The following is a 57,106-nucleotide window of genomic DNA, read 5'->3' as shown; positions in this document are numbered from 1 at the left end:
TGATCGTCCAGTGTCCGCCCGACCGCGAGCATGGCCAGCGCCGCATCGAGCGCCCGCTGCGGATCGTCCTCATGCGCGACCGGCGCACCGAAGAGCGCCAGCACGGCATCGCCGATGAACTTCGCCACGAAACCGTCGTAGCGGGTGACCACCTGGGTCAGCGCCTCGAACAACGCGTCCTGGAACGCCCGCACATCCTCAGGGTCAAGCCGTTCGGACAGCGCGGTGAAGCCGCAAAGATCAGCAAAGAGGATCGTGACCTGGCGGCGGTCGGCCTCCCGGTGCGGACTGGGCGCCATGGGCAGCGGTACGGCTGCCGGCGCGGCACCCGTGCGGTGCGCAGGAAGGCCGCAGTGCGGGCAGAAGGCGAAACCCGGCGATAGCTCCTGACCGCAGCCGACGCACGTCATCGAGAGGCTCATCAAGCCGTGCAGGACAGCCATTACCATAGCACCGGAGCCGGCAAGCACTCCAGCGCTAGGCAGGATCGGCGCCGTCAGCCTAGGATCGGCGCCGTCAGCCTAGGATCGGCGCCGTCAGCCTAGCATCGGCGCCGCATTCCGCTGGGGAGTCTGGTCCATGCGTCAGTCCGTATCGTTCTACAGTGAAGGCGTGAAGCTCGACGGCGATCTGTTCCTGCCCGACGACCTGAGGCCGGGCGAAAAACGGGCCGGAATCGTCCTGTGCCACGGCTACACCGGCGTGAAGGACCTCTACCTGCCCGACAACGCCGCGGCCCTGAACCAGGTCGGCTATGTCGTGCTGACGTTCGATTACAAGGGCTGGGGCAAAAGCGAGGGTGCGCGCAGCCGGCTGGCCCCCTTCAGCCGGGTTGCCGACGTGCAGGCCGCGATCACCTTCCTCGGCCTCCAGCCGTCGTGCGACAAGCAGCGCATCGGGCTCTACGGCACCAGCTACGGCTGCGCCACGGTGGTATTCACCGCAGCCATCGACGAGCGCGTGACGTGCACGGTCGGCGTCGTCGGCATGGGACACGGCGGGCGCTGGATGCGCAGCGTGAGGCGGCCCGACGAGTGGTTCGACCTGCTGGCCCGTGCCGAAAAGGATCGCGAACGGCGGGTGCTGACAGGCGAATCCGAGTTCGTCGCCCGTGAGGACGTCCTGTTGCCGGACCGCCAGTCGGCCGAACTGGCGGCCAAGGCCCGCGCCGCCAACCCCAACGCGGTCGGCACGATTCCGCTGGAATACATCGACGAGACGTTGTCATTCCACCCCGAGTGGGTGGTGGACAAGATCGCCCCGCGGCCGCTGCTGCTGATCGCTGCCGGCGATGATCGCCTCGTACCGCCCGAGGATTGCCGGTCGCTGTTCGACAAAGCCGGCGAACCCAAGAAGCTGGTCGTGCTGCCGGGTGTCGGCCACTACCAAGTCTATACCCAACCCGCTTTCGACGACGTGATACGCGAGACCAGCGGCTGGTTCCGCCAGCACCTGCCGGCGATCCGCCAGTAGCGGGCAGCCCCGCCGGGAATGGTCGGTATCACACGCTACCGCGCCATCACGCGGTTTTGGATGACAATGCCGGCACTGGAGATACAGTTCGGACCAGGAGGACAAGGCCATGGCCGAGATCAGGTTCGCTGCCGGCGCACCGCACGCGCCGGGTTTGATCGGGTTGATGCAGACGGCGCCAGGTCCGGTCAAGGACGTGGTGGCCCATACCTACCGCAGCCTTGGCGAGGCGATCGCGTCCTCGGCGATCGATGTGCTGATCATTTTCGCCAATGATCATCTCGCCAACAGCCGCATCCGTGCCTATCCCGACTTCCTCATCGGCATGGCGGGCGAGCATCGTGGGCCCTATGAGTGGTTCAAACCGTGGATCGGTTGCCGGGATTACACGGTAAAAGGCGCACCGGATATCGCCGCCGCGCTGTTTGGCGGCATGACGAAGCGTGGCATCCGCATGTTCGCCCAGCACGAGAACCTGAAGTTCGACGACAACATCTCGGTCCCGGTGCTGCTGACCGACATCGAGGGGTCGGGCGTTCCGATCGTGCCGGTGCTGCAGAATTGCACCGTGCCGCCGATCCCCGATCAGCACCGTTGCTATGCGGTCGGCCAGGCGCTGGGTGATTTCATCCGCAACGACCTGCCCGCCGACATGCGGGTTGGTCTGCTGGGCTCCGGCGGCTTGAGTCACGAACCGGGCGGCTCGCGCTACTACTTCATCGATGAAGACTTCGACCGCTGGTTCCTCGATCTCGTGGCCTCGGGCGATCACGACCGACTGCTGCGCGAGCTGACCCTGGAGAGGATGGAAGCGGCCGGGTCCAGCGGTACCGCCGAGTTGCTGGCCTGGGTCGTCGTGCTGGGCGCGATCGGCCCGCGACCGGGCAAGAGCTTCGGCTATGCCGCGCATCGGGAGTTCAAATGCGGCGTCGGTGCCGTGCAGTGGGACATGGACGCCAACCAGCCCAAGCTGCGCGCCGCGGCCGAGTGAGGGATGTCATGGGCCTTGAAAGATTCGACCCGTCGCTGGCAACGCACGACCTGATCCAGGATCTGAAATGGTCACCGGCCTTGCGCGAGGAATTCGTCCTCAACGAAGCCGGCGTGCTCGATCGCTATCCGCTGCGCCAGGATGAACGGTACGCGATCGAAACCCGCGATTTCCGCACGCTGTACGACATCGGCCTGCATCCTTATCTCGGCGGCCAGCTGGCGCGCCTGATCTTCGGCAACGAGGCCGGCAAGGGCGCCACCGTCGCCGTCAACAAGCTGGTCGAGTCGCTGCAGGGCAAAGGGCCGGTCACCTAAGCGCCGGGAGCGCACCCGCAAAAGCGACCGACCGCCTCGCGGAATGCGTCGGCGCGCATGCCGGCATTACGCGTTTGACGACCCACGCGGGCGCAGCGATTTGTATGGTATCCCTGCCGAATGCCGGGAGGGTTGGCCATGCGATTCAGTTTCACGCACGAGCAGGAGGAGTTCCGCACCATCGTGCGGCGCTTGCTGGACGCGCGCTCACCGGTATCGGAAGTCCGGCGCCTGATGGCGACCGACGCGGGCTTTGACCGCGACGCCTGGAAGAAGCTCAACCAGGAGCTGGGGCTCACAGCGATCCTCATCCCGGAAGCCTACGGCGGCCAGGGCTTCGGCCATGCCGAGCTCGCCATCGTGCTGGAGGAGATGGGACGCGGCCTGCTGTGCGCGCCGTTCTTCTCGACTGCTGTCCTGGCGACGACGGCGATCTTGAATGCCGCAAGCGAAGCGCAGAAGCAGGCCTTGCTGCCGGCGATCGCGGCCGGCGATGTCACCGCGACGCTGGCATTCTCGGAAGACGACGGCCGCAACGACGGCGCCGGCGTCACCATGACCGCGACGCCGTCAGGCGGTGCCTGGCGCCTGGATGGCATCAAGAGCTTCGTGCTGGACGGTCACACCGCCGATCTGATCGTCGTGCTGGCCCGCAGCCCCGGGTCGAGCGGCGAAAGCGGGCTGTCGTTCTTCACCGTCTCAGGTGACGCCAAGGGGCTGCAGCGGCGGCGGCTCAAGACCATGGACGAGACTCGCAAGCTGGCGCGACTGCAGTTCGCCGGCGTCGAGGCCGAGCTTCTGGGCGACGCGGGTGCAGCGGCGGGACCTTTCGCCAAGACCCTGCAGCAGGCCAACGTGCTGCTCGCCAACGAAATGGTGGGCGGCGCCGAGAAGCTGCGTCAGGCGGCACTGGACTACGTCAAGATGCGCATGCAGTTCGGCCGCTCGATCGCCTCGTTCCAGACCACCAAGAACAAGGCCGCCGACATGCTGGTCGACGTCGAGCTGGCGAAGTCGGCCGCCTACTACGCCGCCACGGCGCTGGACGACGGCGACGACGATCTGCCGGCGATCGCCTCACTGGCCAAGGCGAGCGCCGCCGAGGCCTATCTGCAGACGGCGATCCACGCCATCCAGATGCATGGCGGCATCGGCTTCACCTGGGACAACGACACCCACCTCTGGTTCAAACGCGCCAAGAGCTCGGAAATCCTGTTCGGCGATGCCAACGAGCATCGCGAGCGGATGCTCCAGGCCTGGGGACACTAGGAGACCGCTCATGAGCGAACCGACGGAAGACACGGTCCGCGCCGAGGTGCGGGCGTGGCTGGAAGCCAACTGGAGCCCGGACCTGGGCCTGGTCGACTGGCGCAACAAGCTCGCCGATTCGGGCTGGGGTGTGCCGCATTGGCCGAAGAAATGGTACGGGCGGGACCTGCCCGAAGCGCTGGTGCCGGTCGTCGACGACGAGTTCCGGCGCATCGGCGCGATCGGCGTCGCCAAGGCCGGCATCCGCACCTTGGCGGCGGCTACCATCCTGGCGCACGGCACCGACTTCCATAAGGAGAAGTACCTCAGGCGGATCCTCACCGGCGAGGATACCTGGTGCCAGCTGTTCAGCGAGCCGGGCAGCGGCTCGGACCTGGCCGGCGCCGTGACGCGCGCCGACTTCAAGGGCAATCACTGGGTGATCAACGGCCAGAAGGTATGGACCACCAGTGCCCACAAGGCGCACTGGGGCCTGCTGCTGGCGCGCGCCAACTGGGACGTGGCCAAGCACAAGGGGCTGGCCTACTTCATCCTCGACATGAAGCAGCCTGGCGTGGAGGTGCATCCGCTCAGGCAGATGAACGGGCACGCCTCGTTCAACCAGGTGTTCTTCACCGACGCCATCGTCGAGCCCGAGTTCCTGGTCTCCGATGTCGGCGACGGCTGGAAGGTGGCGACGACGACCTTGATGCACGAGCGGCGCGGCGCCGACAGCCTGCGCAGCTGGGCCACGGCGTCGGATCGCAAGGGCCGCATCTACGAGGAAGAGCGGGCCGAGATCGCGACGACCATGGAGCCCTACAAGTGGTATCCGCAGCGCGCCGGCCGCGTCGACCTGGTGCTGGAGCGGGCCAAGGCCACCGGCAAGATCAAAGACCCCGTGGTGCGGCAGGACATCGCCAAGCTGCTGATCATGGCCAAGACGGCGGAGTGGACGGCACGCCGCGCCCGTGCAGCGCAGGAGCTGGGGCGGCCGCAGGGACCGGAGGGATCGCTGGGCAAGCTGGTATCGAGTCACGTGGCGCGCGCGGCAGCACGCGTTCACACGCACATCGATGGCGCCAACGCGTTGCTGAGCGGCGAGGACGGCACGCTGGGCGGCGTGATCGCCGAGATCCTGGTGTCGGTACCCGGCGGCTCGATCGCCGGCGGCACGGACGAGATCCAGCGCAACATCATCTCTGAGCGCGTGCTGGGCATGCCCAAGGAGCCCAGCGTCGACACCAACAAGCCGTTCCGCGACGTGCCCCGCAACATCGTCTCGTCGTAGGTTTTCACCTCTCCCGCAAGCGGGAGAGGAGCAAAAAAGAGGAAACGCATGACGTCAGGGATTGCAGCAGAAGACTGGATTGCCCATCACGCCCGCTTCATGCCGCAGGCGCCGGCGGCACACGATCTGGCCTCCGACCGGCGCTTCACCTATGCCGCGTTCGATGACCGCATCGGTCGCGCCGCGCGCTGGCTGAAGACGGCATTCGGTGTCCGCCAGGGCGATCGCGTCGCCGTGCTCAGCATGAACGACACGGATGTCTTCGAGCTGCAGTTCGCCTGTCGCCGGCTGGGCGCGATCTTCCTGCCGCTGAACTGGCGGCTGGCCGTGCCCGAGCTCGAGTTCATCTGCAAGGACGCCACACCCGGCGTGCTGATCTTCGGCGATGAGTTCGCCGATGCCGCTGCGCAGATCGCGCGCCTGGCCGGCGTGCCGCACAGCGCCAACCTCGCCAACGGCAAACCCAGTGCCTACGAGGCCGGCCTGGCGGCGGCGACGGGCGACCTCTCGCCGCCGGTGATGGATCTCGATGACACCTGGACCATTATGTACACGTCGGGCACGACAGGGCGGCCCAAGGGTGCGCAGATCACCTACCGGATGTGCACCTTCAACGCCATCCAATGCGCCATGACCGTCGGCTTGACGGCGCAGTCCAAGAACCTGGTGTTCCTGCCGACCTTCCACACCGGCGGACTGAACGTCTACGCCAACCCGACCTTCCATACCGGCGGCTGCAACGTGGTGATGCGCAGCTTCGATCCGGCAATGTTCCTGCGCCTGCTGACCGACAAGCAGCTGCATCTCACCCACCTGCTGGGCGTGCCCACCAACTTCCTGATGTTGGCGCAGGAACCCGGCTTCGCCAGCGCCGACCTGTCCCATATCGTCTGCATCGGCGTCGGCGGCGCCGCGGCACCCCTGGCGCTGATCGAGGAGTACGGCCGCAAGGGCATCATGCTGCAGCAAGGCTGGGGCATGACCGAGACCGGGCCGCTGGGCCTGATGCTGTCGGGCGACCAGGCGCTGGCCAAGGTCGGCTCGTCCGGCCTGCCGCCGCTCTACGTGCGGCTGAAGATCTGCGATCCTGAGGGCAACGAGGTGCCGCGTGGCCAGACCGGCGAGCTGATGATCAAGGGCCCGACGGTGATGCCGGGCTATTGGAACCGACCGGAAGCCAATCGTGCCGCCTTCACCGACGGCTGGCTGCACACCGGCGATGCGGCGCGCCAGGACGAGGACGGCTACTACTATATCGTCGATCGCTGGAAGGACATGTTCATCTCCGGCGGCGAGAACGTCTACCCGGCCGAAGTCGAGAACGTGATCTATCAGCTCGACGGCGTGCTGGAGAACGCCGTGGTCGGTGTGCCGCACCAGAAGTGGGGCGAGGTCGGCCGCGCCTATGTCGTGCTCAAGCCGGGCGCCAACCTCGACGACGAGGCCGTGCTGCAGCACTGCGGCTCTCAGCTGGCGCGCTACAAGGTGCCCAAGGAAGTGCGCTTTCTCGACGAACTGCCCCACAACGCGACCGGCAAGGTCCTGAAGCACCAGCTGCCGCGGACGTAGCACTGTCATCCCGAGCACAGCGAGGGATCTTCTCGAAAAGGCGCACAGCGTCAATCGCGGGAGATCCCTCGCTGCGCTCGGGATGACGTGTTCGCCACCACTACACCGTATTGGCGACGGCGTCGGTGCGCCAGAGGTGCTCGCGCCAGCGCACGGCGATGACCAGGAGAAATCCGAGACCGATCACGCAATAAGCACTGGCCGTCGCCGCGAAGCCAAAGCGCTCGATCAGCGGCCCGGCGGCGAGCAGGCCAACGGGATAGCCGTACACCGCCAGCATGCGCACACCCATGATGCAGCCGCGCAGCGGCGCCGGAACGGTGCGCAGCAGGGCAACAGCCATCGGCACCATGCACAGGCTTTGCACCAGGCCGGCGAACAGCAGAATGGCGCTGCCCAGCACCGGTTCGCGCACCCAGGCGAAGGCGATGGTTGCGGCGTACCACAGCACGCCGAACACCAGCATGATCCGCGCCGGATGGATCGCCGCGCCACGGACACTGAGCGCGATCGATCCGATCAGCGCGCCGCCGGCGAAGCTGGCGACCAGCCACCCTAGCCCGCGTTGATCGAGGTGATAGATGTCCTTGGCGACATGCGCCAGCAGCGCGCCGGTCAGCGGGAAGACCGTAAGGTTGACGAGGAACGCCAGATACATGGTCGCCCGCAGCGGCGGCGTCGCCCAGATATAGGCAAGGCCTGCGCGCAGGTCGTGCAACGGCGACGTGCGCGCGGCGACGGTCCCTGACGTACCGTACGCACCGCCGCCGGCAACACCCAGGGTCAGCAGGACGCTCAGCACGTAGAAGCCGCACACCGCGATATAGGCGGAGCCCATGCCTACGGTCGCGACCAGGCCGGCGCCCGCCAGCGCACCGGCGACGCGGGCGGAATCCATCGTGGTGCGCGAGACGCCCATGGCCTGCATCAGCAGACCCGCCGGCATCGTGTCGCCGATCAGCACGTTGCGCATCACGAGATCGGAAGGTCGGATGGTGCCCGCCACCAGGGCAACGGCAAAAACGGCAGATGGGGTCGCGGTCCCGGTGAAGAAGAGCACCATCAGGATGGCTGCCAGCAGGGCATAGGCCACGCGCATCAGGCACAGCAGATTGCGGTAGCCGATGCGATCACCGGCCACGCCGAACAACGGCGCCACCAGGGTGCCGAGGAACTGCAGCGAGCCGAACAGCGCCAGCATGACGACGGAGCCGGTCTCGACCAGCATGTACCAGCCGAGAATCAGCGTCTCCATCTCGAACGCCCACGAGGCGGCGAGATCGGCCGGCCACTGGAAACGAAAGCTGCGGACGCCGAACGGCGCCAACGCCGGTACCCGCGCGGTGAGGCTCATGCGTGGATCAGACTGAACCTGGGAGCGCGGGCGTCCCGCCCGCTCATGTCAGGCGAGAGCAACGCCTTCGCCTTGAGCGGGCCAGAGGCCCGCGCTCCCAGGGGCATGATTTCGACCCCTTCATCCCGCTCTTTTCACCAGCGTCTCGATCTCGGCCAGGCGCGGGCCCACACGCTCGGGCCGCTGGCTGCCGAGATTCACCACCAGGCGATCGACGCCGACATCGGCATAGGCCTGCATCGCGTCGACCGACATCGACACCGGCGGCGTGATGATGATCTGGAACGCCTTGTCGCGCTTGCGGCCGGCCTTGGCGAACGCCGCGTCGAGCTGGTCCAGCATCTGCTTCGTGCCGGCCGGATCGCGGTTGAAGCCGTACCAGCCGGCGCCGAAGCGCACGGCACGGCGCATCGCTGCGTCGGCATAGCCACCGACGATGATCGGGATGTGCGGCTTCTGGATCGGCTTGGGATCCATGCGCATGGTCTCGAATTTCACCCACTTGCCGGTGAAGTCGACGACCGGCTCGGTCCACAGGCGCCGCATGACTTCGAGGAACTCATCGCAGCGCGCACCGCGATCTTCCCAGCGATAGCCGCAGGCCTCGACCTCCTCCTTGTTCCATCCCACGCCGATGCCGAAATCGATGCGCCCGTCCGACAGCCAGTCGAGCGTGCACATCTCCTTGGCGGTGTAGATCGGGTTGCGCTGCGGCACCAAGGCCACACCGGTACCGAAGCGCACCGACTTCGTGGCGGCAGCCAGGAAGCCGAAGGTAGCGGTGACATCCAGCATGCCGCCGCCATCGGGAACGGGAATGCGGCCGTCCTTCGAACCGGGATAGCCGTAGGTGTTCTTGTCGAACAGCGCCACGTGCTCGCCCATCCAGATGGATTCCAACCCGATATCCTCGGCACGCCGGCCGAAATCGCGGATCATCTGCGGCGTCGCCAGCGGTGACATGAACGTGGAAAAAACGCCGATCTTCATGGGCCGGTTCCTCCTGGTTCGTTGCCGCAGCTTGGCCCAAAGCGCCGCCGCTTACTGTGCGCTTGTTGTCATGGCTGGCATTCGGGCGGCAGCCGGCGTGAGCGGTCGCGTCAGCGCAACGTCCGGAAGTAGGCGCGCACGTCCTCGACGAACAGACCGGGCTGCTCGAACGCCGCGAAGTGACCGCCCTTGGGCATCTCGCGCCAGTGGCGGATGTTGACGTAGCGGTCTTCCATCCAGTGCCGCACCGGCGTCACGATCTCCTTGGGGTACACCGCAACACCGGTCGGCACCGTGATCTTGTCGAACGCCCGAGTCCCGGGCCGGAAACTTTCCCAGTAGAGGCGGGCCGATGACGTGGCCGTGGCCGTCACCCAATAAAGCATGACGTTGTCGAGCAGTTCGTCACGGCCGAGGATGTTCTCGGGGTGCCCGTCGCAATCGGTCCAGGCCCAGAACTTTTCCAGGATCCAGGCTGCCTGGCCGGCCGGCGAATCGGTCAGGCCATAGCCCAACGTCTGCGGCCGGGTCGATTGCTGCTTGGAGTATCCCGAATCCCAGTCGGCGTAGTCCTTGATCCCTTTCAGGGCCCGCGCCTCCTGCGGCGTCGGTGCACCCTGGACATTGGGCCGGCTGGCCATGGCGAGGGTCACGTGGATGCCGGCGCAATGCTGGGGATCCTGCGTGCCGAGCGAAGCGGTCACCGCCGACCCCCAATCACCGCCCTGGGCGCCGTAACGGGCGTAGCCGAGACGATCCATCAGCGCCGCCCAGGCCGCCGCAATGCGGTCGACACCCCAGCCGGTGGCCGTGGGCTTGGCCGAGAAGCCGAAGCCCGGTAGCGACGGGCAAACGACATGAAACGCATCGGCCGCATCGCCACCGTGGGCGGTCGGATCGACCAGCGGCTCGATCACCTTGTGGAACTCGACGATGGAGCCCGGCCAGCCGTGGGTGATGATCAGCGGCATGGCGTTGGCGTGCGGCGAGCGCGCATGGATGAAGTGGATATCGAGCCCGTCGATCGCGGTGGTGAACTGCGCGAAGCGGTTGAGCAGCGCCTCGCGGCGGCGCCAGTCGTATTCCTCGGCCCAGTAGCGGCAGATCTCCTGGATCCAAGTCAGCGGCGCGCCCTGGCTCCAGTCGCCGACCAACTCGGCCTCCGGCCAGCGGGTCTTACGCAAGCGGGCGCGCAGGTCGTCCAAGATATCGTCGCCGATGGCGATACGGAAAGGCGTCACGGCGCCGGGCATCGGGTTCCTCCGGAATGTTCGTATCCTCGTACGAACAGGTTAGCCGGTGATACCCGCGCGCGGCAAATGACCGAGAGTGACTATGGAGTCGACAAATGCCATCCCGCCATCAATGGCGGCGCGTTGTCCGGGGTACACGCCTGACGGCGGTCATGGCGTTGCGGGCCTGGTTTCCGGTCAAATCGGCCAGGACCTCCATCAAAGCGCGCAAGGCGATCGGTTTGGGGAAATAGTCCAGTGCCCCTTCCTCCCGCGCCCGCGCGATCTCCTCTTCGCTGGCGTGACCCGACATCACGAAGGTCGCCGGCTTGTGGTCCAGGTCGAGGCAGGCCCGCACGACATCGATACCGCTGCCGTCGGGCATGCGAATGTCGGTCAGCAGCACGTCGAACGGCCCGTTCTGGCCCAGCGTGTGGATCGCCGCCATCGCACCATCGACACACATCACGGTATGACCTCGACGGCTCAGGATCCCACGAAGCTCGTCCAGGATCTCAGGTTCATCGTCGACCAGAAGAATCTTCATGAGCGCTTGTCCCACTCACCGCATCCCATGGCATTAGTGAATAATCAAAACCCGACTGAATTGTGCCGACTATATGCTGGAATCCTGTCCTGTCGGCGCCGAAATACTCCAAATTGACCCGATCCCGATCCGCAAATCGGGACGACCGGACAGTGGCGAATGCTCGCTCATATGAGCCCGAAAGGCGTGATTTTTTCGAACGCGTACACCATATTCATGTCCGGTCCGCCCGGCATCCCGCCGGCGGCACAGTCGAGGAGGTTGCCATGACACTGCGGGACGCCTGATCGAGGAATATCGCCAGCACTGCTTGGATGCGGATATTCCTCTTGAGCTCAACACCTCGGTTCGCCCGCCTGAGGGTGACGACAGTACACTCTTCATCTCCGCGGGCATGCAGCGCTTCAAGTCGCTGTTCGCCGACACCAGCTATGTCGGCACCGTCGCCAACATCCAGTCCTGCCTGCGCCTGAACGACCTCGAAGAGGTCGGCGATGGCACGCACTGCCTGCGCTTCGACATGATGGGGCTGTTCTCCTTCCGCCAGATGGCGGTCGGCGACGGCATCGCGTTCTGGCACGCTTACCTGCGCCGCATCGGCATCACGCCGACGCACGTCACGGTCCACCCCGACAGGACGGCCTTGTGGCGCGACCTGCATCCCGCCGATATCGAGGTGCGGCCTGATCCCGATTGCACGTGGTCGGACGGTGGGACGGGCGGCTACTGCACCGAGTTCTATGTCGGCGACATCGAGATCGGCAACATCGTGAACCCACGCGGCGATTGCCTCGATGTCGGGTTCGGCCTTCAGCGGCTGGAGCACGTGCTGGGCGTGCCACCGCCGTCCGCGGTCGATCTCCTGCGCGAGGGCATCAGCGCCATCCTGGATGCCGGCTACGTACCCGGCAACAAGGCGCAGGGCTATGCGCTGCGGCGCCTGTTGCGCACCCTGTGGCGGCAAGGCGGCACGCTGGACCACCCGGTGTTCCACGCCGAGCGCCAGCGCCAGGAGCGGCTGCGCGCGATGTACCATCGCCTGGCACCACGGCATCCCGGCATGTCGGCGGCGTGGTGGTTCGACACCCATGGCATCGTCCTTGCGGACGTCGAGGACACATAGGCACCGATTCCGCCGGGTTGCGCTGACGCAGCCCGGCGGGACCGAAGCATCCCGGTCAGCTGCCCAGGTGATTGGGGTCGCGCCAGGCCCTTTCAAAGGGCAGCCGCCAGGCGTGGGGTGCCACCAGCTGGTGGATGGATTTCGGGCCCCATGACTGCGGCGAATAGAGCCGGACCGGCGGCGGTGCTTCGAGCAACGGCGCCGACACCTGCCACAGGCGTTCGATGCCCTCGGCGGTCGTGAACAGCGTGTGATCGCCGCGCATCGCGTCCAGGATCAGGCGTTCGTAGGCTTCCAGCACGTCGCCGGCCCACCCCGTGTCGCGCATGGCGAACTGCATGCTCAGCTTGTCCAGGCGCATGCCGGGGCCAGGCCGTTTGCCGTAGAACGACAGCGACATCTTGGCGGCATCCGCCAGGTCGAAGGTCAGGTGATCCGGCCCCTGGGCGCCGACTCCCGACCCGGGCGGGAACATGCTTTTGGGCGGCTCGCGGAACGCGATGGAAATGATCCGCTGCCCTTCGGCCAGCCGCTTGCCGGTGCGCAGGAAGAACGGCACGCCGGCCCAGCGCCAGTTGTCGATCGCGCACTTCAAGGCGATGAAGGTTTCGGTGTCCGATTCGGGATCGACCCCCTCTTCGCCGCGATACCCGGCATACTGGCCGCGCACGACGTTGCGGGGATCGATCGGCACCAGGCTGCGAAAGACCTTGTTCTTCTCCTCGCTGATCGGTGCCGGCTCGAGCGACGTCGGTGCCTCCATCGCCATGAAGGCGAGGATCTGGAACAGGTGCGTCACCACCATGTCGCGAAACGCGCCGGTCGCCTCGTAGAAAGCGGCACGCTTACCCAGACCCAAGGTCTCGGGGACATCGATCTGCACGTGGTCGATGAAGTTGCGATTCCAGATCGGCTCGAACAGGCCGTTGCCGAAGCGGAACGCCAGGATGTTTTGCGCCGCTTCCTTGCCCAGGAAATGATCGATCCGGAAGATCTGCTCTTCGGCGAAGACCTCATGCAAGCGCGCGTTCAAGGTCACGGCGCTGGCGAGATCGGTGCCGAAGGGCTTTTCCATGATGATCCGGCATCGCTCGACGAGCCCGGCGTCCGCCAGCAACCGTACGGCCGACAGCGCTGCGTTGGGCGGCACGCTCAGATAGTGCACGCGCCGGCTCTCGCCGTCCAACGAACGCTCGGCCGCCGCGACCGCTGCCTTCAGGGCACCGGCGCCAGCCGACAGCGGGACATAGGCCAGGGTCCGGGCGAAGGCAGGCCATTCCTCGCCGTTCGGCTTATGGCTGGAGAACTGCGTCAGCGCCTCGTGGGCAATGGCACGAAAGCCGTCGTCGTCGAGATCTTCCAGCGAGACACCGATGATGCGGCAGCCGGGGATGAACCCGGCGCTGGCGAGACGGAACAGGCCGGGCAGCAGCTTGCGCCGTGCCAGATCGCCGGTGGCCCCCACGAGAACGACGACCTGAGGCTGTCCCGGCCCGACCTGCGACGCGTTTCTCATCACCGCTCCATCTTGCTGTGGCCCCCTGATACCGGGGAATCGTGACTCTGCGAGGACGCGGACGGCGGCCGTTCGTGACGGGCTTCCGGGATCAAGGCGCGCATTCGATCGGCGAACGCACGCAGGCACACTTCCTTCGGCGACAGCGGACCGGTGGTGTAGCACGACGAGGCCATGCCGCCCTGCACGCCTTCAATCAGCACCGTGTCCTCGACATTCACCTGGCGGTTGATGCGCCAGTTCAGGTAGCGCGCCGCCCTCATCTCGCGGTTGGCGCCGGGCAGCACATAGGCGATCTCCCGAATCAGGGTCTCAGTGGGCGAGACCGGGATGAACTGCATGAAATCGACCTGGTCGGGGTAGACGTCGAAGGCGACGTTGGGCCATAGCTTGTAGTAGGCCCAGCGTCGCCGGCAATCGGCTGGCACCTCGGTCAACGCCGGCAGCAGGCGCTGGTAGGCACGCTCGGACCAGTTCGTCGATGGGACGGCCTGCACGTCGCCCGACATCTTGTCGACCCAGTCGCGCGCCTCGATGCGGTAGCTGGTCCCGAACAGGCGCGTGAGGCCGGGATGGGCGACGCCGATATGCAGACCATCGGCATAGTTGTCGGCGACGTTCTTCCAGTTCACCGGCCGCGGCCGCAAGGTCACGCGCCCCTGTGGCACCAGCTTTTCCAGTGCGTATGGTTCCAGTTCGTGGGTGTAGGGCGCCATCATCTGGGCGACGGAGGGCAGCCCCGGTGCGAAGCGCACGAAAATGAAGCCCCGGAAGATCTCCTGCTCCACCGGATGCAGGCTGTAGGCCGACCTGTCGAGGTCTTCAAAGCCCTGCCAGGACGGCACGCCCGCCACGCGTCCGTCGAGGCCATAGGTCCAGGCGTGATAGGGGCAGACCAGGCGCGCCCCGCAATGGCCACGCGCCTGCGACACCAGTCGGGCCGCGCGGTGGCGGCAGACATTGTGGAAGCTGCGCAACGTGCCCTGAGCATCGCGCACCGTCACGACACGCTCGCCCAGGATGTCGAGCGTGATGTAGTCGCCGGCGTGGGGCACCTCGCTGGCATGGCCCATGATGTGCCATGCCAGACGAAAGATCGCCGCCCGCTCCCGTTCGAAGAACCGCGGGTCGCTGTAGGTCCAAGCCGGCAGACTCGCTTCGTACAAACCGCACCCCGCGATGATCGTCTGGCTGACGGCGGGCTATCGGCCGCCCGGTTCCGGTCCCAGCTTCACCAGCAGCTTGCCGAAATTCTCGCCCCGCAGCAGGCCGATGAACGCGCGTGGTGCCTTGTCGATTCCCTCGACGACATCCTCGCGGAATTTCAGCTGGCCGGATTTGATCCAGGCACCCATCTGACGCAGCGCCGGACCGTAGTGGGCGGCGAAGTCCGTCACGATGAAACCGCGCGCCGTGACCCGCTTGCCGACGAACGTACCCAGCAGCCGCGGCCCCATCTCGGGTGCTGCGGCGTTGTACTGCGAGATCGAGCCACACAGCGAGACGCGCGCGTAGGCGTTGAGAAGGCGCAACGCGGCATCGGTGATGACGCCACCGACATTGTCGAAATAGACATCGATGCCGTCGGGACAGGCCGCCTGCAAGGCCGCGTCGAGATCGCCGCCGGCTTTGTAGTCAACGCAGGCATCGAAGCCGAGCGTGTCCTTGACGAAGGCGCACTTGGCAGCACCACCGGCAATACCGACCGCGCGACAGCCCATGATCTTGGCGATCTGGCCCACGACCTGGCCGACGGCACCCGACGCAGCCGACACCACGACCGTCTCGCCCGGCTTGGGCCGGCCGACCTCGAGCAGGCCGAAATACGCCGTCATGCCGGGCATGCCCAGCACGCCGTTGGCGGTCGAGATCGGCGCGATCGACGGATCGATCTTGCGCAACGCCGGGCCGCCGCCGATCGCGTACTCCTGCCAACCCAGGCGGTCTTCCACGATATCGCCAGGCTTGAAGCCGGGATGGTTGGACGCCACCACCTCGCCCACCGTGCCGCCGGTCATCACCTCGCCGATGCCGACCGGCGCGGCATAGGACGCTGCATCGCGCATGCGGCCGCGCATGTACGGATCGAGCGACATGTAGATGACACGCACCAGCACCTCGCGCGGGCCGGGCTGCGGCACGGGCACCTCTTCGATGCGAAAATCACTTTCGGCCGGCTCACCCGGCGGCCGGCGCACCAGGACGACGCGGCGATGGGTCTTGGGAATCATGACGAGCTTCCATGGATGGATGTTGAACGATGCGCCGATAAGACGACCGCGGCATCCCCTTGGCAAGCCTGCGCCGCTCTACGGCGCCCTGAATGTGACCGGCAGGCTGTCCAGTGCATGAATGGCGTTCCCCGGCCGCCAGACCGGTGCGCCGGCGAATTCGATCGCGCCGACCTTGTTGGCGATCGCCGTGAGCAGCGCACTGGCTTCGGCGCGGGCGACATTCTGTCCGACACAGTTGTGGATGCCGACGCCGAATGCCAGGTGTCCGGCCGGCCGGCGCGCAATATCGAAGCGATCGGCGTCCGGCCATTGATCCGGATCGAGATTGGCAGCGCCCAGAACACACAGGATCTTCGCATCCTGCGGAATGGCAACGCCGTTCACGGCGGTGGCCTGGTTCGCGGTCCGGCAGAAGGAATGCACGGGCGACGTGATCCGCAATGTCTCCTCGAATGCCGGCAGCGCCAGGCGCGGGTTCTCCCGCAGCCGCTGGAATTCGCCGGGATGACCGGCCAGACACCAGATCGCATTGCCGATACCGGTCACCGTGGTGTCGACACCGGCCGACAGCAGCGAGCGCACCAGCATGCCGGCCTCGGCTTCGGTGATCTCGCCCGCGTCGGCGGCGGCATAGATCATCGCGCCGAAGCCACCGGGTGCCAGACGCTCGCGCCGGCACTGTTCCATGATCCAGGGAACGACATCCGGCCCCTTGGCCATCGACCGGCGCCGCAGCGCGTTGTCGGGCCCCAGCGCGTTGAACACCATCGCGCCATAGTCCACGAGCCTGCGCGTATCGATCTCGGTCAACCCCACGGCCTGCGGAAAGACGCTGGTCGGATAGGCCTCGGCGAGATCCGGCACGGCATCGAAGGTGCCCTTGGCCAGCAGTGCATCGACAAGCGCGTCGGCCGCGGCCTGGAACGCCTGCCTGAGATCGGTGAGCGCACGCGGCGACATGACCCGGACCATGACCGACCGCGTCTTGGCATGATCCGGCGGATCGACCTCCAGGATGATGCTGGGCGGCCGCCACGGCTTGGCCAGCTTGAAGTCGGTGAGGCCCACGCCGCGCGAGGACACGAAGCGCTGCCAGTCGGAGAAGACCTCCTTGGTCTCCGGGTAGCGGCCGCAGGCGAGCAACGCATAGCGCGGGATGTAGACAAACGGCCCGCGTGCCCGCAGTTCGGCGTAATAGGCCGCCGGCTCGGCCAGGACATCGTCGCTGTAGGGATCGATATCCCAGACAGCCATGCCCTCGGGCGGCGCTATGGCGACATGCTCTTCGAGCAGCGGCGCATCGACCTGGACATTCATGTGCGTCTCGCCCGCATCAGGGGTGGGATGTCCGATTGGTCCGCAGCGTAGACCCGCGCGGATGGCAAGTCATCCGGGCTGCCCGGCGATCGCCAGGTCCCTTCAGCGCACTGCCTGAATTCCTGTAGACTGACGGCATGCGCTCCACGGCCGACCAGGACAATGGACACGCCCTCGCGGGTTTGCATGAGCGTGCACGGAGTCGCATCCGCATCGGCCGCGGCGGTCCGGGGATCGAGCGCATGGAGGCGCAATTCACGGGTGCAGCCTTTTCACCGCACCGCCACGACACCTATGCCATCGGCGTCACCCTGTCGGGCGTCCAGGCGTTCCGCTATCGGGGCGAGCAGAGATACTGCCTTCCCGGCCAATGCCACATCCTTCATCCCGATGAGGCGCATGACGGCCGGGCCGGCACCACCGATGGTTTCGGCTATCGCATGGTCTACCTCGATCCGTCGCTGGTCCAACAGGCGCTCGACGGCAAGCCGCTGCCCTTCGTCGCCGAGCCCGTCGTCGATCGACGCGTTTTTGACGGCATTCCGTTGCACGCACTGTGGCGCCTCGACGATCCGATCGACGATATCGGCCGGATCGAGACGGCAGCCGCGCTGGCCGACATGCTCAGCCGGGCAGCGCGAACGCCAGGTACCCGCACGGCGTTGCGACTGGAGTCGCTGACGCGCGTCCGCGACCGGATCGTGGCGCAACCGGCCGCGCCACTGTCCCTCCACGAGCTCGAACGCATCTCGGGCCTCGACCGCTGGACATTGGCACGCCAGTTCCGCGCCGCTTTCGGCACCAGTCCCAGCCGTTTCCGTACGATGCGCCAGCTGGACCAGGCACGTCGGCTGATCCGGAGTGGCCACCCCTTGGCCACGGCCGCACTCGATGCCGGCTTCGCCGACCAGAGCCACATGTCGCGCATGTTCAAGCGCACCTATGGCCTGACGCCGGCCACGTGGGCCGCCTCGATCGCCTGACCGGCGAGACATCTTGGCGCAGCCGTTGATCCTGGCTGCGCCAGGGACGACAGACTTCGATGGAATTCCCACGTAAGGTCGAGACACTTCGATCTGGAGGAGAGGCGATGTCGGAAACGGTAGCTGATCAATTTGCCGCCATCCTCGCCGCCGCCGGCGTGAAGAGAATCTATGGCGTCGTCGGCGACAGCCTGAATGGTCTGACCGACGCGCTGCGCCGGCAAGGCAAGATCGAGTGGGTGCATGTGCGACACGAAGAGGTTGCCGCGTTCGCCGCGGGTGCCGAGGCGCACCTGACCGGCGCGCTTGCGGTCTGCGCCGGCAGTTGCGGTCCGGGCAACCTGCACCTGATCAATGGCCTGTTCGACTGTCACCGGTCGCGGGTGCCGGTGCTCGCCATCGCCGCGCACATTCCCTCGGCCGAGGTCGGCTCGGGCTATTTCCAGGAAACCCACCCGCAAGACCTGTTCCGCGAGTGCAGCCACTACAGCGAGCTGGCCGGCAGCCCTGCCCAGATGCCGCGCGTGCTGGAAGTCGCCATTCGCGAGGCGATCGGCCGGCAGGGCGTGTCCGTGGTCGTGCTGCCTGGCGACGTCGCGCTTCAGAACGCACAGGATGCACCGCCATCGAAACCCGCCGGCCTGCTGCCGCGACAGCCGATCGTCGTTCCTGCGCGCGATGATCTCGAAAAACTCGCGGCCCTGCTCAACAGCGATGCCCGCGTGACCTTGCTGTGCGGCTCCGGGTGCCAGGGCGCGCACGACGCGCTGTTGGCGCTGGGCGAGCGGCTCAAGGCGCCGATGGTGCATGCCCTGAAAGGCAAGGAGCATGTCGAAGGGAACAATCCCTACGACGTCGGCATGACCGGACTGGTCGGCTTTTCGTCCGGCTACTACGCCATGCTCGACTGCGACGTCCTGCTGATGCTGGGCACGGACTTTCCCTATCGCCAGTTCTATCCCAAGGGTAAATCCGTTCGCATCGCACAGATCGATATTCGCCCCGGGCAGATCGGCCGGCGCGCGGCGGTCGATCTCGGCCTGGTCGGCGACGTGCGCGCCACGATCGAGGCCCTGTTGCCACTGCTGGCCGAGAAGCGCGACCGCGCCCACCTGGACAAGGCTGTCGCCCACTATCAGCGCACCCGGCGCGATCTCGACCAGCTCGCTATCGGCAAACCCGGCAAGCGGCCCATCCACCCGCAACAGATCGCCAAGGCCATCAGCGACCTGGCCACCGACGATGCCATCTTCACCTGCGATGTCGGCCTGCCCACGGTGTGGGCGGCACGCTACCTGGCAATGAACGGCAAACGGCGACTGATGGGGTCGTTCTGGCACGGCTCGATGGCCAATGCGATGGCACAGGCCATCGGCGCACAGGCGGCATTCCCCGGACGCCAGGTGATCTCGCTGTCCGGCGATGGCGGCTTCACCATGCTGATGGGAGACCTGCTCAGCCTGCCGCAGTTGGGCCTGCCGGCGAAGATCGTGGTCTTCAACAACGGCGCGCTGGGTTTCATCGAGGTCGAGCAGAAATCCACCGGCTTCCTGCCCACCGGCACCGAACTCAAGAACCCGAACTTCGCGGCGATGGCCGAAGCCGCCGGCATCCGCGGCATCCGGGTCGAAGACCCCGCCGACGTCGAAAGCGGCATCGCGGCGGCCCTGAAGCACGACGGCCCCGTACTGGTCGATGCGGTCGTGGCCCGCACCGAACTGCCGATCCCACCGACCGTCACGGCCGAGATGGCCAAGGGTTTCACGCTCTATATGCTGAAGGCCGTGTTCAGCGGACGCGGCGACGAACTGGTCGATCTCGCCCGCACCAACTTGTGGCACTAAGATGGGCTTCCCGGGAGCGCGGGCGTCTCGCCCGCATCGGTGCGAAGCGCCGAGAGATATGAGCGGGCCGGAGGCCCGCGCTCCCAGGAGCGCGAGTGCAGTTCGCCGTGGGCTCAGCGTGCCTGATCGGCGATCTCGCGCTCTGCGTCAGCCAAGGCCTTGAGCTCGACCAGCAGGCCCTGTCGCTCATAGCGGCGACGGGTGCGGCTGAAGCGCACCACCACGGCGTAGCGGGCACTCTTCGCCTTGGCACGGCGCGTGAGCAGAGCGTCGCCGCTTGCCAGGAACATCAGATCGTCGAGGCCCGCGCAGGGCAGACAGGAAGGACCTGGAGTCTCCATGATGAGGAGATCGCCCTTCTGCTGGCCGCAGCGATGGCATTTCCATTCCTTGTTCAGCGGTTGGATGACGACCAGCTCCGGCGGACGGCTCGTCTTTTCGACGAGGCGTTCCCGCTTCTTCTCGGACAGTGTCGGCGACATCCAATGCGTGCGGTACGCCTGCCCGACAGCGGGGCTTCCATCGGCACTGAAACGCAGAACCTGCCGCTGCGGGGTGCGCGCGACGTACTCCGCCTCGTTCGCGATCAGGCCCTTTGCCTTGACCAGGACCACAGCAGCTGGATGGCCTCGTCGATCCGTTGCGCGTTGATCTGCATGACGCTTTCGAGGTCGTCGGCCCGCCCGTGCCGCCAGTCATCGATCAGGCTCCCCGGGAGCCACCCGATGCCATGGAACACGTCGATGATACTGACATCGCCCTGTGCCGCCAACGCAGCCTCGGCGACACGCTCAGCAAGCGGTTCTGGTTCTTGAGTCTCATTGCACAGCTACATGATCGACCGGATCGCCATCACATCGTGGCGCCGATCTTCCACGGCTCGAACTCGTCGTCGCCAATGCCCAGCGCCTCGCTCTTGGTCTTCTCGCCCGACGCCACGCGCAGGATGAGGTCGAAGATGCGCTGGCCAGCCTGCTGGATGCTCTCCTCGCCGTCGACGACGGTGCCGCAGTTGATGTCCATGTCGTCGGTCATGCGGCGGTAGAGCGCGCTGTTGGTCGCCAGCTTGATGGAGGGTGTCGGCTTGCAGCCGAAGACGCTGCCGCGGCCCGTGGTGAAACAGAGCACGTTGGCGCCGCCGGCGACCTGGCCGGTGGCGGCCACCGGGTCGTAGCCCGGCGTATCCATGTAGACGAAGCCGCGCGCGGTGATCGGCTCGGCGTACTTGTAGACCTCGACCAGGTTGGTGGTGCCGCCCTTGGCCACCGCGCCCAGCGACTTTTCGAGGATGGTGGTGAGCCCACCCGCCTTGTTGCCCGGCGAGGGGTTGTTGTTCATCTCGCCGCCGGTCTTGGCGCAGTGATCCTCCCACCAGCGGATGCGCTCGACGATCTTCTCGCCGACCTCGCGGCTGACGGCGCGGCGGGTCAACAGATGCTCGGCACCGTAGATCTCGGGTGTCTCGCTGAGCACCGCGGCACCGCCATGGCGCACCAGCAGATCGACCGCCGCGCCTAGCGCCGGGTTGGCCGAGATGCCGGAGTAGCCGTCCGAGCCGCCGCATTGCAGCGCCAGGGTCAGGTGACCGGCCGGCACGGTCTGGCGCGCAACGGCATTGGCCTCCGGCAGGATGTCCTTGATGAAGCCCACGGCGCGCATCACGGTCTTGGAGACGCCGCCCTCATCCTGGATGGTCATCGGGATCATCTTCGGACCGGTGTTCAGTTTCTCGGCGTTCATCAGGCCCGCCACCTGGTTGGCCTCGCAGCCCAGGCCCAGCACCACGACGGCCGCCATGTTGGCATGACGTGCGTAGCCCGCCAGGGTCCGGCGCAACACGTCGATCTCCAGGCCGGTCGAGGCCATGCCGCAGCCGGTGCCGTGCGTGAGCGGCACGATGCCGTCGATGTTGGGGAACTGCTCCAGCAGCGGCGCCACCTTGTTGGCAATCATGCGGCTGGTGGCGGCCGAACAGTTCACCGTGGTGACGATGCCGATGTAGTTGCGGGTCGCGACCCGGCCGTCGTCACGCACGATGCCCTGGAACGTCGCCCGCTGCGCCTCGGGGACATGATCGGTGGGTCGCGCATCGGCACAGAAGGCATAGTCGCGCTCGAAGTCGCCCATGACGCAATTGTGCGTGTGGATGTGCGTGCCCGGCGGCAGATCCTCGGTGGCGAAGCCGATGATCTGGTTGTACTTGCGGATCGCTTCGCCTTTCGTCACCGGCGCGGTCAGGATCTTGTGGCCGGGTGGCACACGCTGGATCGCCGCGACGCCCGGCTCGACATCGGTACCCGGCAGGATGTCCATGCGGGCGACGACGACGTTGTCGGCGGCGTGCAGACGGATGGCGAGCGGCGCGGTCATGGGCGAACCCTCCGAATGGTCGGTCTTTGCCGCACTCTAGACCGGGCCGGGCGAACCCGGCCAGCACGGCCCGTGACCGCCCCGGAACCGCGCGACTCCTCGCACCTTACTGAATAAATAAGTGGTTGCTCACTTCTACGGAACTCACTATATGGGCCCACGACGATCGAACACGTGAGGTTGACATGTTGGTCTGGGGATCGGGAGGCAACTCCGTCGAAGCCGTTCGCGACGCAGGTGTTGGGCCCTGCTCCGTATGCCAGGGCAATCAGCCGTTCCGGATCCTGCTGAACTACCGGTACGCACATCTCTGGTACCTCTTCAGCTGGGTCACAAAGCGCCAGTACGTGTGCCAGTGCACACGCTGCAACAACGGCCATATCGTTGAGCCGCGCGCCATCGCCGACAAGCTTGGCAAGACGGATCCCATTCCCTTCATGCGGCGCCGCGGCTGGCTGGTCGGCCTGGCGCTGCTCGTCGCCCTGGGCGGCGCGATCGCCGTCTTCGCGCACCAGCACGACCAGGACGTGGCGACATATGTCGACCAGCCGCGCGTCGGCGACATCTACCGTGCCGACCTGTCGAAGGTGTCCAAGGGCTTCACGCAAGCGCCGGCGTATGGACTGATGCGGCTCGAAGCGATCGAGGGCGATCAGTTCGTCTTCCGCATCGCCGACAAGGCCTACACTGGGCGCAAGGGCGTCGGTAAGGACGTCACCAACCGCGCCTACCGCAACGCCCAGTATTTCAGTGCGGAGGTCGTGCGATTGCCACGGCAGCAGGTGCACCGGCTGCACGAACAGTCGGTGATCTACGACGTCGACCGCCAGACCGCGACGCCCTGATGGCTCGCGCGTCCGGGCAAGACAAGACACGCGAACGAGTCCATGCTTGTCCCGCACGAACCAGCCGCTGGCGGCTCAACCGGACCGTCGCGGCGACAGGGAGCCGTTCGGCATGCGCGGCACCATTCATCATCTCGATCTCACGGTGAAAGACCCCTGGGTATCGCGTGCCTTCTATGACGCGGTGCTGGGCTTCATGGGCTACCGGCGCGTCAAGGAAGACGATCGCGGCTTCGACTGGAACCTCCAGACACCGCACGCCGGATTCTGCTCGATCGGCATCGTGAGGGCGGATGAAGCTGGCCGATCCCGTCCGCACAGTCGCTACGCGCCCGGCCTGCATCACGTCGCCTGGCAGGCCGCCAGCCGTGCCGATGTCGATCAACTCCACGAGCGCCTGGTGGCGATCGGCGCCACCATCCTCGATCCACCGGCCGAGTACCCGCAGTACAGTCCGGGCTACTACGCCGTCTTTTTCGCCGACCCTGATGGATTGAAGCTCGAGTACGTCCACGCGCCCTGACTCCGGCGCTGCGCATCGCTGGACGTCCGGGCCGCGCAGGCGCACACTCAGCAGGTCCCGATTTTTCCGACGTGAACCCACGCGACCCCTTGTGTCGCCGGCGACGGAGGGACCGATGATCAAGATCACGCACTGGCGGGGCTGGGCCGGACGCCTCGAAGAGGAAGCGCTGGCCATCTGGTTGGCGGCGCAGGATCCGCGCATGCCCTGGGGCGCCCAGCTCATGGCGCTGCTGGCGACAGCCTATGCCTTCAGCCCGATCGACCTGATCCCTGATGCCGTGCCGGTGCTGGGCCTCCTCGATGATCTCGTTCTGGTACCGCTGGGGCTATGGCTGGCACTGAAACTAACCCCGCCGGTCGTGCTGGCCGATGCCCGTGTCGAAGCCACCCAGCGCCTCGACGAGGGTCTTCCGGTATCGCGTACCGCTGCCATCGTGATCGTGCTGCTGTGGATCGCGCTCGCAGCCGCCCTGGTCTGGTGGGCGTGGACTGCGTGGATCCGCTGAGCGGCAGGATGGGGCCAACAGAGGTACGTGTACCCGGACAATTTCTGACTCGAATAGGTCAGCAAAGTTGCTAGTTTTCGTCCTTCGGTACGGCCCGCACGGGCGGGCGGAGGGACAAGAATGGACACGTTGACGTTCTGGGAGGGCAAGTGGCACGAGGGCAGCCCGGCGCTGATGGGCCCGCGCGACCACGGCTTCTGGCTGGGCTCGATCATCTTCGACGGCGGCCGCGCCTATGAGGGCTGCGGCCCCGACCTCGACCAGCATTCGGCGCGCGCCGTCAGGTCGGCGCGGACGTTGGGTCTCAACCCGACCAAGACGGCCGAGGAAATCCTGGACCTCTCGAAAGAGGCCATCCGCAAATTCGGCGACAAGGCCGAGCTCTACGTGCGGCCGATGTTCTGGGCCACCAAGGGCGGCGCGGGCCCGATCTCGGTCGACCCGGACAGCACGCAGTTCTGCCTGTGCGTCTATGTTTCGCCGTTGCCCAACGGCCCCGGTCAGGCGATCGGCCTGTGCCGCTCCATCCGGCGCCCGACGCCGGAGAGCGCGCCGACCGACGCCAAGGCGTCGTGCCTCTATCCCAACTCCTCGCGCGGCGTGGCCGAGATGCTGGCGCGCGGTTTCCAGAACGGCGTCGTGCTCGACGCCCTGGGCAACGTGGCCGAGACCTGCAGCTCCAACATCTTCCTGGTGAAGGACGGCGTCGCCATCACGCCCGCCGCCAACGGCTCGTTCCTCGCCGGCATCACGCGCAACCGCACCATCAAGCTGCTGCGCGATGCCGGCGTCGCGGTCGAGGAGCGCACGGTGAAGCCGGGTGAGTTCGATACCGCCGACGAGATCTTCACCACCGGCAACGCCGGCAAGGTGCAAACCGTGATCCGCTATGAAAGCCGCGACCTGCAGCCGGGCCCCGTGTACCGCAAGGCGGCCGCGCTCTATCGCGAGTACGCCCACGCGCACCGGGTCTGCTGAAGACTGCATTGTCCGCGCCGTAGCAAGCGCACCGCAGAGGGGCCAGGCGATTCGCCTAGCCCCTTTTTATTTGGCCCCTGATTCCTTCAATCGGTAATGCTTATTAAATCCATTCTAAAAATATGGTTGAACGAGCGATAGGCGCCCTCTAGGGACTCAACCATGACGCAGCCGTGGCCAACGGCAGCGCAGGCGTTGGGGGGCGTAGTGATGTTGAGTCGGCATGGCGCGGGTGTTTCGCGAGCGGTGCGGCGTGCGGCATTGATGAGCGGCGTGACGCCGGCTGTGCTTCTCGCTCACGTCGCGACGTCCTCGGCGCAGACGGCCGACCCGGTGGTCACACTGGATCCGATTCAGGTCCAGGCGCCGACCTTCGGCACCTCGGGGATCGTGGCGACCCACTCGACGGCCGGGACCAAGTCGAACACGCCGCTGCGCGAGGTGCCTGCGGCCATCAGCGTCGTGACCCGCGAGGAGCTCGACCGGCGCGGCGTGCAGGATTTCAACGCCGCGGTCGGCTACACGCCGGGCATCCGTGCCGTCGACTATCCCGGCGGCCAGGGCGCCGCCGACATCTATATCCGCGGCTATCGCGCCATCAATTTCCTCGGCATCTACCAGGACGGCGTGCGCGGCGGTTTCAACAACTACGACTCCAACATCGAGACCTACGGGCTGGAGCGCATCGACATCATCAAGGGCTCGGTCTCCGCTCTCTACGGCCAGGGCACGCCGGGCGGCGTCGTGAACCTGCTGACCAAGCGGCCGCTGTTCGAGCGCCTGAACGAAGTGCAGGTCCAGGGCGGTAGCTTCAACCGCGTGCAAGGCGCCTTCGATCTCAGCGGTCCCGTCAACGACCAGTTCGCCTACCGCCTGACCGGCCTTGCCCGCGATGCCGACTCTCAGGTCGCCCACACGCCGGATCGCCGCCTCTACATCGCGCCGGCGTTCACCTGGAAGCCGAACGCCGACACGTCGTTCACGGTGCTGGCCAACCACCTCTGGCTGCGCCGCGGCGGTTCCGAGCAGAGCCTGCCGATTTCGGGCACATTGCGGCCGAATCCCAACGGCCGCCTGTCCCGCGATCTGTTCCTGGGCGAACCCGACTTCAACAAGGAAGCGATCAAGAGCACGTCGGTCGGCTACATTCTGGACCATGCCTTCAGCGAATCGTGGCGCCTGCATTCGATCACGCGCTACAGCACGACGGACACCGAGTACCAGGCCATGGGCGCCAGCAACGGTGGCGCTCTCACCAACAATCGCTTCTACAAGCGAACACCTTATGCGCGGCGACAGGATTCGGAAGGAGTCCTCACCGACAACCACATCGAAGGCAAGATCACGACAGGACCGTTGCAGCACACGATCATTGGCGGCATCGACTTCGCGACCTATGTGCGCCGCGACCGGCGGTGGATCGGCGCCACGGCCGATCTCGATGTCTACAACCCGGTCTACGGCGCACCGATCATCCTGCCGGCAGCACCCAACGTGCGCGCCACCCAGAACATCCAGCAGCTCGGCGTCTATGTTCAGGACCAGATCAAGGTCGGCGGCCTGATCGTCACCCTGGGTGCCCGCCAGGACTGGGTCACCAGCCGCACGAAGAACGGCATCACCAACAGCGCCGTGCATCGCGAGGACAAGGCGTTCTCCTACCGCGTCGGCGTGGGCTACGTGTTCGAGGCCGGTATCGTGCCCTACGCGAGCTACTCGACGTCCTTCAACCCGCTGCCCTTCAACCGTTCCGACGGCAAGCCGTTCGAGCCCAGCAAGGCGCGGCAGTTCGAAGCCGGCGTGAAATACCAGCCGCCCGGCATCAACGGCTACGTGACCGCCTCGGTCTTCAACATCACGCAGACCAACGTGGCGACCGCGGATCCCAACAATCCCGGCTTCTTCAACCAGACCGGTGAAACGCGCTCGCGCGGCTTCGAGCTCGAGGGCAAAACGACTCTGACCGAAGGGTTGAGCGTGATCGGGTCCTACGCCTATCTCGACGCCAAGGTCACCAAGGACACGGTGCTCAAGGGCAAGCGCCTGGAGAAGGTGCCGCGGCACAGCGCCTCGCTGTGGCTGGACTATGCTTTCCAGAGCGGCGACTTCAGAGGCCTGCGCCTGGGGGCCGGCGTGCGCTATGTCGGCCGCACCACCAACGCCACCAACGTCGACAAGATCCCAGGCTATGCGCTGTTCGACGCCTCGATCAGCTACGAGGTCGGCAACCTCATTCACTCACTGGAGGGCCTCAAGCTGTCGGTGAGCGCCGCGAACCTGTTCGACAAGCGCTATTTTACGTCGAGCTTCTATCAGGGGACCGTGCTCGAAGGTAACCGGCGGACAGTCTACGCAACCCTCAGCCATCGGTTCTGATGCACGCGGCATCAGCGATTGTCATCGAGCCAGATCTTCAGTCGGTCGAGCTGGGCAAAGAGCTGTTCCAGTTCCGCCGGCGACCAGCCGCCAAAAGCCGGCGCCAGTTCCCGCGCAAAGATCGCGACGGCCTCGTTGTGGCGCGCGAGCCCGGCCGGCGTCAGGAACAGCACCTTGGAACGTCCGTCCTCGGGGTTCGCCTGCTCGCGTAGCCAGCGCTTGGCCAGCATCTTCTGAACCGTCTTGGTGATCCCCGGCTGCGGCTGCTGCATGGCGCGCGCAATGCTCATCACCGTCTTGCCTTCCGTCAGCCGGTGACTGAAATGGTTCAGCATGATGAACTGCGGCAGCGGCATATCGAGTGGCCGGAGCAGCCGGTTGGCCTGCGTGCCGACCAGCTGGTCGATGATGCCGATCCAGTTGATGATGCGGAACGGCAGCGGCGTTGGACTGGCCGGCACCGTCCCGGTGGCTTCGGTGCCGGTGGCCGTGCCCGACATACGGCGTGTTGCTGCCGCCATGCTCAACCCATCACGATACTGTCGGGCGACCGGCGTGGCGCCGGTCCCGGGGTGGCAGCATAGCCGAGGCGGAAGAACATCTGCACCGTCAGGCTTTCGGGCGTGATCGTTGCCTTGTGGATGGCGCGGTAGAGGTCGGCCATTTCGGGATACTCCTGCAGCGCCTGGCTGTGCGGCTGCATGGCCACGCCCAATTCGGTCGCTTTCAGATTCAGGCGGGCATAGGCACGGCCGGCAAGCACCTGGGCCGATCGCCCGTGGCTGGGTGCCGCGATCCAGCCGAAGGACGTCGCATTGGCGTAGGGCGCCAGGATGTAGTCGCGTCCGCCCTGCCACGCTGTCGTGCCCGGCGTCATGGCCTTTTCGTGCGTGACGAGCCCGAATTGGCGTCCGAACCACACGCCGGGACCGCGCAACACCAGGCCATCGCGATGGGCCGCGATCTCGGCGGCACCGATACGCAACCGGTCGATGCTCTCCTTGTGGGTGCGCGGCGTGTTCATCTCGATATCGCTGGCCTTCGTCGCGATGTCACGCAAATCGCCGGCACGTCCGTCGCTGACCGCGAAACCCAGTGGCAGCGCGCTCGCCGCGTTGTGCACCACGATCAGCGCCTGCCGGTGCGCCTCCGTCAGCGGCCGTCCCTCATACGGCGTCTTGGTCGAACGCCGGCGCGGGATCTGGGCGAACAGCGGATCGACCTTGAGCGCCGCGTCCTTCGCCAGCCTGACGCGCGCAACGGGCCGCCCGTCAATACGATCCATCGCGAATTCGCCGTCGGGAAACAAGACGATATCGGCCCGATAGCCCTCGGCCGCCAGCGCCAGGCTCAGCAGTTCGAGAAAGGCGCCCTGCCCGACCACGATCTGGCGACCAAACGGGTCGGTTTCCGGCAGCAGGCGATCGCGATCGACATGAAGGACGATTTCGTCAGGCCGCTTCAGGTCCACCAGCCACGACTGCATGTTGTGCGGGTTGGGCGCCAGCATCGCCCAGGCGATCGCGCGCCGCCGCGGATCGCGTTCCTCGGTCTTGGGCCCGCTCCATCCCTCGATCGCCGAGGCCGGCATGGCGTCCAGTCGCGGCACCGCTAGCGCCGCACCTGCCGCCACGATTGCACCACCACCCAAAACGCGGATGAAATTGCGCCTGGCCATCATTCTCGCCTCCTCCATTCCATGGAATGTGTATATATTCCTCGGAATGAATAATGGCAAGCCCAAAATATTCCTTGGAATGTTATCGGTGGCGGCCCGGTGGTAGCAGGTAGTTCGCGATCAGCGCATAAGCTTCCCGCTCGACGATGCCGCCGGCCAGAAGGTCCCGGCGCTCGGTGACCGCCTTGTGCGTCAGTGCTTCCAACGCCGTCTCGACGACGACCGCCGCGACCGCCGGGTCCAGGCCCCGGCGCAGCATCCGGGCATGGCGGCGCAAGTGGCCTTCGAGCGCCTGGGTGATCTGCCGGCTGGTATCCATCGCCTTGGCCATTCGACCTATGCGCGGCACCTGCTCGACCAGGATCTTGTGCAATACCGGATCAATGCGGTGGGAATCGACTCCGGCTCTGATCGCGGCGCGCAGGCCGCCTTCCAAGGTCGCGGCTTCGGGGCTTTCCAGGGCCCGTCGGTTGACGACGACGATTTCGTTGGCGTGCCGCTCGATCAGCGCGGCGACCAGTGCCTCCTTGTTGGGGAAGTACTGGTAGAGCGACCCGACGCTGACGCCGGCCCGCTCGGCGACGCGCGCCGTGGTTGTCCCATCGTATCCCCGCTTCACCAAAACCTGAGCCGCCGCCGTGACCAGCGCATCCACGGTGGCGCGTGAACGAGCCTGACGTGGCGATTTACGTGGGTTTGTCGCAACGGATCTGATGGCCAAGCCCGTGTTCCCGAATGCGAATAGGAAATGTGACGAAACATTCGCATATTGAAAGAGATGCGGCAACGGAGATGCTGATGACAACGTCACCGAACGGAGTTGTTCTTGTAACTGGCGCCTCCTCCGGTCTGGGGCAGGCCATGGCGCGTCATTTCCGGCAGCGCGGACTGCGCGTCTACGGCACCAGCCGTCAGCCGCGCGGATCGCATGACGTCGCCTGGCCGATGCTCCAGCTCGATGTGCGATCCGACGCTTCCGTCCAGGCGTGCGTCGACGACGTCCGGGGTGCTGAAGGACGCATCGACGTCCTGATCAACAACGCCGGCTATGCCTTCGTGGGCGCGGTCGAGGAAACCAGCGTCGCGGACACCCGGGACCAGATGGAGACGAACTTCTTCGGTGTCATGCGGATGATGAAAGCCGTGTTGCCGGTGATGCGCGATCAGGGAGCCGGGCGCATCGTCAACATCAGCTCGCTCGCCGGCATCGTGGGCGCCCCGTTCCTGGGCGCCTATGCGGCCAGCAAGCATGCGCTGGAAGGCATCTCCGAGGCGTTGGCGCACGAACTGCGCGGCACGCGGATCCACGTGACCCTGGTGGAACCCGATGGCATGCGCACCGGGATCGGTTTTCACCATCCCGACAGCGACAGCCCGCTCTTAGCAACTCGGCGCCGCCGGATGCTGGCGATGCTCCAGCAGGCGACGGCAGAACAGGGTGGCGGTACCGACCCCGACCTGCTGGCCCACGCCGTCGCGGATTCGCTGGAGAGTGATCGTCCACCGTTGCGCATCGTAATCGGCGAAGCCGCACAGGCGCTGATCACGGCATGGCGCACGCTGCCCGACGCCGCCTTCGGCGACCTGCTGGCCGCGCGCCTGGAGGCCGATCCCGGCGCTACTCGCACATGAGGATGCATCCATGACCAGCTTTTCGATTTCAGCGCAAATCGCCGCCATCACCGATGCCCGGCGCCCCAACGTCCTCGCCGACTACGCCGTTCAAGGTCAGGCGATGCTCGGCGTCATCCGTATCCCACCCGAGGGAACCGACGGCTTCTGGGAGCGGCACGACGATGGCGACGAACTGCTGATCATCATTGCCGGACGACTGACAATGACGCTGCGATCAAGCGAACATGCGGACCAGACACACCACGTCGGCCCGGGCGACGTGCTGCTGATCCCGCGCGGCGTGGCGCACAGCGGCAAGCCGCACACACCGGAGGTCCAGATCCTGTTCGTCACCCCGCGCAGCGGCAACGTCGCGTGGAGCGACCACCCCGATGGGCCAAAAGCGGCACGAATAGGCGGTTTACGCCGCTTTGCCGAGATCCTCGCCGGCAAGCGCGCGGTCGATCAGATGCACGACGTTGTCGCGGCCGTAGAGCTTGATGAAGGCGCCCATGCGGGGTCCCTGCTCGCTGCCCAGCAGAACCTCATAGAGGGTCTTGAACCACTGGCGCAGCTCGGCTTGCGCGAAGTGCCGCTTGCCCGCTTCGTAGACCTCGTTCTGGATGAACTCGGCCGTGGCATTGTCGGAGATGCGGCGCAGCGTATCGGCGAGATCGGTGAGCGCCGCGCGCTCGGTCGGTGTCGGCAGCCGGAACTTCTTGTGCGCCTTCACGAAGTCCACGTAGTAGGCCACCGCGTTGGTCAGCAGCCGGTCGAGGTAAGGCGCGTTCTGCTGCGTGGCGCCCGGCACATAGCGGCGCAGGTACTGCCACAGCACATTCTTGTCGTCGGTGTGCGCTACGCCAGCGAGGTTCAGCAGCATGGCGAAACTGACGCCGCCGGCATGATGCTCGGGCGCCTTGCCGTCATGGATATGCCAGGCCGGATTCTCCAACGCCTTGGCCGGATCCTCGTTCGGCAGCTTCTCGACCAGCGATAGATACTCGTCGACGGCGCGCGGGATGACGTCAAAGTAGAGCCGCTTGGCGCGACGCGGCTGCTGGTGCATGTACAGCGACAGGCTCTCCGGCGGAGCGTAGCGCAGCCACTCCTCGACCGAGAGCCCATTGCCCTTGGACTTGGAGATCTTCTTGCCTTCCTGGTCGAGGAAGAGCTCATAGTTGAACCCTTCCGGCGGCCGCCCGCCCAGGATCTTCACGATTCTGGCGCTGAGTTCGGCCGACGGGATCAGGTCCTTGCCGTACATCTCGTAGTCGACACCGAGCGCATACCAGCGACCGGCCCAGTCGGCCTTCCACTGCAGCTTGACGTTGCCGCCGGTCACCGGCGTCTCGACCAGGCTGCCATCCTCGTCGCGGTAGACGATGGTGCCGGCATCGGCGTCGGTCTTCACCACCGGCACCTGCAGGACGCGGCCGGTCTTGCGGCAGATCGGCAGGAAGATGCTGTAGGTCTGCTGCCGCTCCTCGCCCAGGGTGGGCAGCATCAAGGCCTGGATCTGGTCGTAGTGGTGCAGCATGGCGCGCAGCATGGGATCGAAGCGGCCCGACTTGTACCAGTCGGTGCCTGACTGGAACTCGTAGTCGAAGCCGAACGAATCGAGGAACGCGCGCAGGCGCGCGTTGTTGGCGGCGCCGAAGCTGGGATACTCGTTGCTGAACGGATCGGGCACCGCGGTCAGCGGCTTGCCCAAGTTGGCGGCCAGCATCTCCTTGTTCGGCACGTTGTCGGGCACCTTGCGCAGCCCGTCCATGTCGTCGGAGAAGCAGAACAGCCGCGTCGGGATATCGGACAGGCGGCGGAAGGCCTGGCGCACCATGGTGGTGCGCACGACCTCGCCGAACGTGCCGATATGCGGCAGGCCCGAGGGGCCGTAGCCGGTCTCGAACAGCACGTAGCCCTTGGCCGGCGTTTTCGACACGTCAGCCCCGCCGAGCCGCGCGATGATCTTCCGCGCCTCCTCGAAAGGCCAGGCGCGTGCCTGCTCCGCCAGTTGTCGCTCCGTGCTCATGATGACCGTTGCTCTCGGAAGTCCTGCAAATACCGCGCTCCCGGCGCGGAACAGGCCAACCTACGGGCGGTGGTTCATAGCGTCAACGCTTCTCACCGCCACAGGCTCAGAACGACACGGCACCCAATTCGTCGAAGATATATTGCTGGTACGCCGACAATGTCTCCTTGTCGGCGCACTCGATGAACAGGCCCTCGCAGCGTTCGCGCAACCGGATGTTGGCAGCGAAGTAGGGATTCTTGGGCAGGCCGGCCACATCGATGATCAGGCCGCCCAGCAGCGCAATGTCGAGCACGGGATACGCCAACGCCAGCCGATAGCCCGACCGCGGCAGGCCGCCGCCGGCCTGGATGTTGAAATAGGTCACGAAATCCGCCGGCACCTGCCGACGCTGGGGACGCTTGGCCTGGCCGCGCAGCAGGCCTTCGAACGACGGTTGATGGTCACCGAAATGCGCCAGCACATAGGGCTGGCCGCGCCGGCTGAGCGCGGTATCGAAGTCGCGCAGGGCGTCATTGGACCACTGGAGCCGGGTCAGGTAGTCGTTGAGCTTGACGTTGAGCTCGGGCTCGACCGCCGGGAATGTCGGCCGGTCATCACGCGGCGGCTGGCCATTCAATGCCGATCCGTGCGGGCCATGCTGCTGCAGCGTCAGCACGAAAATGAACAATGGCTCGCGATCGGGTTTGGCGTCTTCCTCGGCAATCACCTGGCGCACGTAGTCCAGCAGTTCGCGATCCGAAAGGTCCCAGTAGCCTTCGCGCTTGCCGCTGATGATCAGGGGATGCGGCAGGACCTGGTCGAAACCATACATCGGATAGGCAACGGCGCCGCCATAGGCATGCTTGTTGACGGGATACACCACGACCGTCCGGTACCCCAGCGTCTTGAGCCAGCGCGGCAGGGTGTACTTCACGCGCGGCAGGACCTTGGCCGGCGCGAACTGTCCGGCCTGGCCGAACATCGAATGCGGCATGCCGCTCAGGAAGGCGAATTCCGACAACCATGTGAGGCCGCCCACCACATGCACGCGCAGCGGCCCGACGGCGGCACTGTTGGCCGATCCGGTCAGCATCGGCCGCTCGCACAGGAGCGGCGAACAGAACGGCAGCACGGTCTGGGGATTGAAGGTCGACTCCTCCAGCACCACGACGATATCGGGTCGGCCGGTGGTAACGACCGGCGATGCCGCCGTCCCCGTCGCCAGCCACGGCACCAGCGGCGCTGCGAAGACCGGCCGCTTGAGGCCGGTATGCATGGATGACGCGAAGAAGCGGCTGACCAGATCCCAGTCACTGTTGGCCGTCGACGGATCGGCATCCTCGGCCGTCACCACCCCCAGCGGCCCCGGACCGGGAACGACGATCCCCAACCCCGCCAGCGACGCGACAACTGCAGCCACCGACGCCCAGCGTCGCCGCCGCGCGTGCCATGGCGCTTCGAGCTTGATCGCCGCGGTCCAGTACGCAATGAACGCCACCATCCCGCCGAGGAAGATCCACGACAGTTGCGGATAGCCGTGCAGCAGCAACTCGCTGATCTCGGGCCGCAGCAGCAACGAGACGTCCTCGATCAGCATGGGCGCGCGCAGATACTCGTATTTCGCGCTCGACAGCCCATGGATGGCGATGATGAGCAGCGCCACCAGCCCCAGGCTGAATGCCGGTCGGCGCGTGAAGCCGTACGCGAAGAGCGCCAGCAGCCCGAAGATCAGGAACACGTAGGCCTGCTGGGCACGTCCGCTTTCGTCCCGCAGAACGAGGTGGACCATCCACCCGACGCACAGGATCTGCGCGCCCAGCAGCAGCACGCTCAGGAATGTCTGGATGCGTGAGGCGCTGTGGAAATCAGCATCGGCGCGGCCGGTGACCACGTGCGAACCTTGTCACTATTCCTTCTTGGAACTGTAATGATATATGAAACAAATCTGTCAAATAAAAGGCTTCCTCGCCTTCTCTGCGAAGGGAAGGTTTTGACTGTGCTATGTCCGCCCCATGAGCCAGAGCCTGCCGCCCATCGGCGGCGCCCGAAGCCCGTCCGCGGCACTGGTCGTGACCGCGCGGTCGGCCGTTTGGGCCGGCTGGGATGGCGCCGTCGATGTCCTGACGCTCGAGGCCGCACGGTCACGGGCGACCCTGGAGATGCCGATCGTCTGCCATCTGCCGGCAACGGCGCGGCGACTGGGTCTGGACGTCTTTCCGGCGCGCGATGTGCTGGAGCTGTTCGCCTTCGTGCGGCCGGCAACCTTCTGCCTGCCCACAGTGCGTGGCCTGGCGGAGGCACTGGACCTGCCCATCCCGGCCAACACCGAGGCGGAGGCCCGCACCCTGATCGCCGTTGCCGGCACGTTGCTCGACGACGTCGCCGATCGCGCCCATCGCGAGCCGCCGGAGACCCAGGCACTGGCGCTGGCCATGCATCATGGCGGCTGGACATGGGGCCCGCAGGTCCTGGATGCGCTGGGGATTGCTCCCGATACGCCGCGGCCGCGCGGATTGGCCGGTCTGGATGCCTGGAAGCGGCTGCCGGTGTGGGAGGACGATCCGCCGGCCACGCCACCGGCATCGCATCCGGTGGAACCGCCGGAAGCCCGCCTGCGCCTGGCCCAGTTGCTGGCGCGTGGCGGCCTGCCGGCGGAGCCGCGACCGACACAAAGCGACTACGCCTCGGCCGTATCACTGGCGTTCCGGCCGCGCGACCGCGAGGGCGAGCCGCATGTCGTGCTGGCCGAAGCCGGCACCGGCGTCGGCAAGACCCTGGGCTATGTCGCGCCGGCCTCGCTGTGGGCCGAGAAGAACGGCGCACCGGTGTGGATTGCGACGTTCACCCGCAACCTGCAGCGCCAGATCGACAGTGAACTCGACCGCCTGCACCCCGACCGCATCGCCAAGCGCACCAAGGTCGTGGTCCGCAAGGGGCGCGAGAACTATCTCTGCCTGCTGAACTTCGAAGAGGCGGCGATGCGGGCCATCGGCAATCCCGCCAATGCCGTCGGGCTGGGCCTGCTCGCGCGTTGGATCGCGGCGACGCGCGATGGCGACATGATGGGCGGCGACCTGCCGGCCTGGCTGGGTGCCCTGATCGGCCGCAGCCGGTTGATGCGCCTGGCCGACCACCGTGGCGAATGCATCTACGCCGGCTGCGAGCACTACCGCCGCTGCTTCGTCGAACGAACGATCCGCCGCGCCCGGCATGCCGACATCGTGGTCGCCAACCACGCGCTGGTGATGATGCAGGCGGCGATGGGTGGGCTGGACGACAACGCGCGACCCAGTCGCTACGTGTTCGATGAAGGCCATCACCTGTTCGATGCCGCCGACGGCGCGTTCGCGGCACACCTGACCGGGATCGAGACCTCCGACCTGCGCCGCTGGCTGCTGGGCGCCGAGGGCCGGCGCGGCAGTCGGGCCCGCGGCCTGGAGCGCCGGGTCGGCGAGTTGGCCGAGAACGACTCGGCGATCCTGGGCTCGCTACGCGCATTGCTGATGGCGGCGCGAGAATTGCCGGCAGCCAACTGGCAGACGCGGCTGGGCGATGGAACGGTGTTGGGTGCCGCCGAGGAGTTCCTGGCCCTCGTCCGGCAGCAGGTGCTGGCCCGGACCACGGCCGACGAGAGCGCCTATGGCGTCGAATGCGATGTGCGCCCGCCCGGACCGGGCGTGACCGACGCGGCACAGGCCTTCGCCGAGACGCTGGAGCGCATCCTGCGGCCGGCAACGGCCCTGCGCCAGGCCCTGCGTGCCCGGCTGGACGACGAGGCGGCGGAGCTCGATACGGCGGCCCGCAACCGCATCGAGGGCGTGTCCCGCTCCCTGCTCAATCGCTGCGAGCTGCAGGTGCGCGCCTGGATCGCGATGCTGCGCGAACTCGACTCCGAGACGCCTCGCGAGGCTTTTGTCGACTGGTTCGCTCTCGAGCGAATCGACGGCCGCGAAATCGATGTCGGCATGTATCGCCACTACCTCGATCCGATGGAGCCGTTCACCGAGGCGGTCGTGAAGCCGGCACATGGCGTCGTCGTGACGTCGGCGACCTTGCGCGACTGGAGCGGCGCCAACGACCCGCCGCCCTCGCCGCCGATCGGCGTCGCCACCGAGGAAGCCGCGGACTGGAAGGTGGCCGAAGCGCGCACCGGGGCGCGCCACCTGTTGGCGCCCGCGATTCGCGCTGCCGTCGCCTCGCCGTTCGACTATGCCGCGCAAACCCGGGTGATGGTCGTGCGTGACGTCGGTCGCGAGTCGCTCGACCAGGTCGCATCGGCTTATCGCGAGCTGTTCCTGGCTGCCGATGGCGGCGGGCTTGGCCTGTTCACGGCCATCGGACGGCTGCGTGCCGTGCACGACCGCATCGTGGGACCATTGGAGACCAACGGCATCACGCTGCACGCCCAGCATGTCGGCGGCATGGACGCCGCGACCCTGGTCGACATCTTCCGCGCCGAGGAACGATCATGCCTGCTGGGCACCGATGCGGTGCGCGACGGTGTCGACGTGCCTGGTCGTTCGCTGCGGCTGATCGTGTTCGACCGCGTGCCGTGGCCGCGGCCGGACATCCTCCACCGCGCCCGCAAGATTGCCTATCGCGCCGAAGGCCATGCGCCCAACGCCTACGACGACATGCTGACACGCTTCCGGCTCAAGCAGGCGTTCGGCCGCCTGGTGCGGCGTGCCGACGACCATGGTGTGTTCGTGATGTTGGATAACCGGCTGCCGTCACGGCTGATGACGGCGTTTCCGCCGGGCGTATCGATCCAACGCCTCGGCCTGGCCGACGCCATACGCGAAACCCGCGCATTCCTGGAGTCGGCAGGCCGCCCCGCGTGAGAACCTCTCCCGCTGGCGGGAGAGGTCGAAATCTACTTCTTCAGCAGATCGCGGATCTCACCCAGCAGTTCCTGGTCGCGCGTCGGCGCCGGCGGCGCGGCGGGCGCGGCTTCTTCCTGGCGCTTCACGCGATTGACGCCCTTGACCACCATGAACAGCGCGAAGGCGATGATCAGGAAGTTGATGGCAATGGTGATGAAGTTGCCGTAGCCGAGCACGACACCAGCCTTCTTGGCGTCGACCAGGGACGCTCCGGTCGGCACGCTGCCCTTGAGCACCGCATAGAGGTTCGAGAAATCGACCGTCCCGAACATGCCGATGATCGGCATGATGATGTCGCCGACGAACGACTCGATGATCTTGCCGAACGCCGCACCGATGATCACACCAATCGCCAAGTCGAGGACGTTGCCTTTCATTGCAAATTCTTTGAATTCTTTAAACATCTCCCACTCCTTTGCGAAGCTCGCGGCGCACGACCGCCGGGGGAGTATGAGGCTCACCGCGAGTCGGCATCAAACGCTTTGTGCCACGCCCGATCGCGTCATCCGACTCGCAACAGCACGAGCAGTGCCGACACCGTCGCCACCGACGTCACGGTCGACACCAGGATCGTGCCCGACGCACCTTCGACGAAGGTCTCGTATTCCTTGGCGATGACGAAGGCATTGGCGGCCGTCGGCAGCGCGGCGCACAGCACGGCGGCTTTCCCCCACATCGTGTCGAGGTCAAGAAACCACGGCAGCAAGGCGACCGCGATCAACGGCTGCAGCAACACCTTGCCGACGCTTGCGAGCGCAACCTCCAGCCGGGACGTGCCCAGCCCCTTGTCCGACAGGAAAAGGCCGATGGCGAACAATGCGCACGGCGCTGCTGCGGAGCCCAGCAGTTCGAGAAAGCGCAGCACGGGCTCGGGCACAGCAATGCGCAAGGCACTGACAAGAACACCGAGCGTCACGGCCTGGACGATCGGGCTGCGCACCACGGCTTTCATCACACGGCCACGCACTGCCGGCGTCCCCCGGCCGCCCTGGATATCGATCTCCACCAGGATGAGCCCGAAGGTGAGAATGCCGGCGGCGCCGAGAATGGTCGCCAGCGTGCCGGGCAACGCCCCTTCCGACCCAAAGGCCGTGACGCAGAGGGGAATACCCATGTAGCCGACATTGCCGAACGAGGCCGACAGCCCGAACAGACTCATGTGCGCCAACCGTGCCCGCGCCACGACGCGCGCCGCCACCATCCCCGCAACATAGGTCAGCAGCATGCTGCCGCCGAAGACGACGACGAAGGGACCGTTGAGCACGTCGGCGATGCTGACCTTGGCCAAGGCCGCAAACAGCATCGCCGGCAGCGCGAACCAGCCGACAAAGGCGTTGAGCGCCGTCGTGCCGTGCTCGCCCAGCAGGCGCAGGCGGCCAGCGACCCAGCCGGTCCCGATCAGGGCGAAGATGGGAAAGGCGACAGTCAGGAGGACTTGCACGAAGGGCCCGCTTCCTCTGCGGGCAGGGAAGCCCGAGATCCTGCGTGGGCACATTAGAGGCCGCGCCGCCAAGCGTCGAGTTGTCGAGCTCGCTTGACCCGCACGGCCACGCCGGGCACAGGTGCAGGGCGATGCGATCCGAAGGGAGTGAGCATGTCGGCGCTGCAGGATGGCTTGATCTGGACGATGGTGTTGGCGTCGGCGGCCGACCGCGACTTCTCGAAGACGGAGATCGACACCCTGCGCGATCTGGTCGAGCATCTGCCCGTGTTCCGCGGCTTCAAGATCGATCGCCTGCCCAAGGTGACGGAAGCCTGTGCCAGCACCCTGATCGCCGACGGCGGCGTGGACAAAGTCGCGGCCTTCATCCGCAAGACAGTATCCCGTCGTTTCGGCGAAACCGCCTACGCGCTGGCGTGCGATCTGATCGCCTCGGAAGGCCAGGTCCGCGACACGGAGATCGGCGTTTTGGACCTGCTGGCCGAGCTGTTCGACCTCGATTCGCTCACCTGCGCGGCGCTGGAAACAGCCGCCCGGGCCCGCTACGCTAAGCCGTAGCGCCTACCGGCGACGAGCCGCATATTGTCGCTTTGATCCTGAAAAAACACTATCGCTGCGATTTGATCCGTACAGGATTGTCACAACGTGTCACAACATTGACACAGTCCGGCATTTGGATTACGCACATGTCGTTCGTTTAGTTATTACGGACGCATCCTCCCGCCGGCCGGTGCAATTGCGACCTGCACCGGCCGGTACCGGGGACCCTCAGGGCCCGGCAGGTGGTTTATTTAGGTCGCATGTGGTCAGTAGCGCTTCGGCAGTATTATGGCTCCAAGCGCTTGGGCGGCACAAACCGCCGCTACTCCGGGCACGCCATCAGGCTGCCCTCCGGTCGCTCCAAGACCTGGCGGCTCTCGATAAATGCCTTCGCATCCGACGCCGCGATCACATCGCCGTACTTCGCGTTGATGTCGAACAGGTTCGCCTGATGCGGCTCGGGATGGCGATCGGCGACGCATTCGCGGGGCACGATCACCCGGAAGCCGTGCTGCATGCCGTCGACGGCGGTGGCCCTGACGCAGCCGCTGGTCGACACCCCGCAGACAATGAGCGTGTCGACGCCTTGCGCCGTCAGCAGACTCGCCAGGGAGGTCCCGAAGAAGGCGCTGGCATACTGCTTGGTCACGACGACGTCCTGTGCATCCGGCGTCAGCGACGCCGCGAATGCGGCCAACGGCTCACCCGGCACGAGCCGCTTCAGCACCGGCACCTTCTGGACGAACAGGCCGCCATCGAGCGCGCCGGCGCCGTAGAGCACGCGCGTGAAGATCACTGGCACGCGATGCGCCTTCGCAACCGTGTAGAGCCCGGCGCTGTGGGCGATCGCATCGGCGGCCGTCGGTGCGTACAGCGGCGAATCCGGTTGCGTGTAGGCGGCGATGAAATCGATCAGCAGCAGGGCCGGACGACGACCGAATCCGAGACGATGATCGAAGACGCCGGCATAGTTCGCACCGATGGCATCCACGGCCGTCATTTCTTTTCCGCCTGCGTGGCACGCATCAGGCCCGGTTTGTCCCAATTGGCGCGCAAGACGCCGGCGGCGTGGTCGATATGGGCCATCATGATCTCGGACGCCTTCTCGCCATCGCCCGTCCTGAGCGCACTGAAGATCTTGCAGTGATCACCGTGCGATCGGCGCACGGCCTTGTCGTCGAACAGCAGGACCAGCTCCTCGTGCGTGAACCAGCGCGCCCCGCCGCCGGCCACCATGATCGGCAGGCGCTGCGTGTTACGGATCGCCTGGGTCAGCGATTTGTTGGCCGCGGCATCGATGATGGCGTTGTGGAAGCTGGCGTTGAGCTCGCGCCAGCGCCGCGCCCGGTCGGCGCGCCATGTCCCCGACTCCAGGAGCCGCTCGATCTGCTCGTTGGCGTCCATCATGCGGGCGCGCGCCTGCACATCCAGGCCGGCCTTGGCCACGATGCGACAGGCCAGCGCCTCGAGGGTCTTGCGCACCTCGTAGGCCCCCAGCACGTCATCGAGCGTGCAGCTCAGAACCTCGTAACCGCGATTGGGCTCGTAACCCAACAGGCCTTCGAGCGCCAATGTGCTCAAGGCGTCGCGCACCGGCGTGCGTGACACGCCCAGCTGCTCCGCCAGCACGGTTTCCGTCAGCCGGCTGTCGGGCGGAAAGGCGCCCTCCAGCAGCATCTGCCGCAGCCGCGATGTGGTCGCACCGGATCTTGTTTCTGTCTTTTCCATCGGACCGGAACACGTGAACGGGTGCGCGATTATATCGACGGCAGTAGTGCATACAATATTTTTTGTTGCATACATTTTTATATTTTGCATACAATCAAAATGCACTCGCGGGGTAGCTAGCGAGCAGCCCGCCACAATGGCCACGGAACTGCTGCTTCGGTGCAGCCGTCCGCGGGCTTCACACAATCGACCTCAGGAGGGGATAACGATGAAAAAGACGGCCGCCGGATTGATATCTGTTTTAGGGCTGGCGCTGTCAGCGTCGCTGTCGACCCCGGCGACGGCCGCCGACGATACCGTCGTGATCGGCGTCATGAACGATCAGAACGGCATCTATTCGGAAGCGTCGGGCCGCGGCTCGGTCGTCGCCGCGAAAATGGCGATCGAGGATCTCGGCGGCACGATCCTGGGCAAGCCCGTCGAGGTGCTGGTGGCCAATCACCAGAACAAGCCGGACATCGGCCTCTCTGTCGCGCGCGAGTGGTACGACAGCAAGGGCGTCGATGCGATCTTCGAGGTCGCCAATTCGACGATCGCATTGGGTGTCCAGGACCTGGCGCGCAACCGGCGCAAGATCGTGATCCACTCGACGTCGACGTCATCGGACCTCACGGGCAAGGCCTGCTCGCCCTACGGCCTGATGTGGACGGCCGACAGCTGGTCCAACAGCGGACCGCTGATCCAGCAGCTGCTGAAGGAAGGCAACACTTCGTACTTCTTCATCACCGCCGACTACGCCTTCGGCCATTCGCTCGAAAGCGTCGCCTCGGCCGCGATCACATCCGGCGGCGGCAAGGTCGTCGGCTCGGTCCGGGTGCCGCTGGCGACGGCCGACTACAGTTCCTTCCTGATCACCGCGCAGTCGTCGAAAGCGCAGGTCATCGTGCTGGCACTGGCCGGCAGCGACCTGACCAACGCCATCAAGCAATCGGGCGAATTCGGCATCACCCAGAAACAGAAGCTCGCCACGCCGACCGCCTACATCAACGACATCCACGCGTTGGGCCTGCCCGCGACGCAGGGCCTGTTCTTCACCCAATCCTGGTACTGGGACCAGTCGGACGAAACGCGCCGCTGGTCGCAGCGTTTCGCCGACGTCATGAAGCGCATGCCCAGCGACAGCCATGCCGGCGTCTACTCGTCGGTGACCCACTACCTGAAGGCCGTGCGCAAGGTCGGCAGCAAGGATCCCGATGCCGTGCTGAAGGCGATGCGGGAGACGCCGGTATCGGACATCTACACGCGCGATGGCCACGTTCGCGAGGACGGCCGGGTCGTCTATGACCGCTACCTGGTGCGCGTGAAGGGTGCCGCCGAATCGAAAAAGCCGTGGGACTATCTCGACCTCGTCGCGAAAATCCCGGCCGCGAATGCATTCCAGTCCATGAAGACCGGCGGCTGCCCGCTGACGCAATAGACCTCATCGACGGCCCGTGCGGCGCCTGGGTGCCGCACGGGCCCTGCAGCGCCGCCGCGACCGAGGAAACCGCTCTATGCCTGGCACCGGGATCGGCGCGCGCGTGCGTCGCAAGGAAGACGAACGGCTGACGCGCGGGCGCGGGCGCTTCATCGGTGACTTTCACATCCAGGGCCTGCAGGACGTCGCCTTTCTCCGCAGCCCGCAGGCGCACGCGCGCATCCGGTCGATCGTGAAGCCCGCCGACGCCGAAAAACAGATCTACACCGCCGCCGACCTGAGCGGCCTCCGCCCCATCGTCACGGCGTCGAGTCTGCCGGGCTACAAGGTATCGTCCCATCCGCCGCTTGCCTGCGGCAAGGTGCGCTTCGTGGGCGAGGCGCTGGCCATGGCCGTGGCCCGCACGCGCGCCACCGCCGAAGACCTGTGCGAGCGCATTGCCGTCGACCTGGAGCCGCTCACCCCCGTCGTCAGTGCCGATGCCGCGCGCGCACCGGATGCGCCCCGGGTACATGACGCGTGGGACGACAACATCTATCTGCTGGCGAACTTCGACAGCGGCATCGACGATGCCCTGCGTGACGCCCCGATCAAGGTGGTCCGCGAATATCGCACCGCCCGCCACTGCATTCACCCCATGGAGGGCAAGGGCCTGATCGCGTATTGGGATCACCAGGCGTCGCAACTGGTGGTGATCACCTCGACGCAGATCCCGCATGTCATCCGGACCGGCCTGGCGCAATGCCTCGACCTCGACCAGGAACGCATTCGGGTCATCGCGCCGGATGTCGGCGGCGGCTTTGGCTACAAGAGCATCCTGCAGCCCGAAGAACTGCTGCTGTCGTGGTTGGCGCTGACCCATAAACAGCCGTTCCGCTGGCTTGAAGATCGTCGCGAGCACTTGACGGCGGGCGCCAACACGCGCCAGCACCAGTACAGGGTCACCGCCTATGCCGACGCACGGGGCCGCCTGCTGGGGCTCGACGCGGAAGCCATGGTCGATGCCGGCGCCTACTCGGTATGGCCTTACACGGCCTGCCTGGAGGGCGCCCAGATCGTCGGCAACCTGCCCGGCCCCTACGACCTGCCGTCCTATCGCTGCCGTTCGTTCACCGTCGCCACCAACAAGCCGTTCCTGGTGCCCTATCGCGGCGTGTCGCGTCCCGGCGCCTGCTTCGCGATGGAGCTGACGCTGGATGCCGTTGCCCGGGCCGCCGGCCGCGAACCGGCCGATGTACGGGCAGAGAACCTGGTTCCCGCCAGCGCCATGCCGCACACCAACGTGGCGGGCAAGCATTTCGACAGCGGCGACTATCCGCGATCGCTCGAGCGTGCCAGGGCGATGATCGACCTGCCGGCCATCCGCGCGCGCCAGCAACGGGGCGAGGCTGACGGCCGCCGCATCGGCGTCGGCTTCGCCGTCTACACCGAGCAGTCGGCACATGGCGGCAAGGCGTTCACGTCGTGGGGGCTTACCGTCATCCCGGGCTTCGACCAGGCCAGCGTGAAGCTGACGCCGGACGGCGGTGTCGAGGTCCGTTCCGGCATCCACACCATCGGCCAAGGGCTGGAGACCACGCTGGCCCAGGTCGCGAGCGACGTGCTCTCGATTCCCATCGAGCGCATCACCGTCACCCTGGGCGACACGGCCACGACGCCGTACTCCACCGGTGCCATCGGATCGCGCGGCATCGTCATGGCCGGCGGCGCCGTCGCGCGGGCAGCCCGCCAGGTCGCGGACCAGGCCAAGCGTCTCGCGGCCCATCTCCTGCAGTGCACGCCCGATGACGTCGCACTGCAGGACGGCCGCCTGGTTGCCGGCCAGGCCAGCGTGAGTTTCGCCGACATCTGCGGCATCTGGTACCTCAGGCCCGACCAATTGCCGGACGACGTCGACCGCCGCGGCCTCGAAGCCACCGAGGCCTACAAGCCCAGCGTCGACACCGGCGCGTTCTCCTATGCGACGCACGCCGCCCTGGTCGCCGTCGATACCGACACCGGCGGCGTCGAGATCCTCGACTACGTGATCGTCGAGGACTGCGGCCGGCGGGTGAATCCCATGATCGTCGAGGGCCAGACCTTCGGTGGCGCGGCACAAGGCATCGGCACGGCGCTGTTCGAGGAAAGCCCGTTCGATGCCCAGGGCCAACCGCTGGCATCGACCTTGATCGACTATCTGCTGCCCGGCCCGACCGAACTGCCGTCCATCCGGCTGGAGCACTTCGAGACGCTGTCGCCCTTCACCGAATACGGCATCAAGGGCGCCGGCGAAGGCGGCGCCATCGCGCCGGCCGCCGCCATCGTCAACGGCATCAATGACGCCCTGGCGCCGTTGGGCGTTGAAATCAACGAACTGCCGGCAACACCGGAGCGCATCCTCCGGGCATTGCATGCCGCCGGCACGAGCGCCCTATGAAGCCCGTCGCCTTCCAGTACCACCGCGCCAGCGACATCGACGATGCGCTGGCCCAGCTCGCCGACAGCGACGCCAAGCTCATGGCTGGCGGCTGCTCCCTGGGACCGATGCTGAACCTGCGCCTCGTGCGGCCCACGCTGCTGGTCGATCTGCGCCACATCGCGGAACTGCGCCAGGTGGCCTGCTCGCGCGAGACACTGCGGATCGGATCGTTGCGCACGCATGCCGAGATCGAGGATGGCGGCCTGCCCGATGTCACCAATGGGCTGTTGCCCCATGTCGCCCACCGCATTGCCTACCGCGCCGTGCGCAACCGCGGCACGATGGGCGGCAGCGTGGCGCACGCCGACCCGGCGGCGGACTGGATCTCCACCCTGATCGCCCTGGGCGCCTCGCTTGTCATCAAGCGGCCCGGCGGCGAGCGCACGATCGCCGTCGACCGCTTCGTGCTGGCCGGCTTCGCGACCGACCTCGGCGAGAACGAAATCCTGGCCGCCATCGACATCCCGAAACTGTCGCGCCACGGCCGCTGGTCCTATCACAAGATCTGCCGCAAGACCGGCGAGTTCGCCAAGGCCATCGCCGCCATCGTCGTGGATCCTGATCGTCACTACGCGCGCATCGTCTGCGGCGCCGTGGAGGCGACGCCTGTCGTCATGACGGACACCGCCGCCGCCCTGCAGAGCGCGGGTACGGCTGCCGCCCTGGAAAAAGTCGGGCCGGAACTCCGGCGCCTGATGCCGGGCCACGACGCCGTCTTCCTGCAACTGCATCTAACCGCGCTCCGGCGCGCGCTTTGCGAACTGGACCGCCGATGAAGGCCATCACGCTTGCCGTCAACGGCCAGACCGTGTCCGCCGTTGTCGAGCCCCGCCAGCACCTCGCCGACTTCCTGCGCGAGACTCTGGGGCTGACGGGCACGCATCTCGGCTGCGAACAGGGCGTCTGCGGTGCCTGTACGGTCATGATCGACGGCAGCCCCAGCCGCTCGTGCATCACCTACGCGATCGCCTGCGACGGCACCGACGTCAGGACGATCGAGGGTTTCGACGACGATGCCCTGATGGGTGAACTGCGCTGTTCGTTCTCGTCGCACCACGGACTGCAGTGCGGCTTCTGCACCCCCGGCATGCTGATCACTGCCCGGGACGTCGTGCGGCGGCTGGGCGACGTCGACGACAGGATCGTCCGCGAGGAACTGAGCGGCAACCTATGCCGTTGCACCGGCTATGTCGGGATTGTCGCGGCGGTCCGGGGAGTCGCCAAGGGCAAGCTGCCGCAGCGCGATCCGGTACCCGAGGCCAGCGCGGCCAGCACCGCCCCGGTGATGGCGGCCCCGGCGGCCGTGCTGGTTGCGCCCGCATCTGCCCCGGGGACGACCGCCGCCAGGCCCGCAACGCCAGCACCCGCCCCCTCACCGCCGCGATCCGCGAATGCCGCTGCCTGGACCGCGCTGGAGCAGCAGGTCGACATCGACGCCGATCCGGCGGCCGTCTGGAATGCATTGCGCGATGTGCGTCGCGTTGCGGCCTGCTTGCCGGGCGCGACGATTGATCATGTCGAGGGCACGGCGCTCAGCGGCCACATGACGATCCGGTTCGGCCCCATCAAGACCCGTTTCCACGGCGACGGCATCATCAGCCTCGACGACGCCGGGCGGTCGGGCAGCATCAGCGGTGCCGGCCGCGAGACCGGCGGCTCGCAAGCGATGGGCGAGGTCAACTACCGCGTCCTGGGCGGCGCGGCCGCCGGCACGACGCGCCTGCATGTGGTTCTGCGCTATCAGTTGACCGGCGCCCTCGCCCAGTTCTCGCGTGGCGCGCTTGTCCAGGACTTCGTGCGGCGGATGACCGAGATCTTCGCCGCCAACCTCGCCGCCGCCCTCAACGATCGGGCCGTGCCGGCTCGGACCGCCACCGATGTAAACCTGGTCACGATGGTGGCCGGGGTCCTGTGGCGGCGCCTTCGAAATCTCTTCGTTCGATGATTGCATGCAATAATAAAAATTGCATACAATTAGCCATTCAAATTCAGGAGGAGACCATCATGATCCCGGCCGACCGGCAGCTGCAGAAGACCGACTACTACTTCATCCGATCCGCCGACGTTGAGCCGCTTGATATCAAGCAAGTGGAAGGCGTCGTCGAACAAGGCCATCTGGTCGTGCGCAAGCTGATGGTTGGTGACGACATCCTGATGCTGGAGGTCGTGCGCAAGAAGGGATTGATCGATCCCGTGCACAAGCACCTGGACCACGAATCGATGGGCTATCTGATCAAGGGGCGCATGCGGCTGGTGATCGGCGGCCAGGAATTCATCGCCGAGGCCGGCAGTTCCTGGGTCCACCCGGTCGGCGTGGATCACTACAGCGAAGCGCTCGAGGATTGCCTGCAGGTGGAAGTCAAATCGCCGCCGCGCAAGACATGGAAGTAGACCATCACCAACCGATTGACCAGCAGATGGAGATCAGATCCATGGCATCCACCGGTACATGGAAAGAGATAGGCGAGGCGACGCTGACGCGGCAGTCGCTCGAGGCGCTCCTGCGCAACGAGATCCCCGCCATTCGTATCCGCAACTTCGCGACGGCCGCAGAATGCGCGGGCTTCGCCAAGGCTGTCGAGGACACTGACTACAAGTTCTACAGCGTCGCCAAGAAGGTAGGCTATATCGGCCTGGCGCAGATCGAGTATCGCTGGAACCGGCCGAAAGCCGACTACTTCAAGGATGCCGCTGTCGCCTACGAACAGCTGAACGACCTGCAGAACAGGTCGTTCGATGTCATCAATCGCCTGATGGAGACATTGCAGGCCGTGGCCGGCGGCACCGTGAAGATCGCCGAGGAGGCAGAGCTCGGGCGCTACTACGCGGGCATCGCCCGCATCGCTGCTGAAGGCGTTGACCTTCACGCCGACTGGGCGCCACTGAACTCGCCGACCTACGACATCGCCCGGATCGATGGCCAACTGGGCTGGAACTTCTATGCCCAGGAGCTGATCGAAGGTGGCGACACCACGGTCTACAATGCGCCGTGGACTCCCGACTGCGCGCCCGGCGAAATCCCCAAGAGCTACGGCCTGGACTACGCCATCGTCGAGGGCGCGAAGACCTTCACCTTCAACCCCAACACGGCCGACGTGGTGATCTTCAACACGCGCAACCCGCACGAGATCGCCGCCGGCGTCGCCGGCCCGGGCCGTAACCGGATCTCCATCGGCTCGTTCGTCGGCCGCATGCCCAACAACGATCTCGTGCTGTGGTCCTGACCATGCCCGACTCGCTGGGATGGCGCAAAAAGTTCGCGGTGCTGGTGCCGTCCACCAACACCAGCGTGCAACCCGAGTTCGACTCCATGCGGCCGCCGGGAGTCACCAACCACATCAGCCGCATCGTCATTCCCAACATCGCGCTGAACAATGACGACGACTTCAACCGGCTGATCGCGCTCATCGAGGCGGCCCAGATCCAGGCCGTCGACTCGGTGATGTCGTGCGAGCCCGACCATATCGTGCTGGGCATTTCCGCCGAGACGTTCTGGGGCGGCTATGCCGCCTCGTTGCGGCTGAAGGACGAGCTGGTCAAGCACACGGGCCTGCCCGTCTCGATGGGTTCGGACGCCTGCCGCGAGGTGTTGACCCTGTTCAACGCCAAGACTCTGGGTGTGATCACGCCCTATCAGCCGGTCGGCGACCGCAACGTCGTGCGGTTCTTCGGCGAGTGCGGCTATACGGTGAAGAACATCGTCGGGCTGAAGTGCGAGAGCCCGGTCAAGATCGCCCATGTCGGCGAGCAGCGCCTGCGCGAGGCCATCCTCGCGGTGAACGACGACCAGGTCGATGCCATCGTGCAGGTCGGCACCAACCTGGCGATGGCGCGCCTGGCGGCCAGTGCCGAACTGTGGCTGGGCAAACCGGTGATCGCGATCAACACGGCGATCTACTGGCAGGCGCTGCGGTCCGGCGGCATTACCGACCGCATTCCCGGCTGGGGCTCACTGCTGGAACGGTATTGAGTTCGTTTGCCCACCCCTTCCGTCTTCCCGCCTGCGCGGGGAGACGGAAGGAACGCATCAGGGAATGAGCAGCGTGGAGCCCACGGTCTGGCTGCCTTCGAGCGATCTGTGGGCGGCATCGACATCCGTCAGCGCAAAGCGCTGGCCGATGGCCACCTTGATCGCACCGCTGCCGATGGCATCGAACAACGCACTGGCGGCGTGATCGAGCTCCACCGGCGTCTGGTGGAAGTGATACACCACGATGCGCGTCATGGAGAGTGAGCCGGCGCGACCCAGCGCCAACAGATCGACCTGCGGCGGCGGACCCGATGCATTGCCGTAGCTCACCAGCATGCCCCGCATCGCGAGGCTGTTGATGGAGGCTTGCAGGCTTGCTTTTCCCACGCCGTCATAGACGACCGACACACCACGTCCGTCCGTCAGCGCCCGGGCTTGCGCGGCGATATCGTCGACCTTGTGATCCAGCACGGCATCGCAGCCATGGCTCAGCGCATGGGCTTTCTTGTCCGCGCCACCCACGACGCCGATCACCCGGGCGCCCCTGGTCTTGGCCCATTGGCAGAGGATGGTGCCGACACCGCCGGCCGCGGCCCACACCAGGCAGGTGTCGCCCGGCTTCACGCGATACGCCGTCAGCAGCGCATCCGCCGTGAGCCCCTTGAGGATGGCCGCCGCCGCCGTTTCGACGTCGACGGTCGACGGTATGCGCACGCCGGCGGTTTCCGGAATCAGCCGCGCCTCGGCATAGGCGCCCAGCGGCCCGCCGTAGGCGACGCGATCACCCGCCTTGAAGCGCGTCACGCCGGCACCGATCGCCTCCACGGTCCCGGCACCTTCGATACCGAGGATGCCGGGCAGTTCGACCGGGTACTGCCCCAGGCGGTGGTAGATGTCGATGTAGTTCAGCCCGACGGCCTTCTGCCGCACCAGGATCTCGCCCGGGCCCGGCGTCGGTACCTTGGTGTCGATGCGCCTGAACGCGCCGGGCCCGCCGACGGCGGGAAGCTGGATGGCCAACATGCCGAAAAATCCTTGTCGATGCTCAGATGATGGCGAGCCGCGTGTTGAGCAGGTCCGTGATCAACATGTGCGCCGGGCTGTGCGTGATGCAGAACGGCAGCTTCGATTCCATGATCACGGTCTGGGGCGTCACGCCGCAGGCCCAGAACACCGGCAGTTCGTCGTCGCGCGCATTGACCGGCCCGCCCCAGTCCGGCTTGGCGAGATCCGCGATGCCGATCTGCCCGGGCAGACCGATGTGTACCGGTGCGCCATGCACGTTGGGGAAGCGCGACGTGATCTGAATGGCACGAATGGCATCGGCCGGCTTCAGCAGGCGCATCGACACCACCATCGGCCCATGGAACGGTCCCGACGACACCGTCGGGATGGACGTCCGATAGGCCGGCAGGTCCGTGGAATCGACGATGTGCCGCAACGCAATGCCGTCCTGTACCAGGGCGTCCTCGAACGAGAACGAGCAGCCCAGCAGGAAGCTCACCAGGCCGTCGCGCCAGTGCCGCTTGATATCGGGCACTTCCTCGACGAGCTCGCCATTCTCCCACACGCGGTAGAGCGGCAGGTCGGTCCGGATGTCGAGGTCCTGGCCCAGGCGCGGCACGAACGGATCACCCGGTTCGGACACATCCAGCAGCGGGCACGACTTCGGATTGCGGTGGCAGAAGCGCAGGAAATCCGATGCGAACTCTGCCGGCAGAATGGCCAGGTTGGCTTGGACATACCCGGGCGCCATGTACGCCGTCGGCGCCCGCCACTGCCCCCTGCGGATACGCAAACGGGCCTGCTGGCCGGTCTCGCCGACGGGATGGGGACTGTTCATCGATTCCTCCTGTCGTTCAATGGACGCTACGGGCGCCCTCGTGCCGTTGTTGCGCTGCATACCAAGGTCCGATCTTTCCGCCGACCGGCGCTCCCAGAAGCCGGCCGGCAACAGCAGCCGCTGCCATCAAGCCGTCGACCGACAGGCCAGTCTCGAATCCGCTTTGTTCGAGCATGAAGGCAAGATCCTCGGTCGCGAGATTACCCGACGCGCCGGGTGCGAAGGGGCAGCCGCCGAGGCCGCCGATCGAGGCGTCGAACCGCCGGACGCCGGCTTTCAGGGCAATCCAGCTCAACGTCAACGCCATGGCGCGGGTATCATGAAAGTGGGCCGCCAGCCGCGCCGCGCCGAATTGCGCCACCGCGGCACCGAACAAGGCCTCGACCTGTGCCGGATGGCCGGCGCCGATCGTGTCGGCCAACGCGATCTCATGGGCGCCGGCCTCGAGCATGGCGGCCGCGAGTTCCATCACGCGCGTCCCCTCCGTGATGCCTTCATAGGGGCAGGCGCAGGCGGCGGCGACATAGGCGCGGACATGCACGCCATCTTCCTTCGCCGCCCGACAGACCGCGGCACATTCGGCGGCCGCGGCCGGCAGCGACATGCGGATGTTCTTCTGGTTCAGCGTCTCGGTCGCGGCGAGCACGACGGCGACGCTGCGCAATCCCGCGGCCCGCGCCCGCTCATAGCCCCTGCGGTTGGGAACCAGCGCGGTCAGAAGTGTCTCGTCCCGCGGCACGCGGGCGACAAAATCGGCGGCATCCGCCAGGGCCGGCACCGCCTTGGGACTGACGAAGCTCGTCAACTCGAAGCGCCGCAGCCCCGCACGGCGAAGCGCGGTGTAGAGATCAAGCTTGGCATCGATGGACAGAATGACCGGGAAGTTCTGCAGGCCATCGCGCAGCCCGACTTCATTGATCACGACCCGTCGATCACCATCGACGGCGGGATTGTGCGGGGGCGTCATGCCACGATGCCCCGCGCCCGCAGGCCCTCGATGTCGTCGGCCGCCATGCCGGCAAGATCGGACAGGACCGCATCGGTATGCGCGCCCAGGGACGGCGGTGGACGGTAGCCCTCGTCCGTGAAGGCACTGAGCTTGATCGGATTGCCCGGCATCTCGACCACCGTGCCCGACGGCAAGGTCATCTGGACGATCATGTCGCGGGCGCGCACCTGATCGTCGTTGACAGCATGCGCCATGTCGTTGACCGGCGCGCACGGGATGCGCCGGCGTCCCAGCTGGTCAAGCCAGTACTCGCACGGCTTCGACTGGAAGTGCGCCTGCAGCCGCGCCGTAATGTGATCCTTGGCGGCCAGACGGCCGGGCTGCTTGTCGTACTGCGATTGCTGCAGTTCGGCATCGGCCAGCATGTCGACCAGCGCGGCCCAGAAATTGTCGGTGATGACGGCCACGATCAGGTCGCGCGTCGCGGTCTTGAAGGTATCGTAGGGGACATGGACGAAATGACCGTTGCCCGCTCGCTCCGGACTCTTGCCTGAGAGCAGGTACATCGTGGCCATGTAGTTCAGCATCGAGATCTGGGCGTCCAGCATCGAGATGTCGACATGCTGCCCACGGCCGCTGACGGACCGCGCATGGATGGCGCTCAGGATGCCGATGGCACCCATCAGGCCGCCGCCGAGGTCGCCGATGGGGATGCCGGCCCGCAGCGGCCGGCCCTCGGCCTCGCCGGTCAGCGACATGCCGCCGCCCATGCCCTGCGCCACCAGGTCGAACGCCGGGCGCTGCGCACCCGGGCCGGAGTTGCCAAACCCGCTGATCGAGCATGTGATGATGCGCGGGTTGACGGCCGACAGCGTCTCGTAGTCGATGCCGATACGCTTGGCCACGCCGGGGCTGAAGTTCTCGACCACGACATCGGCGTGGCGCGCCAGCCGATGAAAGACCTGCTGGCCTTCCGCCGACTTCATGTCGATGCAGATGCTTTGCTTGTTGCGCGCCAGGGTCAGGAAATACGCGCCCATGCCGTCGCGCGCGTATTCGGGATCGTCCGCCAGCAGCCGGCGTGTGCCTTCACCGGTCACTGGCGGCTCGACCTTGATGGTCTGCGCGCCCATGTCGGCCAGCAGCATCGTTGCATAGGGACCGGACAGCATGTGCGTAAAGTCTAGAACACGAATATCGGACAGCGGCTTCATGAACGATCCGTCGGCTTGATCATGTCGTCAGGGCAACAGGCACGATGTCGGCTAAAGTCTTCGCCCTTCCCGCGATGCCGTCCGGTGTCGGCCGTTGATGGACGTCAATGTATGCATCCAACAATATTGTATGCAAGATATTTTATTGTATACACAGAAACCAAGACGCCGGCCAGGCCGCGACGCTAGGTTCCCTCGCGCTCCCAGGGTGGCGGCGACCGGAACGACGCGATCAGGTGATCGACGAATGCCCGCACCTTGGCCGACACGTGGCGGGTCGGCGGATAGACGGCGTGGATCGCGTAGGGTGGCGGCGTCTCGTCCGGCAGCACGCGGATCAGCCGGCCATCACGCAACGGCGCGGCGGCCAGGAACATCGGCATCAGTGCCAGTCCCAATCCGGCGATTGCGGCATCGCGCATCGCCTCGCCGTTGTTGGCTGCGATGCGGCTGCGTAGCGCCACCGACAGCGGCTTGCCGCCAGGCTTGCGGGCCGCGAACTGCCAGAGCGTGCCGGCATTCACGTTGGCGTAGTCGATGCAGTCGTGCGCCGCGAGTTCGGCGACGGTGGCGGGCAGCCCCCTGTCGCGAGCATAGGCCGGGCTGCAGCAGATGGCCCGGTGGACCGTGCACAGCTTGCGGGCGACCAGGCTCGACTCCTTGAGGATGCCGATACGGACCCCGACGTCGTAGCCGCCGCGCACCAGATCGACCATGCGATCATCGTAGTCGAGCGCCAGTTCCAGATCGGGGTGCCGTTTGGCGAATTCGAAGATCACCGATCCGAGATACATCGTGCCGAATGTCATCGGCGCGGTGATGCGCAGGCGCCCCTGCAAGGCCTGCGGGCGGCTGCCGATGCGTTCGACGGCGTCGTTGATCTGCTGCACCAGGGGCCGGATACTCTCGTGGAACGCTTCGCCGCTCTCGCTGGGGCGCAGATGCCGGGTGGACCGCTGAAACAGCTCGACGCCGAGCGCCGCCTCGAGATCGGCGATGCGCTTGCTGATCACCGATTTCGAGACATTGAGCCGCGTCGCGGCGGCGGTGATGCCGCCGCTTTCCATGACCTGCAGGAACGTCAACACGTCCTCGAATCGCCATTTCATCGTTCGATCTTACAGAACACCGTCTTCGTCCGGAACGCGTTCCACACTGCCGGCTCAATACCCATATGGCGAACTCAACCTCTCAAGAGGAGCCAACCATGACCCAAGCCACTCGCCGGGCCGACGCTTCCGGCACCACCACCCGCCGCGTCGAGCGCGTCTTCGCCGGCATGCCGACCAGCGAGGGTGCCGGCGTACGGCTGACCCGCCTGATCGGCCGGCCGGGCCTGCCCGATCTCGATCCCTTCCTGATGCTGGACGAGTTCCGTTCCGACACCGCGTCGGACTACCTCGCCGGCTTCCCGGATCATCCGCATCGCGGGTTCGAGACCGTCACCTACATGCTGGCCGGGCGGATGCGCCATGGCGACAACCAGGGCAACAGCGGCCTGCTGCGGCCCGGCAGCGTGCAGTGGATGACGGCCGGGCGCGGCATCGTGCACTCGGAGATGCCCGAGCAGGAAGACGGCCTGATGTGGGGCTTCCAGCTATGGGTGAACCTGCCGGCGGCCGACAAGATGACGGCACCGCGCTACCAGAACATCGAGCCGGAGACCATTCCCGTGCTCGACCGGGCTGATGGCGTGCGCATCAAGGTCATCGCCGGGCGCGTGGACGGCGTCGACGGTGCCGTGCAGGCCGTGGCGACCGACCCGACATACCTGGATGTCAGCTTGCCGGCGGGCACGTCGTTCACGCACGTGGTGCCGACGGACTACGCGGCGTTCGTCTATCCGTTCGAAGGTTCGATCCGGGTCGGCGACGGCGAAAGTCTCAAGCGCGGTGAGTTGGGCGTGCTGGGATCGGGTGATGCGATCACCATCAGCGCCGACGGCACCGGCGCGGCACGGGCCCTGCTGGTGGCAGGCCGGTCGCTGCGCGAGCCGATCGCCAAGTACGGGCCGTTCGTGATGAACACCGAGGCCCAGATCGTCCAGGCGATCCAGGACTACAACGCCGGGCGCTTCTGACGACAGGACCGGCGGGCGGCCACGACCGCCCGCCGGTTGTTGTGCATTTCGCGGCGGGCGATTTCGGGCTATCCAGCCCCCTGTTCCAACCAGCAGGTCGCACCATGCCCGCTCATTTGCTTGTCGAGGTCGAAACCACGGACGCGGCGCTCATGGCCGAGTACCGCAAGCACACGCCTGGCCTGGTCGCCAAGTTCGGCGGCCGCTTCACGGTGCGCGGCGGCACCACCGAGCCCGTCGAAGGCGACTGGCGCCCGCAACGCATCGTGTTCATCGAATTTCCCGACATGACGGCGCTGAAAGGCTTCTACAGCTGCGAGGAGTATCAGCCGGTGCTGAACATGCGCCTGGCCGCCGGCCGGTCGCGGGCGATCGCCGTCGAGGGTGAGCCGTGCGCGCCGTCGCGGGCATTCCTGATGGTCGACGTCAGCATCACCGACGCGGCCAAAATGGTCCAGTACCGGGAGCAGGTACCAACCGTGGTCGGCCCGCAGGGTGGCCGCTTCATCGTCCGCACCGACAAGGTCGAGACCGTCGAGGGCGGTTGGCGACCCGAACGGCTCACCGTGGTCGGCTTCCCCGATATGGCCGCCTTGCGCGCCTGCTACTTCAGCGATGCCTATCGGCCGCTGCGCGACCTGCGGCTGTCGGCGACCCGCTCCCTGGGCATCCTGGTCGAGGGCGTGTAAGCGCCGCGGCGCCCCCCATGCCGTCGACGGCGCAGGCGATCATCGCCGGCGTTCCCGAGTGCCCACGGGGTTCCCGCGTCATCGAGGACTACGTCGCCCGCGTGGTGCGCACCGGCCTCACCGCCGATATGGCCACCCTGGCCGTTCAAGCCAGCCGCTCGCCGAGGACGGAAGTGCGCATGATGGGCGCGCTCTGCTGCAGCCATGTCGAGAGCGGCGATGCCGCCGCCTGCGAACGGCGGGGTCACGCGACATGCCTGGAGGTCATCCGCCATTGGCTTGAGGCAGGGAATGCCGGCATGCGGCGCGCCGTCTGCGAGGGCTTGCGGCCGTGGACAGCGCGCAGTCCGTTTCGCGAGCAACCCGCGCTTGCCGTTGCGCTGTTGGCGCCGCTGCATCGCGATGCCGACGAGAGCACCCGGCTGTCGGCTGCCCATGCGCTGGCCGACATCAGCAAGAAGCATCCCGCCCTCGTGCGTGCGGTCATCAGCGGTTGGGACATAGCCGACCCGCGCATCGCAGCGGTCGCCAGGCACGCGGCGCGACACCTATGATCGTCACCGACAACAACGAGGACGACCATGGAAACGCTGGCGACGGGATATGGCCTGGTCGAAGGTCCGGTATGGGACGCCAACCAGGGCCTCTACTTCAGCGACGTGATGAACGGCGGCGTCTATCGCCTGGGCCGCGATGACAAGGTTTCGCTGGCAGTGCCCAAGCGGCGCGGCATCGGCGGCATGGCCCTGCACGCGGCCGGCGGGCTGGTGGTCGGCGGCCGCGACATCACCCATGTCAGCCTCACGAACGGCGACGGCAAGACACTGCTGACCAGTGACGTGACGCCGGAAGCGATCGGCTTCAACGACCTCACCACGGACGCTGCGGGTCGCATCTACGTCGGATCCCTGGCCTTCCGCGTCTTTGGCGGCGACCCGCCGCGACCTGGCCACCTGCAT

54 protein-coding genes and 1 pseudogene (2 of these 55 cut by a window edge) are annotated in these 57,106 nt (G+C 66.3%); 29 read left to right on the top strand and 26 right to left on the bottom strand.

The window, feature by feature from the left end; genetic code table 11:
• Positions 1 to 443: the 5' end (the start) of an adenylate/guanylate cyclase domain-containing protein gene (locus FQU96_RS29760; RefSeq protein ID WP_255468622.1), read on the bottom strand. Its footprint begins 2,728 nt before the window's first position; 443 of the gene's 3,171 nt are visible here — the first part of the coding sequence; it begins with the start codon at positions 441 to 443; the stop codon falls past the left edge of the window.
• Between the two features lie 136 nt (positions 444 to 579).
• Here FQU96_RS29760 and FQU96_RS29755 point away from each other — a divergent pair, with 136 nt between their 5' ends.
• The 6 genes from FQU96_RS29755 (at position 580) to FQU96_RS29730 (ending at position 6,889) form a co-directional block, all read left to right on the top strand.
• A complete protein-coding gene (locus tag FQU96_RS29755) occupies positions 580 to 1,473 on the top strand; it encodes an alpha/beta hydrolase (protein WP_146545013.1) in 894 nt (297 codons plus the stop codon).
• Positions 1,474 to 1,582: 109 nt separating this feature from the next.
• The gene (locus FQU96_RS29750) at positions 1,583 to 2,464 is read left to right on the top strand and encodes a hypothetical protein (protein WP_146545012.1); all 882 of its coding nucleotides are present in this window, start codon (positions 1,583 to 1,585) and stop codon (positions 2,462 to 2,464) included.
• A gap of 8 nt (positions 2,465 to 2,472) precedes the next feature.
• Positions 2,473 to 2,781 (top strand): extradiol ring-cleavage dioxygenase, encoded by a 309-nt coding sequence (locus FQU96_RS29745; RefSeq protein ID WP_146545011.1) that lies wholly within the window; start codon positions 2,473 to 2,475, stop codon positions 2,779 to 2,781.
• A gap of 138 nt (positions 2,782 to 2,919) precedes the next feature.
• Positions 2,920 to 4,050 (top strand): acyl-CoA dehydrogenase family protein, encoded by a 1,131-nt coding sequence (locus FQU96_RS29740; protein WP_146545010.1) that lies wholly within the window; start codon positions 2,920 to 2,922, stop codon positions 4,048 to 4,050.
• Positions 4,051 to 4,060: 10 nt separating this feature from the next.
• Positions 4,061 to 5,320 (top strand): acyl-CoA dehydrogenase family protein, encoded by a 1,260-nt coding sequence (locus FQU96_RS29735; RefSeq protein WP_178130780.1) that lies wholly within the window; start codon positions 4,061 to 4,063, stop codon positions 5,318 to 5,320.
• 48 nt (positions 5,321 to 5,368) lie between these two features.
• Positions 5,369 to 6,889, top strand: a complete 1,521-nt coding sequence (locus FQU96_RS29730) for a long-chain fatty acid--CoA ligase (RefSeq protein WP_146545008.1) — start codon at positions 5,369 to 5,371, stop codon at positions 6,887 to 6,889.
• A 100-nt stretch (positions 6,890 to 6,989) separates the two neighbouring features.
• Here the strand turns inward: FQU96_RS29730 and FQU96_RS29725 are convergent, their stop codons facing one another.
• The 4 genes from FQU96_RS29725 to FQU96_RS29710 form a co-directional block, all read right to left on the bottom strand.
• Positions 6,990 to 8,243, bottom strand: a complete 1,254-nt coding sequence (locus FQU96_RS29725; RefSeq protein ID WP_146545007.1) for an MFS transporter — start codon at positions 8,241 to 8,243, stop codon at positions 6,990 to 6,992.
• A 120-nt stretch (positions 8,244 to 8,363) separates the two neighbouring features.
• Positions 8,364 to 9,233 carry an LLM class F420-dependent oxidoreductase gene (locus tag FQU96_RS29720; protein WP_146545006.1) on the bottom strand — a complete coding sequence of 290 codons (870 nt, stop codon included), beginning with the start codon at positions 9,231 to 9,233 and terminating at the stop codon, positions 8,364 to 8,366.
• Between the two features lie 110 nt (positions 9,234 to 9,343).
• Positions 9,344 to 10,486, bottom strand: coding sequence for an epoxide hydrolase family protein (locus tag FQU96_RS29715; protein ID WP_146545005.1), 1,143 nt, complete (start codon positions 10,484 to 10,486; stop codon positions 9,344 to 9,346).
• Positions 10,487 to 10,595: 109 nt separating this feature from the next.
• Positions 10,596 to 11,012: a response regulator gene (locus tag FQU96_RS29710; RefSeq protein ID WP_146545004.1), complete on the bottom strand. Its 417-nt coding sequence runs from the start codon at positions 11,010 to 11,012 to the stop codon at positions 10,596 to 10,598.
• Between the two features lie 310 nt (positions 11,013 to 11,322).
• On the opposite strand from FQU96_RS29710, the gene FQU96_RS29705 reads away from it, so the two are divergent.
• On the top strand, positions 11,323 to 12,135 hold the full coding sequence (locus FQU96_RS29705) for an alanine--tRNA ligase-related protein (protein ID WP_255468621.1): 813 nt from the start codon (positions 11,323 to 11,325) through the stop codon (positions 12,133 to 12,135).
• A gap of 55 nt (positions 12,136 to 12,190) precedes the next feature.
• Here FQU96_RS29705 and zwf read toward each other — a convergent pair whose 3' ends face one another.
• The 4 genes from zwf to FQU96_RS29685 form a co-directional block, all read right to left on the bottom strand.
• Positions 12,191 to 13,651: a glucose-6-phosphate dehydrogenase gene (zwf, locus tag FQU96_RS29700; RefSeq protein ID WP_146545002.1), complete on the bottom strand. Its 1,461-nt coding sequence runs from the start codon at positions 13,649 to 13,651 to the stop codon at positions 12,191 to 12,193.
• The gene (locus FQU96_RS29695; protein ID WP_218574925.1) at positions 13,651 to 14,817 is read right to left on the bottom strand and encodes an aromatic ring-hydroxylating dioxygenase subunit alpha; all 1,167 of its coding nucleotides are present in this window, start codon (positions 14,815 to 14,817) and stop codon (positions 13,651 to 13,653) included. The genes zwf and FQU96_RS29695 overlap by 1 nt, the downstream gene beginning before the upstream one ends.
• A 36-nt stretch (positions 14,818 to 14,853) precedes the next feature.
• The gene (locus FQU96_RS29690) at positions 14,854 to 15,882 is read right to left on the bottom strand and encodes an NADP-dependent oxidoreductase (RefSeq protein WP_146545001.1); all 1,029 of its coding nucleotides are present in this window, start codon (positions 15,880 to 15,882) and stop codon (positions 14,854 to 14,856) included.
• 78 nt (positions 15,883 to 15,960) lie between these two features.
• Positions 15,961 to 17,202, bottom strand: coding sequence for a cytochrome P450 (locus tag FQU96_RS29685; protein ID WP_146545000.1), 1,242 nt, complete (start codon positions 17,200 to 17,202; stop codon positions 15,961 to 15,963).
• A gap of 137 nt (positions 17,203 to 17,339) precedes the next feature.
• On the opposite strand from FQU96_RS29685, the gene FQU96_RS29680 reads away from it, so the two are divergent.
• On the top strand, positions 17,340 to 18,185 hold the full coding sequence (locus tag FQU96_RS29680; protein ID WP_146544999.1) for an AraC family transcriptional regulator: 846 nt from the start codon (positions 17,340 to 17,342) through the stop codon (positions 18,183 to 18,185).
• A gap of 107 nt (positions 18,186 to 18,292) precedes the next feature.
• Positions 18,293 to 20,029, top strand: coding sequence for a ubiquinone-dependent pyruvate dehydrogenase (gene poxB, locus FQU96_RS29675; protein WP_146544998.1), 1,737 nt, complete (start codon positions 18,293 to 18,295; stop codon positions 20,027 to 20,029).
• Between the two features lie 113 nt (positions 20,030 to 20,142).
• Here the strand turns inward: poxB and FQU96_RS29670 are convergent, their stop codons facing one another.
• From FQU96_RS29670 to FQU96_RS29660, 3 genes are all read right to left on the bottom strand, one after another.
• Positions 20,143 to 20,643: a hypothetical protein gene (locus FQU96_RS29670; RefSeq protein ID WP_146544997.1), complete on the bottom strand. Its 501-nt coding sequence runs from the start codon at positions 20,641 to 20,643 to the stop codon at positions 20,143 to 20,145.
• A complete protein-coding gene (locus tag FQU96_RS29665; protein WP_146544996.1) occupies positions 20,616 to 20,801 on the bottom strand; it encodes a hypothetical protein in 186 nt (61 codons plus the stop codon). Before FQU96_RS29665 ends, FQU96_RS29670 begins: the two co-directional genes overlap by 28 nt.
• Positions 20,802 to 20,881: 80 nt before the next feature.
• Positions 20,882 to 22,399 carry a UxaA family hydrolase gene (locus tag FQU96_RS29660; protein ID WP_146544995.1) on the bottom strand — a complete coding sequence of 506 codons (1,518 nt, stop codon included), beginning with the start codon at positions 22,397 to 22,399 and terminating at the stop codon, positions 20,882 to 20,884.
• A gap of 185 nt (positions 22,400 to 22,584) precedes the next feature.
• On the opposite strand from FQU96_RS29660, the gene FQU96_RS29655 reads away from it, so the two are divergent.
• From FQU96_RS29655 to FQU96_RS29635, 5 genes are all read left to right on the top strand, one after another.
• Positions 22,585 to 23,244 carry a hypothetical protein gene (locus FQU96_RS29655; protein WP_146544994.1) on the top strand — a complete coding sequence of 220 codons (660 nt, stop codon included), beginning with the start codon at positions 22,585 to 22,587 and terminating at the stop codon, positions 23,242 to 23,244.
• A 46-nt stretch (positions 23,245 to 23,290) separates the two neighbouring features.
• Positions 23,291 to 23,767, top strand: coding sequence for a VOC family protein (locus FQU96_RS29650; RefSeq protein ID WP_255468620.1), 477 nt, complete (start codon positions 23,291 to 23,293; stop codon positions 23,765 to 23,767).
• 115 nt (positions 23,768 to 23,882) lie between these two features.
• A complete protein-coding gene (locus tag FQU96_RS29645) occupies positions 23,883 to 24,275 on the top strand; it encodes a YkvA family protein (protein WP_146544993.1) in 393 nt (130 codons plus the stop codon).
• Positions 24,276 to 24,395: 120 nt separating this feature from the next.
• Complete coding sequence (locus FQU96_RS29640; RefSeq protein WP_146544992.1) at positions 24,396 to 25,253, top strand: branched-chain amino acid aminotransferase; 858 nt, start codon at positions 24,396 to 24,398, stop codon at positions 25,251 to 25,253.
• Positions 25,254 to 25,517: 264 nt separating this feature from the next.
• Positions 25,518 to 27,629, top strand: coding sequence for a TonB-dependent siderophore receptor (locus FQU96_RS29635; protein ID WP_178130779.1), 2,112 nt, complete (start codon positions 25,518 to 25,520; stop codon positions 27,627 to 27,629).
• Between the two features lie 11 nt (positions 27,630 to 27,640).
• On the opposite strand, the gene FQU96_RS29630 is transcribed toward FQU96_RS29635, so the two are convergent.
• The 3 genes from FQU96_RS29630 to FQU96_RS29620 form a co-directional block, all read right to left on the bottom strand.
• On the bottom strand, positions 27,641 to 28,150 hold the full coding sequence (locus tag FQU96_RS29630) for a MarR family winged helix-turn-helix transcriptional regulator (RefSeq protein WP_146544990.1): 510 nt from the start codon (positions 28,148 to 28,150) through the stop codon (positions 27,641 to 27,643).
• Between the two features lie 2 nt (positions 28,151 to 28,152).
• A complete protein-coding gene (locus FQU96_RS29625) occupies positions 28,153 to 29,310 on the bottom strand; it encodes a twin-arginine translocation pathway signal protein (protein ID WP_146544989.1) in 1,158 nt (385 codons plus the stop codon).
• 79 nt (positions 29,311 to 29,389) lie between these two features.
• On the bottom strand, positions 29,390 to 29,962 hold the full coding sequence (locus FQU96_RS29620; RefSeq protein WP_255468619.1) for a TetR/AcrR family transcriptional regulator: 573 nt from the start codon (positions 29,960 to 29,962) through the stop codon (positions 29,390 to 29,392).
• Between the two features lie 80 nt (positions 29,963 to 30,042).
• Between FQU96_RS29620 and FQU96_RS29615 the strand changes: the two genes are divergently transcribed.
• Positions 30,043 to 30,939, top strand: coding sequence for an SDR family oxidoreductase (locus FQU96_RS29615; protein ID WP_146544987.1), 897 nt, complete (start codon positions 30,043 to 30,045; stop codon positions 30,937 to 30,939).
• 10 nt (positions 30,940 to 30,949) lie between these two features.
• A pseudogene (locus FQU96_RS43190) lies at positions 30,950 to 31,270 on the top strand (cupin domain-containing protein); the annotation flags it as partial.
• Between the two features lie 72 nt (positions 31,271 to 31,342).
• Here FQU96_RS43190 and FQU96_RS29605 read toward each other — a convergent pair.
• Both FQU96_RS29605 and FQU96_RS29600 read right to left on the bottom strand, forming a co-directional pair.
• A complete protein-coding gene (locus tag FQU96_RS29605; RefSeq protein ID WP_146544986.1) occupies positions 31,343 to 32,953 on the bottom strand; it encodes a lysine--tRNA ligase in 1,611 nt (536 codons plus the stop codon).
• A 106-nt stretch (positions 32,954 to 33,059) separates the two neighbouring features.
• Positions 33,060 to 34,826, bottom strand: coding sequence for an LTA synthase family protein (locus FQU96_RS29600; RefSeq protein ID WP_146544985.1), 1,767 nt, complete (start codon positions 34,824 to 34,826; stop codon positions 33,060 to 33,062).
• Between the two features lie 121 nt (positions 34,827 to 34,947).
• Between FQU96_RS29600 and FQU96_RS29595 the strand changes: the two genes are divergently transcribed.
• Positions 34,948 to 37,776, top strand: a complete 2,829-nt coding sequence (locus tag FQU96_RS29595; RefSeq protein ID WP_146544984.1) for an ATP-dependent DNA helicase — start codon at positions 34,948 to 34,950, stop codon at positions 37,774 to 37,776.
• Positions 37,777 to 37,808: 32 nt separating this feature from the next.
• On the opposite strand, the gene mscL is transcribed toward FQU96_RS29595, so the two are convergent.
• Positions 37,809 to 38,222, bottom strand: a complete 414-nt coding sequence (gene mscL / locus FQU96_RS29590) for a large conductance mechanosensitive channel protein MscL (protein ID WP_146544983.1) — start codon at positions 38,220 to 38,222, stop codon at positions 37,809 to 37,811.
• Positions 38,223 to 38,320: 98 nt separating this feature from the next.
• Complete coding sequence (locus FQU96_RS29585; RefSeq protein WP_178130777.1) at positions 38,321 to 39,259, bottom strand: AEC family transporter; 939 nt, start codon at positions 39,257 to 39,259, stop codon at positions 38,321 to 38,323.
• A gap of 153 nt (positions 39,260 to 39,412) precedes the next feature.
• Here FQU96_RS29585 and FQU96_RS29580 point away from each other — a divergent pair, with 153 nt between their 5' ends.
• Positions 39,413 to 39,817 (top strand): tellurite resistance TerB family protein, encoded by a 405-nt coding sequence (locus tag FQU96_RS29580; RefSeq protein ID WP_178130776.1) that lies wholly within the window; start codon positions 39,413 to 39,415, stop codon positions 39,815 to 39,817.
• A gap of 304 nt (positions 39,818 to 40,121) precedes the next feature.
• Here FQU96_RS29580 and FQU96_RS29575 read toward each other — a convergent pair whose 3' ends face one another.
• Both FQU96_RS29575 and FQU96_RS29570 read right to left on the bottom strand, forming a co-directional pair.
• Entirely contained in the window at positions 40,122 to 40,790 is a 669-nt protein-coding gene (locus FQU96_RS29575) for an isochorismatase family protein (protein ID WP_370461439.1), read from the bottom strand.
• A gap of 5 nt (positions 40,791 to 40,795) precedes the next feature.
• Entirely contained in the window at positions 40,796 to 41,527 is a 732-nt protein-coding gene (locus FQU96_RS29570; RefSeq protein WP_178130775.1) for a GntR family transcriptional regulator, read from the bottom strand.
• Between the two features lie 208 nt (positions 41,528 to 41,735).
• Here FQU96_RS29570 and FQU96_RS29565 point away from each other — a divergent pair, with 208 nt between their 5' ends.
• From FQU96_RS29565 to FQU96_RS29535, 7 genes are all read left to right on the top strand, one after another.
• Positions 41,736 to 42,944: an ABC transporter substrate-binding protein gene (locus FQU96_RS29565; protein ID WP_146544978.1), complete on the top strand. Its 1,209-nt coding sequence runs from the start codon at positions 41,736 to 41,738 to the stop codon at positions 42,942 to 42,944.
• Positions 42,945 to 43,020: 76 nt separating this feature from the next.
• Positions 43,021 to 45,360: a xanthine dehydrogenase family protein molybdopterin-binding subunit gene (locus FQU96_RS29560; protein WP_146544977.1), complete on the top strand. Its 2,340-nt coding sequence runs from the start codon at positions 43,021 to 43,023 to the stop codon at positions 45,358 to 45,360.
• Positions 45,357 to 46,178 (top strand): xanthine dehydrogenase family protein subunit M, encoded by an 822-nt coding sequence (locus FQU96_RS29555; RefSeq protein WP_146544976.1) that lies wholly within the window; start codon positions 45,357 to 45,359, stop codon positions 46,176 to 46,178. Before FQU96_RS29560 ends, FQU96_RS29555 begins: the two co-directional genes overlap by 4 nt.
• Positions 46,175 to 47,347, top strand: coding sequence for a 2Fe-2S iron-sulfur cluster-binding protein (locus tag FQU96_RS29550; protein ID WP_146544975.1), 1,173 nt, complete (start codon positions 46,175 to 46,177; stop codon positions 47,345 to 47,347). The genes FQU96_RS29555 and FQU96_RS29550 overlap by 4 nt, the downstream gene beginning before the upstream one ends.
• Before the next feature lie 59 nt (positions 47,348 to 47,406).
• Positions 47,407 to 47,793: a cupin domain-containing protein gene (locus tag FQU96_RS29545; protein ID WP_146544974.1), complete on the top strand. Its 387-nt coding sequence runs from the start codon at positions 47,407 to 47,409 to the stop codon at positions 47,791 to 47,793.
• 41 nt (positions 47,794 to 47,834) lie between these two features.
• The gene (locus FQU96_RS29540; RefSeq protein WP_146544973.1) at positions 47,835 to 48,626 is read left to right on the top strand and encodes a hypothetical protein; all 792 of its coding nucleotides are present in this window, start codon (positions 47,835 to 47,837) and stop codon (positions 48,624 to 48,626) included.
• A gap of 2 nt (positions 48,627 to 48,628) precedes the next feature.
• Positions 48,629 to 49,372, top strand: coding sequence for an arylmalonate decarboxylase (locus tag FQU96_RS29535; RefSeq protein WP_146544972.1), 744 nt, complete (start codon positions 48,629 to 48,631; stop codon positions 49,370 to 49,372).
• Between the two features lie 57 nt (positions 49,373 to 49,429).
• On the opposite strand, the gene FQU96_RS29530 is transcribed toward FQU96_RS29535, so the two are convergent.
• The 5 genes from FQU96_RS29530 to FQU96_RS29510 form a co-directional block, all read right to left on the bottom strand.
• Positions 49,430 to 50,395, bottom strand: a complete 966-nt coding sequence (locus FQU96_RS29530) for a quinone oxidoreductase (RefSeq protein ID WP_146544971.1) — start codon at positions 50,393 to 50,395, stop codon at positions 49,430 to 49,432.
• A 22-nt stretch (positions 50,396 to 50,417) separates the two neighbouring features.
• Positions 50,418 to 51,215 carry a putative hydro-lyase gene (locus FQU96_RS29525; protein ID WP_146544970.1) on the bottom strand — a complete coding sequence of 266 codons (798 nt, stop codon included), beginning with the start codon at positions 51,213 to 51,215 and terminating at the stop codon, positions 50,418 to 50,420.
• Between the two features lie 16 nt (positions 51,216 to 51,231).
• Positions 51,232 to 52,182: a hydroxymethylglutaryl-CoA lyase gene (locus tag FQU96_RS29520; RefSeq protein WP_146544969.1), complete on the bottom strand. Its 951-nt coding sequence runs from the start codon at positions 52,180 to 52,182 to the stop codon at positions 51,232 to 51,234.
• Positions 52,179 to 53,378 (bottom strand): CaiB/BaiF CoA-transferase family protein, encoded by a 1,200-nt coding sequence (locus FQU96_RS29515; RefSeq protein ID WP_146544968.1) that lies wholly within the window; start codon positions 53,376 to 53,378, stop codon positions 52,179 to 52,181. The genes FQU96_RS29520 and FQU96_RS29515 overlap by 4 nt, the downstream gene beginning before the upstream one ends.
• Before the next feature lie 185 nt (positions 53,379 to 53,563).
• Positions 53,564 to 54,487 carry a LysR family transcriptional regulator gene (locus FQU96_RS29510; protein WP_146544967.1) on the bottom strand — a complete coding sequence of 308 codons (924 nt, stop codon included), beginning with the start codon at positions 54,485 to 54,487 and terminating at the stop codon, positions 53,564 to 53,566.
• A gap of 98 nt (positions 54,488 to 54,585) precedes the next feature.
• Between FQU96_RS29510 and FQU96_RS29505 the strand changes: the two genes are divergently transcribed.
• The 4 genes from FQU96_RS29505 to FQU96_RS29490 form a co-directional block, all read left to right on the top strand.
• Entirely contained in the window at positions 54,586 to 55,458 is an 873-nt protein-coding gene (locus FQU96_RS29505; protein ID WP_146544966.1) for a pirin family protein, read from the top strand.
• A gap of 104 nt (positions 55,459 to 55,562) precedes the next feature.
• Positions 55,563 to 56,147, top strand: coding sequence for a DUF1330 domain-containing protein (locus FQU96_RS29500; RefSeq protein WP_146544965.1), 585 nt, complete (start codon positions 55,563 to 55,565; stop codon positions 56,145 to 56,147).
• A 17-nt stretch (positions 56,148 to 56,164) separates the two neighbouring features.
• On the top strand, positions 56,165 to 56,701 hold the full coding sequence (locus tag FQU96_RS29495) for a DNA alkylation repair protein (protein WP_146544964.1): 537 nt from the start codon (positions 56,165 to 56,167) through the stop codon (positions 56,699 to 56,701).
• A gap of 27 nt (positions 56,702 to 56,728) precedes the next feature.
• Positions 56,729 to 57,106: the beginning of an SMP-30/gluconolactonase/LRE family protein gene (locus FQU96_RS29490; protein WP_146544963.1), read on the top strand. 474 nt of this gene lie beyond the right edge of the window; the window shows 378 of its 852 coding nt (coding positions 1-378); the start codon lies at positions 56,729 to 56,731; its stop codon lies beyond the right edge, outside the window.

This window comes from Reyranella sp. CPCC 100927 (genome assembly GCF_007859315.1).
GTDB lineage: Bacteria > Pseudomonadota > Alphaproteobacteria > Reyranellales > Reyranellaceae > Vineibacter.
This window is presented reverse-complemented; position numbering and strand designations above follow the sequence as displayed.

Coding starts and splice junctions, on each gene's coding strand:
- FQU96_RS29740 (WP_146545010.1), top strand. CDS start 2,920: ATGCGATTCAGTTTCACGCACGAGCAGGAGGAGTTCCGCACCATCGTG.
- FQU96_RS29625 (WP_146544989.1), bottom strand. CDS start 29,310: ATGATGGCCAGGCGCAATTTCATCCGCGTTTTGGGTGGTGGTGCAATC.
- FQU96_RS29520 (WP_146544969.1), bottom strand. CDS start 52,182: ATGACGCCCCCGCACAATCCCGCCGTCGATGGTGATCGACGGGTCGTG.
- FQU96_RS29595 (WP_146544984.1), top strand. CDS start 34,948: ATGAGCCAGAGCCTGCCGCCCATCGGCGGCGCCCGAAGCCCGTCCGCG.
- FQU96_RS29635 (WP_178130779.1), top strand. CDS start 25,518: ATGAGCGGCGTGACGCCGGCTGTGCTTCTCGCTCACGTCGCGACGTCC.
- FQU96_RS29565 (WP_146544978.1), top strand. CDS start 41,736: ATGAAAAAGACGGCCGCCGGATTGATATCTGTTTTAGGGCTGGCGCTG.
- FQU96_RS29500 (WP_146544965.1), top strand. CDS start 55,563: ATGCCCGCTCATTTGCTTGTCGAGGTCGAAACCACGGACGCGGCGCTC.
- FQU96_RS29710 (WP_146545004.1), bottom strand. CDS start 11,012: ATGAAGATTCTTCTGGTCGACGATGAACCTGAGATCCTGGACGAGCTT.
- FQU96_RS29645 (WP_146544993.1), top strand. CDS start 23,883: ATGATCAAGATCACGCACTGGCGGGGCTGGGCCGGACGCCTCGAAGAG.
- FQU96_RS29755 (WP_146545013.1), top strand. CDS start 580: ATGCGTCAGTCCGTATCGTTCTACAGTGAAGGCGTGAAGCTCGACGGC.
- FQU96_RS29530 (WP_146544971.1), bottom strand. CDS start 50,395: ATGTTGGCCATCCAGCTTCCCGCCGTCGGCGGGCCCGGCGCGTTCAGG.
- FQU96_RS29495 (WP_146544964.1), top strand. CDS start 56,165: ATGCCGTCGACGGCGCAGGCGATCATCGCCGGCGTTCCCGAGTGCCCA.
- FQU96_RS29555 (WP_146544976.1), top strand. CDS start 45,357: ATGAAGCCCGTCGCCTTCCAGTACCACCGCGCCAGCGACATCGACGAT.
- FQU96_RS29535 (WP_146544972.1), top strand. CDS start 48,629: ATGCCCGACTCGCTGGGATGGCGCAAAAAGTTCGCGGTGCTGGTGCCG.
- zwf (WP_146545002.1), bottom strand. CDS start 13,651: ATGAGAAACGCGTCGCAGGTCGGGCCGGGACAGCCTCAGGTCGTCGTT.
- FQU96_RS29570 (WP_178130775.1), bottom strand. CDS start 41,527: ATGGAAAAGACAGAAACAAGATCCGGTGCGACCACATCGCGGCTGCGG.
- FQU96_RS29655 (WP_146544994.1), top strand. CDS start 22,585: ATGTTGGTCTGGGGATCGGGAGGCAACTCCGTCGAAGCCGTTCGCGAC.
- FQU96_RS29685 (WP_146545000.1), bottom strand. CDS start 17,202: ATGAATGTCCAGGTCGATGCGCCGCTGCTCGAAGAGCATGTCGCCATA.
- FQU96_RS29750 (WP_146545012.1), top strand. CDS start 1,583: ATGGCCGAGATCAGGTTCGCTGCCGGCGCACCGCACGCGCCGGGTTTG.
- FQU96_RS29510 (WP_146544967.1), bottom strand. CDS start 54,487: ATGAAATGGCGATTCGAGGACGTGTTGACGTTCCTGCAGGTCATGGAA.
- FQU96_RS29630 (WP_146544990.1), bottom strand. CDS start 28,150: ATGGCGGCAGCAACACGCCGTATGTCGGGCACGGCCACCGGCACCGAA.
- FQU96_RS29505 (WP_146544966.1), top strand. CDS start 54,586: ATGACCCAAGCCACTCGCCGGGCCGACGCTTCCGGCACCACCACCCGC.
- FQU96_RS29515 (WP_146544968.1), bottom strand. CDS start 53,378: ATGAAGCCGCTGTCCGATATTCGTGTTCTAGACTTTACGCACATGCTG.
- FQU96_RS29605 (WP_146544986.1), bottom strand. CDS start 32,953: ATGAGCACGGAGCGACAACTGGCGGAGCAGGCACGCGCCTGGCCTTTC.
- FQU96_RS29680 (WP_146544999.1), top strand. CDS start 17,340: ATGCGCTCCACGGCCGACCAGGACAATGGACACGCCCTCGCGGGTTTG.
- FQU96_RS29580 (WP_178130776.1), top strand. CDS start 39,413: ATGTCGGCGCTGCAGGATGGCTTGATCTGGACGATGGTGTTGGCGTCG.
- FQU96_RS29690 (WP_146545001.1), bottom strand. CDS start 15,882: ATGATTCCCAAGACCCATCGCCGCGTCGTCCTGGTGCGCCGGCCGCCG.
- FQU96_RS29715 (WP_146545005.1), bottom strand. CDS start 10,486: ATGCCCGGCGCCGTGACGCCTTTCCGTATCGCCATCGGCGACGATATC.
- poxB (WP_146544998.1), top strand. CDS start 18,293: ATGTCGGAAACGGTAGCTGATCAATTTGCCGCCATCCTCGCCGCCGCC.
- FQU96_RS29720 (WP_146545006.1), bottom strand. CDS start 9,233: ATGAAGATCGGCGTTTTTTCCACGTTCATGTCACCGCTGGCGACGCCG.
- FQU96_RS29640 (WP_146544992.1), top strand. CDS start 24,396: ATGGACACGTTGACGTTCTGGGAGGGCAAGTGGCACGAGGGCAGCCCG.
- FQU96_RS29545 (WP_146544974.1), top strand. CDS start 47,407: ATGATCCCGGCCGACCGGCAGCTGCAGAAGACCGACTACTACTTCATC.
- FQU96_RS29550 (WP_146544975.1), top strand. CDS start 46,175: ATGAAGGCCATCACGCTTGCCGTCAACGGCCAGACCGTGTCCGCCGTT.
- FQU96_RS29745 (WP_146545011.1), top strand. CDS start 2,473: ATGGGCCTTGAAAGATTCGACCCGTCGCTGGCAACGCACGACCTGATC.
- FQU96_RS29725 (WP_146545007.1), bottom strand. CDS start 8,243: ATGAGCCTCACCGCGCGGGTACCGGCGTTGGCGCCGTTCGGCGTCCGC.
- FQU96_RS29660 (WP_146544995.1), bottom strand. CDS start 22,399: ATGACCGCGCCGCTCGCCATCCGTCTGCACGCCGCCGACAACGTCGTC.
- FQU96_RS29540 (WP_146544973.1), top strand. CDS start 47,835: ATGGCATCCACCGGTACATGGAAAGAGATAGGCGAGGCGACGCTGACG.
- FQU96_RS29525 (WP_146544970.1), bottom strand. CDS start 51,215: ATGAACAGTCCCCATCCCGTCGGCGAGACCGGCCAGCAGGCCCGTTTG.
- FQU96_RS29735 (WP_178130780.1), top strand. CDS start 4,061: ATGAGCGAACCGACGGAAGACACGGTCCGCGCCGAGGTGCGGGCGTGG.
- FQU96_RS29730 (WP_146545008.1), top strand. CDS start 5,369: ATGACGTCAGGGATTGCAGCAGAAGACTGGATTGCCCATCACGCCCGC.
- FQU96_RS29560 (WP_146544977.1), top strand. CDS start 43,021: ATGCCTGGCACCGGGATCGGCGCGCGCGTGCGTCGCAAGGAAGACGAA.
- FQU96_RS29615 (WP_146544987.1), top strand. CDS start 30,043: ATGCGAATAGGAAATGTGACGAAACATTCGCATATTGAAAGAGATGCG.
- mscL (WP_146544983.1), bottom strand. CDS start 38,222: ATGTTTAAAGAATTCAAAGAATTTGCAATGAAAGGCAACGTCCTCGAC.